We start from the raw sequence: 56,658 nt of genomic DNA on the forward strand, positions 1-56,658 counted from the left end.
TTCTCGTTCGGATCGACGAACATGCTGTGATGCTGGCCCTTGATCTCGGCCAGCGAATAACCCATCGCGTTCAGGAAGTTTGGGTTGGCGGTGCGGATCGTGCCGTCCATGTTGAACGCGATCACGGCCTGCGACTTCTGGATCGCGGCGAGCTGGCCGTCATTGTCGGCCGCCTTCATCTTCTGCGCGGTGACGTCGGTCGCGAACTTCACCACCTTGAAGGGCCTGCCCATCTCGTCGAGGATCGGGTTGTAGGACGCGAGAATCCAGATCTCCTTGCCGCCCTTGCCGATCCGCTTGTATTCGGCGGCCTCGAACTGGCCGCGGTTCAGCCGCGCCCAGAAATCGGCATAGGCGGAGCTGGCGCGGTCCTCCGGCGTCACGAACATGCTGTGATGCTTGCCCTGGATCTCGTCCAGCGCGTAGCCCATCGCATTGAGGAAGTTCTCGTTGGCGGTGACGATGGTGCCGTCCATGTTGAATTCGATCACGGCCTGGGCGCGGCTGATCGCGGCGATCTTGCCCGCGTCCTCCAGGGTCCGCATCTTGTAAGCCGTGATGTCGGTGGCGAACTTGATGAAGCTGACCACCTTGCCGTTCTCGTCGAGCAGCGGCGCGTAGGAGGCGTGGACCCAGACTTCCTTGCCGTTCTTGCCGAAGCGGCGGTATTGCGTGGTTTGGAACTCGCCGCGGTTCAGGCTGGCCCAGAAGTCGCGATAGCGGGCGCTCTCGCGCTCGGCCGGGCTGACGAAGATGCTGTGATGCTTGCCCTTGATCTCGGCGAGCGAATAGCCGCTCATCCTGAGAAGGTTCTCGTTGGCGTCGATGATGGTGCCGTCGAGATCGAATTCGATGACGGCTTGGGACCGATCGAGCGCCTCGACCTCTGCGACCGCGTGCCTGACTTTCTTGCTCTGGAAATTGAACACGTGATGCTCCGTAAGACTCGAAGGCGGTTCCAAAAAGGATCGGCGTACCGTTTCGCTTAGCGGAAAAGTTGCATAGGCTCGTTGAGCAACTGTAAACCCTTGCAAGAACCTGCGCGCCTTCCGTGGTTTTCCGCCGGGGACGTATCTCGTTCAGGTTGAAAGCATTCTCGACTCATATGCACGGCGGAATTCATAGGTCGGCGCCGCCGTGGCCGTAATTTTACGGGCGCAATTTGAAAGATATTTCCGCGTCAGCGCATGTGGAGCGGCGACAGATTCGCGGCGGCACCGCGCAAGGCGGCCCGCTCGTCGGATGGTCGAGCGCAACGGCCTCCAAAATAATGTTCGTGCCAATGTCGGTTCCGAGACAGGTCGCCCGTCTTACAGGGGCACCGTCGCCATTCCGGTCCTCCGCCTCGCGCGCCCCGGAATGACGAAGCAAGAGGAACTCTCCATGCGTTTCATGATGCTGATGATCCCGCTCGGCTACGAGACCGCGCCGCCGGACGTCCAGCTCGATCCCGATCGCGTCGCCGCGATGATGCGCTACAACGAAGCGCTGAGGGATGCCGGCGTCCTGATCACACTCGACGGCCTGCACCCGCCTTCGATGGGCGCGCGCGTCTCGTTTGCGACCGGCGAGCCGGTCGTGACCGATGGCCCCTTCACCGAGGCCAAGGAAGTCCTGGGCGGCTACTGGATGATCGAGGTGACCTCGCGCGCAGAGGCAATCGCCTGGGCCAAGGAATGCCCGGCCGCCGCCAACGAGCTGATCGAGATCCGCCAGGTGCAGGAGATGGCCGACTTTTCGCCGGAGGTGCAGGCCGCCGCTGTCGGTTTCGCCGACCTGAAGAAGTAGCCAAAGCGGCCGCATAGGCATGCGCGGCTGTCGTCAATCATCAATCAAGGGAGAAAACCGATGAGCACCGAACACAAATTCCTCGCCGTTTATCTCGGCAGCATGACCGGCCTGAAAATGGCCGCCTGGCAGGCACTGCCCGAGGCCGAACGCAAGGCTAGGGAGCAGGAGGGCCTGGCTGCCTGGCACGGCTGGGTCGAAAAGCACAAGGCCGCCATCGTCGAGCTGGGCGGCCCGCTCGGCAAGACCCGGAAGATCGACGCCGGCGGCGTGACCGAAATCAGCAATGCGCTGACCGGGTTTACGGTGGTGCGCGCGGCCTCGCAGGAAGCCGCCGCGGAGCTGTTCAAGAACCATCCGCACTTTGCGATCTTCCCGGGCGAGTCGATCGAAGTCATGCCGGTGTTGCCGATCCCGGGCCGGTAGCCTTCTACGGTCATTCCGGGGCGGTCCGCAGGACCGAACCCGGAATCTCGATATTCCGGGTTCGACCTGCGCGTCGCCCCGGAATGACGAGTGAGGGCTAGTGACCTTCACCCCCGGCTCATGTAAAGGTCGTTCACATGAGCTGGCGCAAGGACCAGGGCCGCGCCGAGCGCGGCTATCACCACGGCAATCTGAAGGAAGCCCTGTTGCAGGCCGCCCTCGGGCTGATCGCCGAGAAGGGCGCGGCCGGGTTCACGTTCGCCGATGCTGCGCGCATGGCCGGCGTCAGCGCGGCGGCGCCCTACCGGCATTTCCGCGACCGTGAGGAGTTGCTGTCCTCGATCGCGCAGCGCGGTTTCGAGCAGTTCGAAGCGCGGCTGACCGCGGCCTGGGACGACGGCCGGCCCGACACCGTCACCGCGTTCGAGCGCGTCGGCCGAGCCTATCTGGCCTTCGCCCGCGAGGAGCCGGCCTTCTACAATGCGATGTTCGAGTCGGGCCTGCCGGTCGATGCCAATCCGGCGCTGCAGGCCGCAAGCGAGCGCGCTTTCAACATCATCCGCGCCGCCGCCGAGCGCCTCGCGGCGCTGGCGCCGCCCGGCATGCCGCGGCCGCCGGCCATGATGATGGCGCTGCACATCTGGTCGATGGCGCATGGCGTGGCCTCCCTGTTCTCGCGCGGGGACGCCGCGCGGCGGAAGCTGCCGATGTCCCCGGATGAGCTGTTGGAGGCGGAGGTGCTGATCTATCTGCGCGGCCTCGGCTTCCCGACCGACCGCCGTCCGGCTGCGAAAAGCGCCGAGCCGCCGCCGGTGCCACCGGAGGCATCCTCCGGTTCTGGCGTGCCGCCCGGCGGTCCCTGGGGCAAGCCGAAATAAAATTGCGCAAATAATTCGACCGCACCGTCAGGCGGCCAGCTTGACAAAATGACGGGATGGTCTAGCTATGTAAATGTTATTTACATTCACAACGGCGCTGGTGCCGTGATGGAGATGGAGATGGCCTACACCGCTGATGTCAATCGATGGCGCGGTACTTCGGAACAACACTACGAGCGGCCCCGCATGCTCGAGACGCCTTGGCATCCCGGCTGGATCGCCGTGACCATCCTCGGCTTCATCCTCTGGTGGCCGATCGGACTTGCCCTTCTCTTTTTCACACTCGGGAGCAGAAGAATGTCGTGCTGGAGCAATCAGGACCGCTGGCAGAACAAGATGGAGCGGATGCAGTACAAGATGGACCGCATGCGCGGCCGCATGGAGCGCCGTGGTTTCGGCTTCGGCTTCGGGCCGCCCTCGAGCGGCAACCGCGCCTTCGACGAATACCGCACTGAAACGCTGCAGCGGCTCGAGGAGGAGCAGGTCGAGTTCAAGAACTTCCTCGACCGTCTGCGTCACGCCAAGGACAAGGAAGAGTTCGACCAGTTCATGGCCCAGCACAAGACGCGTCCGACTCCGCCGCCGACCGACCAGCCGCAAGGCTGATCCGGACGCCGACCCTCTCAAAGCCTTCAGGCGCATGCCCCCAAAGTCCTGATGGCCCCGAGCCGCCCGCCTGCGCAACCCGCAGGTGGGCGGTTTGGTTTTGGAGGACATGAGAACCATCTGCCGACGATCCGACACCAAGACTTGCGGCGTTCGCCGCGCCCCTGATGTTGGACGACGTGGATCATGGATCTCTGGACCCGCCTGCTGCTAGTCGTGACCGCGGTCGCGGTGCTGGGCTATATCAGCCTGGTCTATGGCAGCTGTGCGTTCGATCCCGACTGCCATTTTCGCCTTTGTGCCGGCGGACATTCGCTGTGCGGCGTCGATCATACGCATGTGCCGAGCCGATAGAAGCCGATCCGCGCAGGTGAGAACCGTTCTGCCAGCGCCTGCCGCGCTCGCCTCCGTCAGCTCGCCGTGGCGAGCTGCGCGCGGACCGATGCCAGGAAATATTCGTAGGCGTGGTCGACGATCTCGTTGAGCGATCGCGTTCGCGCGAACATCGCCCTGGCCTCGGCGAGAAACTCCTCGCGGGTCGGAATCTTCGGAAGATGCAGATGTGTCAGCGCATCGACGCCTTCATGGGCGCGATTGAGGATGTCGTGCAGCGTCGGCAACTGCATCTGGGCGAGGTCGGCCCGGCGCCGTGCCGACGAAATCGCGTGCGCGAGAGTCTGCGCATCGAACCGCGCGGCAAGATCGCGCGCCGCCCGGTTGATGACGCGCGCGCCGAGCGGCTGCTCGTTGCGCAGCACCGCCTCGGGCGGCGCCTTCATGTTCCAGACGATGCCGCACCAGGACAGGACCGTCAGGATGTAATAGGTCACGTCGATTTCCCACCAGCGGAAGCCTTGCCGCACGCTGCTCTGGTAGGCGTGGTGATTGTTGTGCCAGCCCTCACCCAGGGTGAACAACGCCAGCAGCCAGTTGTTGCGGGAATCGTCGCCCGTCACGTACCGCTTGCGTCCATGCACATGAGCGAGCGAATTGATGCAGAAGGTCGCGTGATAGACCAGCACCGTGCTCCACAGGAAGCCGACGACCAGGCCAGACCACCCCGCGATGAGGAAGCAGAGCGCCGCAAGCAAAAAGGCGGGCAGCAGCTCCAGCCGATGCAACCACATCAGCTCCGGATAGACAGCGAGATCGCCGACTTTCACGAGGTCGGTCGCGTCGTGCTCCCGGTAGAAAATCCAGCCGACATGGCTGTACAGGAAGCCGCGCTGACGTGGCGAATGCACGTCCAGTTCGGTATCGGAATGCAGATGATGGTGCCGATGCTTGGCCGCCCACCACAACACGCTCTTCTGCGCGGTGCTCTGCGCGAGGCAGGCCAGGATGAACTGAAACACCCGGCCCGTCGCATAAGCCTTGTGCGAGAAATAGCGGTGGTAACCTGCTCCGATTGCGAACATGCGCACGACATACAGCGAACCGCAGATCGCGACGGCCTGCCAGGTGACGCCTGACCAGATGGCTGCAAAGCAGCCGAGATGGACCAGCACGAACGGTATTGCGGAGGGGTACATGACGTCGTCGTGCTGGTCGTCGGCGGGCGCGTTGGGCAACATGTCTTGGCGTGACCTTGGGTGAGGGGTATCCGGGATTCGTTGCGGCGGCGCCGAAGGCCGCCGGGTACGAAAAACCCGCGGATGGCGGACCACCGCGGGGGACTCGAACGGGATGCTTTGCCTGAACATCCCCGGCCGGAGCAGAGTCGGCCTGAACTTCGCCGGACTATATGGTTGTGGAAGCCTGGCATGCAAGCTCGTAGCCTCACGGGGAGCTGCGGCAAGTTGCTCGGGAGACCATGCGCACAGCCGGTCCGGCGTGGCGCACGGGCGGCACGCCGCCTATAGTCAACACGCGAGAAGAAAGAGGCGGCGATGATGGCGGCTGCGACCTCGGCGAACGACAGTCTCTGGCAGCAGATACGCGGCGAGGCGCAACGTGCGATGGTCGCCGACCCTGTCTTTGGCAAATCGCTTGCCGATACAGTCCTCGTCCATGACGATTTTGCTGCCGCCCTGGCCGATCTGATCGGGCGCAGACTTGGCGGCTCCGCAGCGGATCGAGCGCGCTTCACGGCCTTTGCCCTCGACGCCTTCAGTGACTCGCCGGACCTGATCGAGACAGCCGGCCGCGACTTGCTGGCGATCGCGATCCACGATCCCGCCATCGCCGAGCTGTTGCCGCCACTGCTGCATTTCAAGGGTTATGTCGCGCTGCAGGCCTGGCGCGTCTCGAACTGGCTCTGGCATCGCGGCCATGTCGATGCCGCGCTGTTGTTTCAGAACGAGTCGTCCAACCTGCTGCAGGTCAGCATTCATCCCGCCGCCGGTATCGGCGCGTCGGTCTATCTCGACCACGCCACGGGTATCGTGATCGGCGCGAATGTGGTCATCGGCGAGGGGACCACCATCCTCCAGAATGTCAGCATCGGCCGCAGCAGCGAACTGCCGGCGCGCCCGCCCCGCATCGGCAGCAGCGTCTATATCGGCGCGGGTGCGGCGATTCTCGGCGATATCAGCATCGGCGATTTCGCCAAGGTCGGTGCCGGCACGGTCGTGACCTCAGACGTGCCGGCCGGCTGCACGGCGGTCGGCAATCCCGCGCGGCTGACCAATTGCCCCGAGCCCGCCCCGGCGGCCTGACCCAACCGCCCGCGCTGCCTACCTTTCCGCCAGCCAAATTCGCCTGCGGTAACCCCGCATTAACCATCGCCGGGCTCTGGTATTTGCGGACAATCGCGCCCAAAGCTGCGGTCAAGGCCCATAGTTTTGACATCTTGGCAGGGAATGCAGACGGCCGGCTTTGGACGAGCCCCTGCACTCCAGAAAAACAAGGCTTTGAGCGGGCTTGCCGGCCGCGCCGGTACTTAGCGCGGCTGTTGGGAAACCGGCGGCATTCGCTGCTACGGAACATCGGTAACGATCGCCTTGAGAGGATACTGCTTATGAACCCGGCCGAAATGGCTCAGTCCGCCCTTCCGGTTGCCGCCTCCGCGGACGTGTCGCTGATCGCGCTGTTCTGGCAGGCTCACTGGATCGTGAAAGGGGTCATGCTGGGGCTTCTCGGCTGCTCGGTCTGGGTCTGGGCAATCGCCATCGACAAGATCTTCCTGTTTGCCCGCACCCGCCGCTCGATGGACCGTTTCGAGCAGGCCTTCTGGTCGGGCGAGTCGATCGAGGAGCTCTATCGCACCCTCTCGGCCAAGCCGACGCATTCGATGGCGGCCTGCTTCGTCGCGGCGATGCGCGAGTGGAAGCGCTCGTTTGAGAACCAGGCGCGCTCGGTCGCCGGCCTTCAGATGCGCATCGACAAGGTGATGAACGTTTCGATCGCCCGCGAGGTCGAGCGGCTGGAGCGCCGCCTGCTGGTGCTGGCGACGGTCGGCTCCGCCGGCCCCTTCGTCGGCCTGTTCGGTACGGTCTGGGGCATCATGTCGAGCTTCCAGTCGATCGCGGCGTCGAAAAATACCTCTTTGGCGGTGGTGGCTCCCGGCATCGCGGAGGCGCTGTTTGCAACCGCCGTCGGCCTTATCGCCGCCATTCCTGCCACTATCTTCTACAATAAGTTCACATCCGAGGTGAACCGGCAGGCCCAGCGGCTCGAAGGGTTCGCCGACGAATTTTCAGCCATTCTGTCGCGTCAGATCGACGAGCGGGGTTGACGGACGGCATGTATGGAGCGTTTTCAAGCGAAGTGGATACCGGTTCGCGTGAAGAAAGCGCGTCAAGACAAGAGTCTAGAGCCCCGTTCCGATTTCATCGGAACGGAATTGGCTCTACTGTGAAGGGCAATTTGGGCACGCGATCATGGCGATGAACGTTGCGAGTTCGTCCGGAGGCGGCGGGCGCCGTGGCCGGCGCAAGCCGGTCGTGGCCGAGATCAACGTCACGCCGATGGTCGACGTGATGCTGGTGCTGCTCATCATCTTCATGGTGTCGGCGCCGATGTTGACGGTCGGCGTGCCGCTCGACCTGCCGCAGACCCAGGCCAAGAGCCTCGAAAACAACGACCAGAAGCCGATCCAGATGTCGGTCGACATCAAGGGCAAGGTGTTCATCAACGATTCCGAGATCGCGATCAGCGAGCTGATCCCCAAGCTCAAGGCGATCACGGAGGCGCGCGGCGGGCTCGAGGAGCGCATCTATCTGCGCGCCGACAAGAAGGCGGATTACGGAACGGTAGCCAAGGTCATGGGCCTGTTGTCCGGCGCGGGCTTCAAGAAGCTGGCGCTCGTCACCGAGGCGGATCAGGGGTAAACCGGTGAAGGTGAACGTCGACAAGACACTCGTTGCGTCGATTGCCCTCCACGTCCTCGTGCTTGGATGGGGATTGTTCACCTTTAGCAGCAAGGCCTACGTGCCGGCCGAAGAGTCGCTCCCGGTCGACATCATCTCCTCCGACCAGCTCGCCAAGATGATGTCGGGGCAGAAGACCGGCAAGAAGGAAGAGCCGAAGCCCAAGGTCGAGAAGATCGCCGAGGCCAAGCCCGAAGAGGACGCCGTCGGCAAGGTCACCGAGAAGAAAGAGCTGATCAAGACCAACTCGACGCCCGAGCCGCCGCCGAAACCCGTCGAGAAGCCGGTCGAGAAGAAGCCCGAGCCGCCGAAGCCTGTTGCCGAGGCGAAGCCGAAGGAAGAGCCGAAGCCGCCGGAAAAGAAGCCTGATCCGGCCAAGGAAGATCCGATCGCCGAGCTGCAGAAGAAGCTCGACACCAAGAAGCCGCCGCCCAAGCCCGTGGAGCAGAAGGTCGCGGCGGTGCAGCCGCAGCAGCAGCCCAAGCCTAAGGAGCGCAGCTTCGATCCCGCGCAGATCCAGCGCGACCTCGACAAGCGCGCTGCGACCCGGCACGAGCTCTCCGGCTCGGCGCTGAATGCCTCGGCTGCGCTGGGAACGACGAGCGGGACGGCCGCCAATAACGTCGCGACGTGGCGGGGCGCGTTCACGAGCGCGGTCCGGCGCTGCTTCACACCCACTTACAACGGGCAGGACGCCGATCAGTACGAGGCTGACATCGACATTCCGATGCAGATCGACGGCTCGCTTGCATCCGAGCCGATCATCGTCGCGGTGCGAGGCCCATCGAGGTCGATTGCCCAGGCCGTGGCCGAGAGCGCCAAGCGCGCCATCGTGCAATGTCAGGTCTATTCGTTCATGCCCAGGCAGCAATACGAAGGCTGGAAGAAGATCGAAATGACCTTCGGCCTGAAAGACATGTTGTGACATCCGAACAAAAGAAATTTGCGATGAATGACGTCCGATCGATGAACCGCCGCCGCTTTCTGACCCTGAGTGGATCGACGCTTGCAATGCTCGGAGGCGGGCCCGCCTTGGCCCAGGCCCAGGGGCGGCTTCGCATCGATCCCACGGAGTTTCGGCCGATCCCGATCGCGATCTCCAACTTCGTGCCGGGCTCGCCCGCCGACGGCGACGTCAGCAACGGCGTCACCCAGGTCATCACCAACAATCTGAAGCGGTCGGGCCTGTTCGCGCCGATCGATCAGGCCGCCTTCATCGAGCGCATCAGCAACATCGACGTCGCGCCGCAATTCCAGAACTGGAAGACTCTCAACGCCCAGGCGCTGGTCACCGGCCGCATGACGCGGCAGCAGGACGGCCGGCTCAAGGCCGAATTCCGCCTCTGGGACGTCATCACCGGCCAGCAGCTCACCGGCCAGCAATATTTCACCTCGCCGGAATATTGGCGCCGCATCGCCCACATCATCTCCGATCAGATCTATGAGCAGATGACCGGCGAGAAGGGCTATTTCGACAGCCGCGTCGTGTTCGTCGACGAGACCGGGCCGAAGGAGCGCCGCGTCAAGCGGCTCGCGATGATGGACCAAGACGGCGCCAATGTGCGTTACCTGACCCGCGGCTCCGATCTCGTGCTGACGCCGCGCTTCTCGCCGAACTCGCAAGAGATCACCTACATGGAGTTCGGGCAGGGCGACCCGAAGGTCTATCTCTTCAACATCGAGACCGGCCAGCGCGAGATCGTCGGCAACTTCCCCGGCATGACCTTCGCGCCACGCTTCTCGCCGGACGGCCAGCGCGTCATCATGAGCCTGCAGCAGGGCGGCAATTCCAACCTGTTCGTGATGGATTTGCGCTCGCGATCGACCACGCGCCTCACCGACACGCCGGCGATCGACACGTCTCCTTCTTACTCTCCGGATGGCACCCGCATCTGCTTCGAATCCGATCGCGGTGGCAGGTCGCAGATCTACGTGATGTCGGCGGGCGGTGGAGCTGCGCAGCGCATCTCCTTCTCCAAGGACGACACCAACGCCACCTATTCGACGCCGGTGTGGTCGCCGCGCGGCGACTACATCGCCTTCACCAGACAGGGCGGCGGGCAATTCTCGATCGGCGTCATGAAGCCGGACGGCAGCGGCGAGCGGCTCCTCACCTCCGGCTACCACAATGAAGGTCCGACCTTCTCGCCGAACGGCCGCGTGCTGATGTTCTTCCGCGATCCCGGCGGTGCCGGCGGTCCCTCGCTGTTCTCCGTCGACATCTCCGGCCGCAACGAGCTCAAGGTGCCGACGCCGGGCTTCGCCTCCGACCCGGCCTGGTCGCCGCTGTTGTCCTCCACGCCGGGATAGCGACATCCGGCCTGAACGTCGCGCGCTTGGACGCGCGATGTTTTCGAAAAACATGCAGAATTTTTCGGGTTTGGTGCGGGAGGCAAGCTTTCCTTCACCTTGTGCCCGGCAACGCTTGCCTAGTTGCTTGATATTTCAGCAGAAACAGGTTCGCTATTGCCGAAAAACAACTCGACTTTAACGATGTTCCCTCAGAAAGGCTTCATCTGGTCTGGGTAAAAGTACGCGCCAAACAGGACGCGTAACAGCCGATGCAACTGGCCGACCAGAAGCAGAGCGATCGAGACGAGCTGGAGCCGATACTCTACGCCGCTCTCGTCAACTCTATGGTGCAGAATTTCTGGGCGATCTTCCTTGGCTCGGCCTCGGCGGCCGTGGCCGCGGTCATGACTGCGTTGAAGACCGGCGACGTCCGGCTGTGGCCGATCGCGTTCGCACTCATCGCTGTCGGCACCGGACGCGCGTTCCAGATGCGGCGCTATGAGAACCGCGCGCACGGGTTGTCGTTCGAAGAGGCGAGGCACCTGGAGCCGCGCTACTGGATCGGCGCGCTGATCTATGCCGCCGTGCTTGGCCTGTGGGCCTTTGTCGTCATCTATCTCAACGAGGATGCGGTTGCCGACATGCTCTGTGTCGCGATCGGCATCGGCTACACCGCCGGCGGCGCCGCCCGCAACTATGGCCGGCCGCGGCTGATCCAGTGGCACGTCGCGCTCGCCTGCGGGCCGATGTCGATCGCCCTGATGCTGCACGGCGGCTTCTATCACATCGGCCTTGCCGTCCTGCTGATGTTCTTCTTCATCGGCATGAAGAACATCAACCTCAGCCTGCATGCGATCTTCGTCAAGGCGCTGACGTCGAGCTTCCGGGAATCCGCGCTGGCGAGCCAGTTCGATACCGCGCTGAACAACATGCCGCACGGCCTGTGCATGTTTCGCGCCGACGGACGTCTCGCGGTGATGAACCACCGCTTCGGTGAGCTGATGGCCTTGCCGGAGGACCTGGTCAAGCGAGGTGCCACCGCCGCCGATATCGTGTCTGCCTGCGTCGCCGCGGGCTCCATCTCGGCGGAGAGCGGCAAACAGATCATGGCCGAGATCGAGCATGGGCGGATCCGCGAGATCGTCACCGCCGATCCGGATTCCTCTCGCGGCCGCACGCTGGCCTGGACGTTCCAGCCGATGGCCCGCGGCGGCACCGTGCTGCTGCTTGAAGACATCACCGAACGTACCAACGCCGAAGCCCGGATCAGTCATCTCGCCCGCTACGACGAGTTGACCGCGCTGCCCAACCGCGTTTCCTTCCGCGACGAGATCGGGCGGCTGCTGGCGAACGCCCACCATGCCGAGCGCCTCTCCGCATTGCTGTTCGTCGACCTCGACCAGTTCAAGCAGGTCAACGACACGCTCGGTCATCCCTGCGGCGACCAGCTTCTGTGCGCGGTCGCCAACCGCCTGCGCGAGATGCTCCGGTCCGAGGATTTCGTCGCCCGCTTCGGTGGCGACGAGTTCGTCGTGTTCCAGCAGAACATCAGCGCGGCCGAAGACGCCGCGAGCCTCGCCCGTCGCATCGTCGAGCGGCTCAGCGAGCGCTACCGCATCGACAATCATCTGGTCGAGATCGGCGCCAGCGTCGGCATCGCGCTGACCTCGCCGGATGGCGCCGTCAGCGCCGACACCCTGCTCAAGAACGCCGACATGGCGCTCTACCGCGCCAAGGCCGACGGCCGTGGCACCTTCTGCTTCTTCCGCGACGAGATGGCGGCGACCGTCGAGGCCCGCCGCATCCTCGAGCTCGACCTGCGCAAGGCGCTCGCCAACGAGGAGTTCGAGCTGTTCTACCAGCCGCTCGTCAACCTCAAGACCGGCAAGATCACCACTTGCGAGGCACTGCTGCGCTGGAATCATCCGGTGCGCGGTACGGTCTCGCCGGTCGACATCATTCCGGTCGCCGAGGACATGGGCCTGATCGTCGATCTCGGCCGCTGGATCCTGCGCCGCGCCTGCATGGAATGCATGAACTGGCCGGACGGCGTCAGCGTCGCCGTCAACTTCTCGCCGCAGCAATTCCACCAGCGCGACGTGCTCAGCGAAATCCGCTACGCACTCGAGGTCTCCGGCCTCCCGGCCCATCGCCTCGAGATCGAGATCACCGAATCCTCGCTGCTGCGTAACACCCAGCTCACCCATGACATCCTGTCGCAACTGCATGCGTTGGGCGTGCGCATCTCGCTGGACGATTTCGGCACCGGCTATTCGAGCCTCAGCTATCTCCACAATTTCCCGATGCAGAAGGTCAAGATCGACCGCTCTTTCCTCGAGGGCATCGACACCGACCGGCCGCTGACGCTGCTGCGCGGCGTCGCGCGCCTGTCCGCCGACCTCGGCATGGCGGTCGTGGTCGAGGGCATCGAGACCAACGAGCAGCTCGAGCTGATCAGCGCCGACGGCACCGTCTCGGAGGCGCAGGGCTATTTGTTCAGCCGTCCGGTGCCTGCGGTGCGTATGCGCCAGCTCCTCAACGCCTCGCATGGACGGCGTGGGGACAGCCTGCTCCAGGTCGTCGTCTCGCGCTCCTTTGCCTGACGCGACATCGGAAAACTTCCCGTCATTTCAGACTGTTGCTGGCGCTACGTAGTGCTACGGAGGTTAACCCTAACCGTTCGATTGCTTTGCATACTTGTTAAGAAGGTGTTAATAAATGATCACGCCCGCGCAAGTTGTCCTGTGCGAATTGCCTTGAGACCGGCGCATCGTGAGTGGTGGGTAAGGAGTTGGAATGCAGTCCTCAGCCAGATCTGTCATTTCGGCTGTTGGACGTGGAGCGGAGCTCCTGACCGACGTCGATTACCATCTCGCGGAAACGGCCGCGGAGAAGGAAGAGATCTACAACCTCCGCTACCGCGCCTATCTGCGTGAGGGCGCCGTCAAGGAATCCCCGGAAGCCCGGGTCACCGACCACTACGACGAACTGCCGAACGCCTGGACCTTCGGCGTCTACCTCCGTGGCCAGCTCTGCAGCTCGGTGCGCATCAGCGTGCTGACCTCGGAGTGGCGCGAGTCCACTTCGGCCGATGTCTTCCCGGAGATCCTGATGCCGCGGCTGGATCGCGGGGAGGTCATGATCGATCCGACACGTTTCGTTGCCGATCCGGACCAGGTGAAGCGGGTTCCGGAATTGCCCTATCTGACCACTCGGCTCGCCTACATGGCGTGCGAGCATTTCAATGCCGATCTCGGCCTTGCCATCGTGCGTTCCGAGCACCAGGCGTTTTACCGCCGGGTGTTCCTGCATGAGACCATTGCCGAGCCACGGCTCGTTCCGGGGCTCACCAAGTCGTTTGGCCTGATGGCGGCGGACTTCCCGACCTTCCGCAAGAAGGTATTCGAGCGCTATCCGATCATGCGATCCACTGCCTTCGAGCGGCGGATGCTGTTCGGGCGGGGTGGCCAGCGCCAGGTCCCGCAGCGGCCTGTGCTGGTGGCGGACGCCGCTCACGTTTAAAGTCCGCGCCGGCGTGGTCACGGGCCGGGCCCCATGCCTTTCGGCCGCAACTCCCGTCGCAGCGCATCACACCGTGGGCTAAAATTCCGGCAAAACCGGCGTCGTTGCCGGCGATCGCGGCTTGCCTTCACCCTCGCGCCACATTTACAACCCATTAACCATGGCGGGTGCTTTTCGCTGGTTGGGGGCATTTGACCGGCTGGAGCAAGGTTCCGTCAAGGTTGACGGAACGTTCGCTTAACCAACCCCCTGTAGACCCGATGGCAGTGGACGAACGTGAGCGTGGAGGCTCCGGAATGAAATACCCTATGCGCATCCTCCAGGGATTGAAGCTGGCTGCGGTGGTCGCAATCGCGCTGTCGATGGGCGCCTGCGCCAACAAGAATGCTGCGACGGATGCGATGGCCAACGCGGCGACGCCGGGCAGCCAGCAGGACTTCGTCGTCAACGTGGGTGACCGCGTGTTCTTCGAGAGCGACCAGACCGATCTGACCCCGCAGGCGATCGTGACCCTGGAGAAGCAGGCGCAGTGGCTGCAGAGCTACCCGCGCTACTCCTTCACCATCGAAGGTCATGCCGACGAGCGCGGCACCCGCGAATACAACATCGCGCTCGGCGCCCGCCGCGCCCAGTCGGTGCGTTCGTTCCTCGCCTCGCGCGGCATCGATCCGAACCGCATGCGCACGATCTCCTACGGCAAGGAGCGGCCGGTCGCCGTCTGTAACGACATCTCCTGCTGGTCGCAGAACCGTCGCGCCGTGACCGTGCTGAACGCGAGCTCCTGAGACTTCAGTCAGGCACCGTTCATCTTCAGAAACCGATCATGCCGGCGCCCTCTCGGGCGCCGGTTTCGTTTCAGCAATCTGTGACCGAAACCCCGTGGTGCCAGTCACATTTTTGGCGTAGTGCCTTTCAAAGTGTGGCGCGCCGCATGTTCCGTCGCAGATCATTTCGTTTTCGTCGTCAGGGCAAGATGTCATCCAGATCCAAGGTCTTTTCCGGCACCGTGGCGATCGCCGCGCTTCTCTCGATGGGCTCGCCTTCTTTCGCTCAGTCGGACGATGACCCGGAGATGCGGATCGAGCGGCTGGAGAACCAGCTGCGCCAGCTCACCGGTCAGAACGAAGAGCTGCAATATCGCAACCGTCAGCTCGAAGAGCGGCTGCGGGCGGTCGAGGGCGGCGCGCAAGGCGCGGCGCCCGGACAGGCGCCGGCGCAGCCCAATGTCGCCGCGATGCCGCCTGCTCAGGTCGCGCCGTCCTACCGTCAGCAGCAGCCTGCCCAGCCGAACTACGAGCAGCCCCAGATCGCGGCTCCCGCGCCGATCGTTCAGGAGCAGCCGGCGCCCGGTGCCCCCGGTAGCCGTCGCCGCGGCGATGCCTTTGATCCGGGCCAGAATCCGAGTGCGCCCGGCGCGCCGCGCGCGCTCGGCGGCGGACAGCAGCCGATGCCGGCAGGTCCCCAGGTCGGCGCGCCCGGCGGCCGCAACGCCGGCGAGCCGCTCGATCTCGGCAACACCGGTGGTCGCTATCCGCAGGCCGCAGCGCCTGCCCAGCCGGCCTATCCGCCGGCTCAGCCTGGCTATCCCGCGCCGGCCGGAGGCGCCGGCCCTGGCCTGACCACGCTGCCGCCCTCGGCAACGCCGCGCGACGAGTTCGACCTCGGCATCGGCTACATGCAGCGCAAGGACTATGCGCTCGCCGAGCAGACCATGAAGAATTTCGCGCAGAAATACCCTGGCGACCCGCTGCTCGGGGACGCGCAATACTGGCTCGGCGAGAGCTACTTCCAGCGCCAGCAATATCGCGACTCCGCGGAAGCCTTCCTCGCCGTCACCACCAAATACGACAAATCGGCCAAGGCGCCGGATGCCCTGCTGCGGCTCGGCCAGTCGCTGGCCGCGCTGAAGGAGAAGGAGGCCGCCTGCGCCGCCTTCGGCGAGGTTGGCCGCAAATTTCCGCGCGCCTCCGCCGGCGTCAAGGCTGCGGTCGATCGCGAGCAGAAGCGGGTGAAGTGCTGATCCGCTGACAAGGCGGATCAGTTTGCGCTAAACAGTCGGTCCATCCGCGGACGATTGCAGCGTCATGTCAGACGACGACAATTCGCCGATCTCGGCGCGCGCGGCGAAGCAACTCTTCGCCGAGCTCAAGGGCTCACCGGCACTGGTGCTCGCGGTCTCCGGCGGGCCGGACTCGGTCGCGCTGATGTGGCTCGCCGCGCGCTGGCGGCGCAGCCTTTCGCGCGGCCCGCACCTCACCGTCGTCACCGTCGATCACGGCCTGCGGCCGGAAGCGGCCCGCGAGGCGCGCGAGGTCAAGCGCCTGGCAACGGAGCTCGGCCTGACCCACCAGACGCTGCGCTGGCGCGGTGTGAAGCCGACGACGGGACTGCCGGCGGCCGCGCGCGAGGCGCGCTACCGCCTGCTCGCGCAGGCCGCGCGCAAGGCCGGCGCGAGCCATGTGCTGACCGCCCATACCCGCGACGACCAGGCCGAGACCCTGTTGATGCGCCTCGTTCGTGGCAGCGGACTTGCCGGGCTGTCGGCGATGGCGCGCCGCACCGAGCGCCACGGCATCGTCCTGGCGCGCCCGCTGCTCGATGTGCCGAAGTCGCAGCTCGTCGCGACCTTGAAGCGCGCGAAGATCGGCTTTGCCGACGATCCCACCAATCGCGACACCGCCTTCACCCGGCCGCGGCTGCGCGCGCTGCTGCCGCAGCTCGCAACCGAAGGCGGCGATGCCCGCACGCTGGCGCGGCTCGCGGTGCGGCTGGCGCGCGCCAATGCGGCGGTCGAGGTGCTGGTCGATGGCGCCGAGCGCTTCCTCCAGCTCCGGGCGCGCGGCGATGCGCCGCAGGCGGGCAGTCGGAGCTATGAAGCATCTGCGTTTGCCGCCCTGCCGGAGGAGGTTCGGCTGCGGCTTCTGCTGCGGGCCGTCAATGCCCTGGGACATGAGGGGCCGGCGGAACTCGGCAAGGTCGAGACCCTCATGGCCGCGCTCGATGAGGCCATCGCCGCAAGGTCCCCTGCAGTCGCAACTGGCCGTGCGATCCTGAAGCAGACCCTTGCGGGAGCCTTGATCAGCTTAACCGGGGGGCGTATCCACGTCGCGCCGGCGCCGGCCCGACGGTCCAAGGGGACTTACGAGGGGACCTGAACGGCAGATGAGGGCGGACCATGACACCGGCCGTTTCCGCCATGCGCCGTCAGGACACCTTAACCAGGCAGGAAAAACCCCGGATCAGCCGCCATTATTTCAGCGGGAATCGCTCTAAGATGGGCTAAATAGTCCCATCTCGTTCCCTTGGCAGCGACCGGGGCGGCACCTAGATTGTATGCGTCCAACCGAGAGGATTCCTTTGGGATTTCCTCGCGCTGCCCAAGTAGATGACCAAGTAAACGACGAAGGATCAGGGCCGCGATCCGCGCGACCACGAAGGAAGATCGATGAACGCCAATCTGCGCAATTTCGCCCTCTGGGTCATCATTGTCCTGCTGCTGTTGGCGTTGTTCACGCTCTTCCAGAACCCGGGTCAGCGCGCGTCCTCGCAGGACATCGCCTTCTCCCAGCTCCTGAGCGAAGTTGACCGCGGCAATGTGCGCGACGTCGTGATCCAGGGGCCGGACATCCACGGCACCTTCACCAACGGCTCGAGCTTCCAGACCTATGCGCCGAACGACCCGACGCTGGTCAAGCGCCTCTATGACAGCAAGGTGCAGATCAGCGCGAAGCCGCCCGGCGACAACGTGCCGTGGTTCGTCTCGCTGCTGGTTTCCTGGCTGCCCTTCATCGCGCTGATCGGCGTCTGGATCTTCCTGTCGCGGCAGATGCAGGGCGGCGCCGGCAAGGCGATGGGCTTCGGCAAGTCGCGCGCTAAGATGCTGACGGAAGCGCATGGCCGCGTCACCTTCGAGGACGTCGCCGGCGTCGACGAAGCCAAGCAGGACCTGCAGGAGATCGTCGAATTCCTGCGCGACCCCGGCAAATTCCAGCGCCTCGGCGGCCGCATTCCGCGCGGCGTGCTGCTGGTCGGCCCTCCCGGCACCGGCAAGACCCTGATCGCGCGTGCGGTCGCGGGCGAAGCCAACGTGCCGTTCTTCACCATTTCGGGTTCTGACTTCGTCGAAATGTTCGTCGGTGTCGGCGCGAGCCGCGTCCGCGACATGTTCGAGCAGGCCAAGAAGAACGCGCCCTGCATCATCTTCATCGACGAAATCGACGCGGTCGGTCGTCATCGTGGCGCCGGTCTCGGCGGCGGCAATGACGAGCGCGAGCAGACGCTGAACCAGCTGCTGGTCGAGATGGACGGCTTCGAGGCCAACGAGGGCGTGATCCTGATCGCGGCGACCAACCGTCCCGACGTACTCGATCCCGCGCTGCTGCGTCCCGGCCGCTTCGACCGCCAGGTCGTGGTGCCCAATCCCGACGTCGTCGGCCGCGAGCAGATCCTCAAGGTTCACGTCCGCAAGGTGCCGCTGGCCCCCGATATCAACCTCAAGACCATCGCGCGCGGCACCCCGGGCTTCTCCGGCGCCGACCTGATGAACCTTGTCAACGAAGCCGCCCTGACCGCCGCCCGCCGCAACAAGCGGATGGTGACGCAGGCCGAGTTCGAAGAGGCCAAGGACAAGGTGATGATGGGCGCCGAGCGCAAGTCGCTCGTCATGACCGAGGAAGAGAAGCTGCTGACGGCCTATCACGAGGGCGGTCACGCCATCGTCGGCCTCAACGTCGTCGCGACCGATCCGATCCACAAGGCGACCATCATTCCGCGCGGCCGTGCGCTGGGCATGGTCATGCAACTGCCCGAGCGCGACAAGCTGTCGATGTCTCTGGAGCAGATGACCTCGCGCCTCGCCATCATGATGGGCGGCCGCGTCGCCGAGGAGCTGATCTTCGGCCGCGAGAAGGTGACCTCGGGTGCGTCCTCCGACATCGAGCAGGCCACGCGCCTCGCCCGGATGATGGTGACGCGCTGGGGCCTGTCCGAGGCGCTCGGCACCGTCTCCTACGGCGAAAACCAGGACGAGGTTTTCCTCGGCATGTCGGTGTCGCGCACCCAGAACGCGTCGGAAGCGACGGTCCAGAAGATCGATACCGAGATCCGGCGTTTCGTCGAAGAGGGCTACAACGAAGCGACGCGCATTCTCACCGAGAAGCGCGCCGATCTGGAAGCCCTCGCCAAGGGCCTGCTCGAGTTCGAGACGCTGTCCGGCGACGAGATCGTCGATCTGCTCAAGGGCAAGAAGCCGAACCGCGAGTCCGTGCTCGAGCCGACCACGCCGCGCGCCTCCGCCGTGCCCCCGGCCGGCAAGTCGCGCCCGCGGCCCGATCCGGATCCCGGCCTGGAGCCGCAGCCGCAGGCGTAACGAGAAGCAGTTCATCGAATTGAAAAACGCGGCGGAAACGCCGCGTTTTTTGTTGGCTTGCACCCGGCTCTAGCGTCCCGGACGCAGCGCGTCCGGGACACGAGAGCACGCGCGCGCTTTGCCCCCTACGACGCGCTGGAAATAGCCCCCTTCGCCGCCCACCAGTCCGCGCCCTCTGCAATAAATGATTGAACCGCAGGGCATATGCACGGCTTTGGGCAGATAGACCGCTGATTTGGCTTCATACTGCATCGCAAGCGAATCGATCTCGCCATCAGGCCGGCTGGGGTCACTGAACGTATTCCTATTGTGGAAAATGAGCCGATGCCGGTTCGGAACGCGGTCGTCACCGATGCGATGACAGGCTCAGGAGGGATCCTTCGATCTCGTCAGCCGGCCGTCGTTGGCAGGACAGGCCTGCCCGGGGCTCCGCGATGCGCGCATTGAGTAAGGCGCTGCGAGCGCGGGGCTTTGTCCTTGTCGTCGGCCTGACCAGCCTGCTCGTCATCAGCGCGGCGGCGATCGGCATGGACGTCAAGGCGCGCGCCGATGCGGCCTGGGTCAGCCATACGCTTGACGTGCTCAAGCGCGTGTCGGACGCGCGCCTCATCCTGCGTCGTGCCGAAAGCGCCGCGCGCGGCTACGCGCTGAGCGGTGACGACGATTTTGCCCGGGATTTCCATGACGACAGTGCCGCGCTGCCGAAGGCCCTGTCGGAGCTCAAGGCGGCGGTTGGCGACAACGAAACCCAGCGCAAGCTGCTCGACGGCCTCGAACCCGTGCTGGCCCGGCGGATCGCGCTCCTCGCCGACACCGTTCGGTTTCGCCAGGCTGGCGATTCCGCGGGTATTGCGGCGCTGGTTTCGCGCCGCGAGGGACGGGCGGCGATGGACGAGATCGCATCCACGTTCGATGAGTTCACCGCCGCGGAGCAGCGCCTGCTCGAACAACGCTCGGCGCGGTCCCGGCTGAGCGCCAGGCTGCTGCTCGGCGCTGAGCTGATGTGCCTGCTGATGATACTCGTGCTCGCCGCATTGCTCATCCGGGGGAACTATCTCTCGACCAGGGCGCTGGCCCGATCGCTGTCGGCCATGAGAGCAGCCAAACGCACGCTCGAGGCGGAGGTCGTTGCGCACGACGCGCAGATCGGGGCGGCGCGTGAGCAGGTGCGCCAGTCGACCTCGGTGCTGGAAAACACATTCAACAGTATCGCCGAAGCGGTGCTGGTGATCGACACCAGGGGGGACGTCCTCCTGACCAATCCCGCCGCGCAGGAACTGCTGGGATACCGCCCGGGCATGGCGGTCGGCGACATCTGGAAGGTCAACAGCTTCTGCGAGCCCGGGACCACGACCCCGCTCAAGCTCGAAGACCGGCCCTCGACACGCGCATTGCTTGGCCTGTCGTTCGACCGCAGGGAAATCCTGATTCGTCCCGTGAACGGCGGCAAGCCGATTCTCGTGAGGGTGAGCGGCCGGCCGCTTCGCGACACCAGCGGTGCGATCAGCGGTGCATCGATCGTCTTTCACGACATCACCGATATCCATGAAACGGAGTTGCAGCTCCAGCAGGCGCAGAAGCTGGATGCGGTCGGCAAACTGACCGGCGGCGTCGCGCACGATTTCAACAACATGCTGACCGTGATCACGGGCACCATCGAGATCCTCAAGGACGACGTGAGGGACAAGCCGGACGCGCTGGCTGTCGCCGAGCTCATCGACCAGGCTGCCGACCGTTGCACCGATTTGATCCGCCATCTGCTCGCCTTTGCGCGCAAGCAGCCACTACGCCCGCGCAACGTCGACATCAACGCCGCGATCGCCGACATCGCCAAGCTGCTGCGCCCCACGATCGGCGAGCAGATCCAGATCAACGCCATTCTCGATGACCAGGTCGAAGCCGTTCACATCGACGCCTCGCAACTGGCCAACTCGCTGGTCAACATGGCGATCAACGCGCGGGATGCGATGCCGGGCGGCGGCAAGCTGCTGCTGGAAACGCGCAACATCGTGCTCGACGAAGCCTATGCGCAGATCAACCCCGGCGTCGTCGTGGGCCCCTACGTCCTGGTTGCCATCAGCGACACCGGTGCGGGCATGGCGCCGGAGGTCCTCGAGCAGGCCTTCGACCCGTTCTTCACCACCAAGGGCCCCGGCAAGGGCACCGGGCTCAGCATGGTCTACGGCTTCGTCAAGCAGTCGGGAGGGCATATCAAGATCTACAGCGAGGCGGGTCACGGTACGACGATCAAGCTTTATCTGCCGCCGGCACGCGCCGCGGAGCAAGCTGCCGGCATGCAGTCGCAGCAAGCAAGGGGCGGTACGGAAACGATTCTTGTCGTCGAGGACGACGATCTCGTGCGCGATTTCGTCATCGGACAATTGCGCAGCCTCGGCTACACCACGATCGGCGTCGCCAATGCGAACGAGGCGTTGTCCTGCATCGAGGCCGGGATCTCGTTCGACCTCCTGTTCACGGATGTCATCATGCCCGGTATGAACGGTCAGAAGTTTACCGTCGAGGTCGAACGGCTTCGACCGGGAACCAGGGTGCTCTACACGTCGGGCTACACGGACAACGCGGTCGTGCATAACGGTCGCCTCGACGAAGGCGTCCTGCTGCTCTCGAAGCCCTATCGGAAGTTGGAGCTGGCGCAGATGGTTCGTGTCGCGCTCGGCGATTCCGGCGTCGCCGGGATCTCGGCTGCGGCCGGCTAGCGGATATCTGTCACGCCACGTCCTCGTGTCGACGGCGTTGCCGCCTTGGAACCTGCCATCGACCCGGCGCCTCCAATTCCCGGACGCCGATTAATCCGCCATTAGCGTTTGCGGGGTAGTCCTGCAGGCGTGTGTCCTGATCGCTCCGCGGGCCTGGGCCAGCCGGACGCTCGAAAGCAGGCGGCAGACACGACGCTTAACCGAGGCTGATCCGCAGCCGTCACTTCCTCCGGCACCCCGATGGTGGACGTCAACGTCACCTCTGACATGGTCGGCCGCGGTCGCGCCGCCAGCATCCCGAATGCCTGGGCAGAGACCGGCCTGATTGCCGTGTTCGCGTCGGCAATATCCGTGCTGCGGACGGGATTTGTCTTCGGACTGACCAACAACATCAATTATCTGCCGATCGTCGCCGGTCTCTACAATGAGCCGCAGTATCATGACGACGGGTTTATCCAGTCGTTGCGCTATTTCGCGTCCGGCCTCTGGCTGATGTTGAGCGGCACCGAGAAATATTTCGACAACGTTCCGTTGCTGTTCTTCGTTCTGTTCTGCCTCTCCCGGCTTCTCAGCTTTGTCGGCTTCCTGTGCTGCGCGTCTCTGCTCGGGGTGACGGAACGACGCGACAAGATCATCTTCAGTCTGATCGTCTGCTTCATCGCGTTTCTTGACGGCTACAGCTATGCCGGCTCCGGCGGCCTGTTCATCAACTACTTCAGCCATTCGGAGATAGCGAATGGCGTGGCGCTTCTGGCGATCTACTTTGCCGCGCGAGGCCACTACACGGCAGCAGTCGTCGCTGCGGGCATAATATTCTTCATCAATGCCTTCTTCGCGGTCTGGCTCGTGCTGCCGTTGATGCTGATCGGGATCTGTCACCTGTCGCAGCGGAAAGCGACGATCGGTCAAATCTCTTCGCGCGTGCTGATCGGCCTCATCCTGTGCTCGCCGCTTGTGCTTGTTGTGGTCAACGGATTTCTCGCAAATCCGGAGTTTGGCCGTCCGTCCAGCCTCGACCTTGCGAGTTTCCTTCGCGAGTATTACCCAGGCCACGTGCTGATCGATACGATTTCGTTCGGCGACATCGCGAGGCTCCTGGGCGTTACCCTGATCGGAGCGCTTGCGCTGTTCTGGCCGAGGCAGGCCGCTGCTCCCGAATTGCGGGCAGCCTATTTGGGCGCAATTCTGATCTATCTGATCGGCATCGTCGTTCCGTTCGTGACCCGGTCGTCGCTGATGCTCAACCTTCATCTGCTGCGATCGAGCACGGTCATTCACCTGCTTGCCGCCCTGGCGATCGCGGCGTTGGCGACGAACTGGTTGCGGCGCGACAAGGAGGCGGTTTTCCTTCCGGCCTGTCTTATCGTGCTGTTCTTGACCCTCGACGGCTGGGCCGGTCTGGGTTTGGTCGCGGCCGTCTTGACGTTTACTCTTCTAGCGATGGAGCCGAGACCGGTCCCATCCTATCAGCGTGCCGTGGGCTATCTGGTGCTTGCCTCTGCTGTTTGCATCGCAGGTCCTCTCGCGATCCGGTCCGGCCTCGACTTCCAACGAATCTGCAGTGAGGCGGTCGCAGAGTGGACCGAAATTGGCAAGTGGGCGCGCAACAGCACGCCATTGACCGCAACATTCCTCATTCCAAGAAGGCCGGAAGTCGACGGTCGAGCCGAAGTGAGCGTCGCCGATATGGCGCTCGATCACCAGGGCGTGTTTGAATTCGTATCACATCGCCGCATCTGGGTCGATTTCAAGCGTGGCGGATCCGTGGTGTTGACGCCTTCGTATTATCCGACCTGGCGAAGCCGGTTGACGGATGTCGAGGGCTTGAATTCGCTGGCGGAGCGAATGGCTTATGCATCGCGCAATGGCATCGGCTATGTCATCGATATCTGTCAGAGCCCGGAAGCGCCGAACGGTGAGATCTATCGAACGAAGCGGCTCTGCGTATTTTCGGTGAACGCAAACGGATCTGCGGCAGGGAAGCACGCGCCGCCGTCGACGGAGCGATTTGCCGGTTGAACCATCGAAGGCTCCCGCTCGGAATCCGACGCGAGCGGCTCACGCCAACGGGCGTGGTCAGCCCGCATGGGCAAATGGACAAACGTTAAAGAAGAACTTAACGCTTGCGCCCTAATTTGGCCCGCCATGACTGACCAGGCCGTCCTCAGCGCGGTTCAACCGCTTTCGGCACGTGCAGCACTCCCGTGGCTGGTGGGCCTCGGCGTCTATGCTCTGTTGCTGATCGCTGCGCCGCGGCTGCTCGGTGATCCCGACAGCTATTCTCACATCGAGGTCGGGCGCTGGATCATGGCGCACGGCGCCCTGCCGGCGACCGACCCATTCTCCTTCTCGATGCACGGCGCGCACTGGATCACCTTCGAATGGCTCTCGGAGGTGATCTACGCCGCAGCCTTCGCGCTGTCCGGCTGGCCAGGCGTCGTCGTTGTGGCCGCCGCGGCGATAGCGCTCGCCTTCGGCTTGTTCACGTTCTTTCTGCTGCGCGAGCTTTCGCCAACTCTGACGCTTCTCATGGTGATCGTGGCGGTCATCTTGTTGGCGCCGCATATGCTGGCACGGCCCCACGTGCTCGTACTGCCGGTGATGGTGGCCTGGGCAGGGGCCCTGGTGCGCCGCATGGATCGTGGGGGGCCTCCGCCGTATTGGGCGCTGCCGCTCCTGGTTCTGTGGGCCAATCTGCACGGCAGCGTGGTGCTGGCGCTTGGGCTGATCGGCCCGGCGGTGCTCGAGACACTGCTGCGTGAAAGGCGAGGCGAATGGCCCCGCGTGATCCTGCGGTGGCTGCCATTCACGGCGCTCGCGGTCGCAGCATCCTGCCTGACGCCCTATGGGCCGCAACCGCTGCTGATGCCGCTGACGACACTCGGTCTTGGCCCCGCACTCGCCTGGATCTCGGAGTGGCGGTCGCAGGATTTCAGTCACATCGGTGGCTTCGAGTTGCTGCTGCTGGCTGGCATCTTTGCGCTCACGCGCGGTCTGACGTTGCCGGTCGTGCGGGCCTTGGTGGTGATCGGCTTGCTGCATTTCGCGCTGGCGCAAATACGCAATGCGGATCTGCTGGGCATGCTGGCGCCGCTTTATCTGGCGGCCCCGCTGGGTCGGAAGTTCGGCGGACCGTCCGCGGACGATGCGCCGATCCCGGCGCGCGGCCCGAATCTGGCCGGGATCGGTGTGTTGATCGCGATGAGCGGGATGGCCTTGGCGCGCGACGTGCGGCCGGCTGCGATCATCACCCCGGAGGCTGCCATCGCTCAAGCCGACCTCGCCAGGACGGGGTCCGTGCTCAACGATTATTCGTTCGGCGGCTATTTGATCTTCGCCGGCATTCCCACCTTCATCGATGGTCGCGGCGAACTGTACGGGGGACCGTTCATCGACCGCTACAATCGTGCCGTGGCGCTGGTCGACCTCGGCGATTTTCTCAAGCTGCTCGATGAATACAAAATCGGCGCGACGCTATTCGCGCCGCAGACGCCGGCGATCGCGATGCTCGACCGGCTGCCGCAGTGGCAGCGCGTCTACAGCGACGATGTGGCGGTCGTGCACAAGCGGCGAGATGGCTCGCCAAGATAGGTCAAGCGGTCCCAAAAGCGGCGTATTGGCCGCCGAGCGGCACGCCGCCCAGAGCGTCTTCGAGGCGCCGGGCCGGCTTGGTGTCCCAGGGCAGCAGCAGGAAATGGCGCGCGCCGATCTCGCGCAAGCCGCCGGCAGACATCAACTTCCGGGTCGTGCCGGCACCGAGCAGGACGGCGTCCCGGTCGAACTCGCAGCGCGATACGGCAAGGCGTGTCAGCGGGTTGTACGGATTGTGCTCGATCACGCAGACCAGTCCCCCGGGGCGCGTGACGCGCCGCATCTCGGCGACGAACTGCGCCCATTCGCCCGGCACGACGTGGTGTATCACGCAGATGGCCGTGACCAGGTCGAAGCTGGAATTGGCGAAAGGAAAAGTGCGTCCGTCAAACTCGCGGTAGTCGACCGCAGCGTTGTCGGCACGCGCCTGTGCGAGGCTCGCCGACGACACGTCGATACCGCTCAAGCTTCCGACCATGCCGTGCAGCAGGGGATGAAGGCTGCCCACGCCGCAGCCGACGTCCAGCATGTCGGGCTTGTCCGTGTCCAACCGCTGCGCGATCAGGTCGCGCAGCAGGTCGGCTTTCGCGCGCATGAAAAAATCATGCGGCAAGCCGGAAAAGTCGATCGATGATTGGACCACGTCACGGTAGTTGTCGTGATATCCGTCGAAGAGTTCTGTCATGCGCCGGGTCACTCGTTGACGGCGTGGATCGCCGGTGCCGCCGCTGCTACGTCGCGATCGAAGCCAGCGCGTGCCTGCACGACATAAAGCGGACGGCGTTTCACCTCGGCGTGGATGCGGCCGACATAGAGCCCCACGATGCCCGTCATCAGCATGTTCATTCCACACAGCAGGGACACGACGACGATTGTCGAGGACCAGCCGGTCACGAGATGACTGTCCTGGCCAATCCACAACAGGATCACCCAGCCACCATAGAGGAGTGCGAGTCCCGAGACCGTCAATCCGCACCAGATGGCGAGCCGCAGGGGCAGATCGGAGAAGCCAAGCGCGGCGTTCATCGCCAGCCGGACCATCTTCAACAGCGGGTATTTGGTTTCGCCCGCTGCGCGCTCGAGACGGTGGAAGGCGACTTCGGTCTGCCGGAAGCCGAGCCAGGCGATCATGCCGCGCACGAAACGATCCTGCTCGGGCATCTGCCGAAGCGCGTCGAGCACCTTGCGATCGATCAGGCGGAAGTCGCCGACGTCGGCGGGGATGCCGACGGAGGACATCTTGCCGAGAAGCCGGTAGAACACATGGGCGGTCGCACGTTTGAAACGGCTTTCGCCATCGCGCGACAGGCGGCGGGCGTGGACGATGTCGTTGCCTTCCTGCCATTTTGCGATCAATTGCTCGATCACTTCGGGCGGATCCTGCAAATCGGCATCCATCACGATGATCGCGTCACCTTGCGCGGCGTCCATGCCGGCGGTGATGGCGACCTGATGACCGAAATTTCGCGACAAGCCGATATAGCGAAAGCGCGGGTCGCGCGTGGCGAGTGCCTTCAGCACGATCGAGCCGGAATCGCTGCTGCCGTCGTCCACGAAGATCGCTTCCGCTGGCCCGTCGAGCCGGGACAAGACCAGGTCCAGCCGGCGCAACAGGACCGGCAACACGGCTTCCTCGTTGAACACGGGGATGACGAGACTGTAACGGATCGATCCGGGATTGGCCGCCATGCGAGAGATTCCAACTCGGTGCAAGGGCGGAAGCCTAGCCCTTAGTGGTTAAGGTGGCCTTGCCGCAACTGTTAAGGGTCTAGGCTAGAGAGCAGGTCCTCACTTCGAAGGCGTCGCGGTCGCGCTGTCCGCATGGTCCCGCACATGGACGACGGCGATGTCGTCCGCGTAGATCCGCTTCCAGCCCTTGAGCTGATCGAGGATCTGCGGGCCCGGCGCATCGGCCACCAATAGCGTGGCGTCGATCTTGTAGTCGTCGAGCAGGCGCGGCAGCAGTTCGGGCTTCTTGCCTTCGGTTGCCTTGAAGAAGTCCATGACGAATTTCTCGCCGTAGAGCTCGGCGCGGCCGTCGACGTAGACGGGGATGTTGCGCGAGATCAGATAGCCGCCGAACTGGTAGGCGTTGAAGATGCGCTGCACCTTGCGCTGTTCGAGCAGGTCGACCGCCGCGACCGGCGTCTGCGTCATCGTGAAGGTGAAGGGGTGGTGTGCCATGAAGAGCGCCGTCGAGGTCCAGCCTGCGGCCACGATCATCAGCGCGGCGAATGCGGTGACGGTGCGCGCCGGCCAGCGGTCGGCGCCGGCGGCTTCCGCCGGCGGGCGCGGGAGCATCTCGCCGAGCGGCTTTGCCAGCACCAGCGGCACCAGGAAGGCAAAGGCATCGATGCTTCTGACATGGGTCAGCGCGCTCCAGGTCAGGAACAGGATCAGGAAGATCCGGGGCGCCGAGAGCACGAGGCCACGATAATAGCCGAGCGCGATCAGGCCGAACAGCGCGCCTTCGAACGCGTTGAAGGTCGCGAAGTTCGCCGGCATCCATTCGAAGATCAGCGACAGCAGCTCGCCGAGGCTGAGGATGTTGGTCGCTCCCATCAGCGTTCGCCAGCCGTAAGGCGTGCAGCAGCTCGCGATCAGCGCGCCGACACCGAACAGCACCCAGCGCATGAACAGCCGAAGCCGTTGTCCCTTCTCCGCATGCTCGACCGCCTCGAGCGAGATCGGACCGATCAGCGCGAGGCCGAGCACGAAGCCGCCATGCAAATTCGCCCACAGCGCCATCAGCGGCAGCCAGGTCCAGGACGGCGCGCTTCTGCGGTCGGCGGCCGCCATCAGCAGGCCGACCCACGCGACCATCACGGGAAATGCGAGAATATGCGGACGCGCCAGCACGTGATGCAGCGACAGCACCAGCGCCAGCATCGCAAACAGCACCGCGCGCGGCGCCCTGATCTGCGTTTCGAGTAGATGGACCAGGATTGCGGCGGTGAGCGCGACCGCGATCGCGGTGACGATCACGGGACCTGCCCAGCCCCATTGCGCATAGGAGAAGGCGAACAGCACCTGCGACAGCCACGACGTCGAGATCCAGGCTTCGCCTTGCCGCGTGAAGGAATAGAAGTCCGTATACGGCATTGCGCCGTGATCGAGGATCCACTGCCCGATCTTGATCTGCCAGAACGAGTCGGAGTCCTGAAGCAGCGTGTCACCGGTAAAGAAGAAGAACAGATAGGTGCCGGCACCGACGCACAGCGGTACCAGTGCGCGCGCGCGGCTCTGCACCGCGATGCTGTTGGCAAAGGAAAGGGACATGCCGCCTCGTTGTCCTGCTTGTTCTCGTCGACCCGAGCATGGTCCGGAAAAGTGTGTCGCGGCTTTCCGGAAAGATCATGCTCGAACAATAACCTGAAGCGCGATGAACGATTTACTCTCATCGCGCTTCTGGTCGAGCGGAGGCATTGGACCACGCGCGGTCATAACTTCGGGTAAATCGCCGGCGGCGTCGCTGCCTGTATCGACGATTTAACGGATTGTTTTTAATTCCGGTTTACCATCGTCGAATACGTGCAATCCGCTTCGTGTTTACGCAGTCGAATTAACTGCGGCGCAATTCTTTGCCTCTACGTTCGGTTCCATGGTCGGGCGGCGCTGGGAAGCCGGAAAGACCAGACCAGTTGTAGCCTCGTGTACTCTTTGGGAGCAGTTATGAAGAACCTCGTTTCGCGTTTCGTGAAGGACGAATCCGGCGCCACCGCCATCGAATACGGCCTGATCGCCGCCGGCATCGCGCTGGCGATCATCACCGTCGTCAACAACCTCGGCACTTCGCTGAACACCAAGTTCGGCTCGATCTCGTCCAGCCTCAAGTAAGACCGGACGACCTGAGAGTTTCGAGAGCCCCGTCCTGGACGGGGCTCTTTTCTTTTGGTGTTCTTTTCCGGTCGCGGCATGACGCTGTGGGAGCTCTCCTGCCTCCAATGCCCGCGTTTTGGAGCCGTCGTCGTTGGCCGTGGTCGTTGGCTTTGGCGCTCCCGTCCGTTCGCCGTGACGCTCCACGCATTTGCATCTTGTCATCTACTCTGAATAGTTGTTCAGTCCTTGCGGGGCGATTTGCATCTTTTGCAGTGACGAAGCGTTCGGCCGCGGGCGTGCGGCAGGCGTGTGGGACAGGAAGCGCGCCATGGTTTATCGGCGAACGCATCAAGTGGTGAAGCGCCTTGCGGCGCGGCGCAGTGCGATACTGGCGGCGGCGCGCGAGGCTGCGTCGGAAGGCGGGATGGCGGCGGTGCAGATCGCGCCGGTCGCGGTCCGGGCCAATGTCGCGGCCGGCACCGTTTACCGCTACTTCCCCTCCAAGGCCGAGCTGATTTCCGAACTGATTGCCGAGGTCTCGCGCGACGAGCTCGCGGCGATCCGCCGGGCGGCTGAAGCCGCGCCCGGGCCGTCCTCGGCGCTGGCGGCCGCCGTGACCACGGTGGCGGTCCATACCCTGTCGCAGCGCCGGCTGGCCTGGGGCATCCTCGCCGAGCCTGTCGATGTCGACGTCAGCGCCTCCCGCCTTGCCAGCCGCCGCGAGATCGCGGGCGAGATCGTCGCCCGGATCGACGCCGCCGTGCGCGCCGGTCATCTGCCGGCGCAGGACACCGCGCTTGCCGCGACCGCGCTGCTCGGCGCGCTGCATGAGGCGCTGGTCGGGCCGCTCGCGCCCGACAATCTCGAGGATCCCGCCAGGATGCGCGACGCCGTCCAGACCGTGACGTTGCTGGCGCTCCGCGCCGTCGGCGTCATGGACGCCCGGGCTCGCGGCCTGGTGGTGCAGCAGACGCTGCTGCCGACCGCAAAAGCGCTGGTCGGCGCCTGAAAGCCGGACGGGAAGCGGGGCTGAGACCTGATCGCGCTCAGGTCATTGCCTGAGCGCGCCTTTTCGCAAAGCCTGAGCAAACCAGCCGGATGCGCCGGCTACTGTGCATGGGGTTGTTTTCGAGGTTTTTGTTTGGGCCGCACCGGCGGCCCTAGATATTCGCGTCGCCCTCGGGGCCGACCGACGCGATGCGCACCATGTTGGTGGTGCCGGGGATGCCGAGCGGCACGCCGGCGACGATGATCACGCGCTGGCCGGCGCGGACGAAGCCGTCCCGGAAGGCGATCTGGCCGGCGCGGCTCACCATGTCGTCCTGGTCGCGCGCATCGTCCGCCACCACGCAATGCACGCCCCAGACGACGGCGAGCCGGCGACCGGCGGTGATGTTGGGCGTGATCGCCACGATCGGCGGCTTCGGCCGCTCGCGCGCGACGCGCACCGCGGTCGAGCCCGAGCTGGTCCAGCAGATCAGCGCGGGCAGGTCGAGCGTCTCGGCGATCTGCCGCGCGGCGTCGGCGATGGCATCGCCGGCGGTCGTTTCCGGCGGGGGGCGCTGAGCGGTGAGCACAGAGCGATAGATCGGGTCGCGCTCGACCTCCTCGCCGATGCGGTTCATGGTCGCGACCGCCTCGACCGGAAATTTGCCGGCCGCCGATTCCGCCGACAGCATGATGGCGTCGGCGCCTTCATAGACGGCGGTGGCGACGTCGGAGACTTCGGCGCGGGTCGGCACCGGCGACTGGATCATCGATTCCAGCATCTGGGTTGCGATCACCACCGGCTTGCCGGCGCGGCGCGCCATGCGCGTCATCTGCTTCTGCAGGCTCGGCACCCGCTCGAGCGGGAGTTCGACGCCGAGGTCGCCGCGCGCCACCATCAGCGCGTCCGAGGCCTCGAGGATGTCGGCGAGACGGTCGATCGCCTGCGGCTTCTCGATCTTGGCCATGACGGCGGCGCGGCCGCGGATCATCTTCTTGGCCTCGAGCACGTCGTCGGCGCGCTGCACGAAGGACAGCGCGATCCAGTCCACCCCGGTGACCAGCGCCGCTTCGAGGTCGGCGCGGTCCTTGGGCGTCATCGCCGAGACCGGCAGGTCGGTGTCGGGCAGGCTGACGCCCTTGCGGTCGGACATCCGGCCGCCGACCACGACGCGCGTCACCGCGTGCTCCTTCGAGGTCTCCTCCGCGATCAGGCGCACCTTGCCGTCGTCGAGCAGCAGCGAATGGCCCGGCCGCAGCGCGGCCAGGATCTCCGGATGCGGGAGATTGACGCGCGTGGCATCGCCCGGCGCCTTGTCGGAATCGAGGGTAAAGGTCTGGCCGTTCTGGAGCTGCACCGCGCCCTCGGCGAAGGCGCCGAGCCGGAGCTTGGGGCCCTGCAGGTCGACCAGGATGCCGATCGGCCGGCCATAGCTGCTTTCGACATTGCGGATCGTCGCCACCAGCTCCCGCATCTTGTCATGCGGGGTGTGGCTCATGTTGATGCGGAACAGGTCGGCGCCGGCCTCGAACAGGCGGCGGATCATCGCAAGGTCCGAAGAGGCAGGTCCGAGCGTCGCGAGAATCTTGATACGGCGAAGACGCCTCATGGCTTATTTCCAGGCGGGGGTGACAGGCCGGGCGAGCCCGGGGGCGTAGCACCGGGCGGACCGTTGGGCAAACCAGGAACGCCGCCACCCGGGCCCACCGGGCCGGGCAGGCCGGGCACGCGCTGCTGCCGCGACGGCTGCTCGTTTGCGTCGGTGAGCTGCACCGTCCAGGCCCGCTGCTCGCCGGTGTCGACCTCGAAATAGCCGGTCCGGTCGTAGCCGCGCGCGAGGCAATCCTCGGTGCCGCGGATGGTGAATTCCTTGTCGCGCGAGCACATGAAGGCCTGGCCCGACCATTCGCCGCCGCGGTCATAGTCGATCGCGTAGATGTAATAGTAGCGGGCGACCAGCGTTCCCCGCAGCAGGGTCTCGCAGGAGCGGGACGAGATGTTCCACCAGCCCTCGGTGGTCCAGCCCTCGGCGTCCTTGTAGCCGAGCGCAATGCCGACGCGGCTCGAGGTGTTGTTGCAGAGCCGGAAATCGGCGGAGGCCGGGCTGGCCCAGAGGCACAGCAGGCCAACCACCAGCACCGGGACCAACCGGGCGAGCAGGCGAAGGGGGGAGCGGGGAGATTCGGCGATCATTGTCGCGGAAGCTATATCAGATCATTGACGATTTGGCGTAGGGCCGGGGAATTGCCCGATTGTCGGCCCAGCGGCCGTTTGCGCCGTGATATGGCAAAATCTGTGACAAAACCCCACCTGATCCCGTAAGGGTGACCACCATTAAGGGTACAGCCGAGAGGTCCAGCCATGGCAATCGACGACAAAACCAGAACGGAGCTCGAGGCGGCCGCCTTCCGGCGCCTGGTCGATCATTTGAAGACGCGGACCGACGTTCAGAACATCGATCTGATGAATCTGGCGGGCTTCTGCCGCAACTGCCTATCCAACTGGCTCAAGGACGCCGCCGACGCCCAGGGCGTCGCCTTGAGCAAGGACGAGAGCCGCGAGGCCGTCTACGGCATGTCCTACGAGACCTGGAAGTCGAAATACCAGGGCACGGCGACGCCCGAGCAGATCGAGGCGATGAAGAAGGTCCATCCCCACGGGCACTGAGTCATTTCGTTCCGTCATTTCGGGGCGGTCCGCAGGCCGAACCCGGAATCTCGAGCTTCCGGGTTCGATGCTTCGCATCGCCCCGGAATGACGACGTGATCTCCTGTGGGCGCGCTGTGGACGAGCGCGATGCTTGCTTGAACGCGGGGAGCGCCAACCCTAAGGGTCTATCCAGCACGCGCGGTGAGGATGCCGGCGTCACCTCGTTTTGCCAGTTCCATTGGGAGTACCAAGATGGCCACCTCCGCCGCCGTCCGCGACGACGAGCCCGCGACGAAATTTGCCAAGGACCAGCTCAAATCCATCATCGAGCGCATCGAGCGGCTGGAGGAAGAGAAGAAGGCGATCTCCGACGACATTCGCGACGTCTATGCCGAGAGCAAGGGCAACGGCTACGACGTCAAGGCGCTGCGCACCATCGTGCGGATGCGCAAGCAGGACCCCAACGAGCGCGCCGAGGCCGAGACGATTCTCGAGACCTACATGCAGGCGCTGGGAATGCTCTGAGGCGTATCGCCTCAAGCACCGCTGCCGTAGATGGGGTAACGGGCCCCGGAGGCCTTCCAGTCAAGCCGCGCGACGCGCGCAATCAAAATAGCGCCGTAGCTAGCGCGGCTTGACTGGAAGGCCTCCGGGGCCCGTTACCCCATCTACGAGACTGAGTTCGTGGAGATAGCTGTCCGCCTCAGCGCAGCGCCGCTGTCCGCACGACGAACGACGTCGTCTGGAGCTTCGCGGTGGCGGTGCCCGTGAAGCTGTCGCAGGACAGGCCTTGCATCGGATCGTCGGCAAAGCCCATCGCGACCACGGCCTGCGGCTTGACGAAATAGTTACGCAGCGCGGCGGTATCGAGCTCGCCCATCAGCGTCACCGACATCGCGCGGCGGGCGCTCGGCGACAGCATCACGATCTTGAGCCAGATGCTCTCGCCCTTGGCCGCCGAGAGGCGGGTTGCGGTGGCGACTGCGCCATCGACACTCTTGCCGACAACGGTGTTGATCTCGGTTGCAGGCGCGAGGCTGCGCGTCGCGGCGGCGGGACGGGCTGCGCGCGGGATCGGCGCGGAGGCGGCGACGACGTTGGCGCGGTCGACCGGAGAGGCCGACGCCGGCGCATAGGCCAATGCCTGATAGGCCGCGCTGGAGACGCTGGCGGTCGCTTGCGGATCGGTGGCCTGAGCAAGGGCCTGGCGCGCCCTGAGCGCAGCCACTTGGGCGGGCGTCGCCTGCTGCGGCGTGGCCGGGGTATCCCAGAAGCCGCGCGCATTGATGATGTCGGTGGGAGTCTCGGGCTTGCCGGCGGTAGACTTGTCAGCCACGGGCGCCGGCTTCGGCTTGGGTGGCGCAACGATCTGCGCATCGGCCGAGGCGAGTTGGATCGTGGCGGCAATCGACGGTTTGGCGCGCGGCGTCGGCACCGGTTCGGCGGGCTTTGCTTCAGCAGGTTTGGCTGCGGCGGCGACCAATGTCGGCGCGGCGGGCTTGGCGGCCGGCGCGGGTGCGCCCTCGTCATCCTCGTCGCTGCTGCTGGAGGCCGGAGCCGGCTTGCCCTTGAACAGGGCGGCGAAGAAGTTCGACTTGCCGCTGCCGGCATCGTCGCCGTTGCCGCGGCGCTCGATCTCGGCCTTGGCGAGCTCATAGCCCTTCAGCGGCGTGCCGTCGGTCGGGACATGCACCGTCTTTCCATCCGGGAAGACGCGGGCGAGCTGGTCATGGGTCATGCGCGGCCAGTGCCGGATGCTGCCAGTGTCCAGATGCACGAAGGGCGAGCCAGAGGTCGGGTAGAAGCCGACGCCGCCGCGCTGCAGGCGTAGGCCGGCGAAGCGGATCTGCTCCAGCGGCACGCCCGGAATGTGGAAGTCCATCGCATGCCCCAGCATGTGCTGGCTGAAGCGCGCCACGCCGGAGGAGCGGCGGCGAAGCATGGCGTTGGTGGCGGGGGAGCGATAGGAGGAGATGATCTGGATCGGCTGCTTGCCGTCGACGTCGCGATAGACTTCCCAGAGGATGTCGAACAGGTGACGGTCCATGACCGTCTCGTCCTGGGTGCGCCAGTCGCGCAGGAAATGATCGAGCTGCTTCAGCGCCGCTTCGTCATAGCGCCCGTCGCGCTTGAAAGTGACGGTGAGGTCTTCGCCGGAATGGGTGTGGTGGAAGGAGAGCGTCTTGGTCTCGTTCAGCGCGGCGGCGTTGTGAACCGAGCCTCCGGCAGCAAACAGCAATACGGAAGCGAGGCCGATCCGGGATCCGGCCTTCACTCCCGCATGGGACAACGACAGCACCGCGAATTGGCGTGCGAGACCAGTCAGCACGTTAGAGCCCACCCAGTCGACCGAGCGTTCAAAATGGACTCTCCCGCCAACCCCGTTAGCGCGCGAAAGAGGGTGAACGCTTTCTTAAAGCGAGAAGGTTAATTTGAGGTTGACCTTCCCGCCCCCAAACCAAGTCAGAATACAAACCTAACCGGTTGAGTGTGGCAAAAAAACGCCCGCCGCCTGAGGTCAGGTGGAGAATGGTTAACGTTAAGCGACCCCATCCAGGGGACGGGGTCGCTGATTTTATTGCAGAATTTCAGGAAATGAGGCGCCTGGTCCGAGCCGGGCTCAGCGGGTGAATACCCTCTGCTGCTGGGGACGGCGGCCGACCGGAGCCGGCGGCGGGGTCGGGGCCCCGAACAGCCGCTCGAAGAAGTTCGGGCCGGACGAGCCGCCATTGTTGGCCACCGCCACGCCGTTCGGCAGCGTCGTCGCCGGGCGCGAATAGCTCGGCTGCGAGTGAGCCACGATGTTCTCGAGGTCCTTGCCGCGGCTGTTCTTCAGGATGTTGATCATGGTCGCGTCGCGGCCATAGACGTCCTTGCGGAATTGAAGCTTGCCGCCGTCATCCACGAACGCGGTCTGATAGGTGATGTTGACCGGGATCGGGGTCGGGAATTTCAGGTCGATCTCGCTCTTGCCGTACATGCTGCGCACGCGCTCCGGCGTGTACTTCTCGTTCGGCAAGGCAATGTTGAGTAGAACCGAGGCGTACTGATCCGGGTTCTGCACCCGCATGCAGCCGTGGCTGAAGGCGCGATCGTCCCGCGCGAACAGGTTCTTGTCCGGCGTGTCGTGCTGATAGACCAGGAACTTGTTCGGGAAGTTGAAGCGGATGCGGCCGAGCGCGTTGGCTTCACCGGGCGGCTGGGAGATGTGCACCGAGCCGTCGCGGTTCTGCTCGAGCTTGAGTCCCATGCGCTGGAGCACGGTCGGGTCCTGCTGAAGCGCCGGCAGATATTCATTGTAGACGATCGACGGCGGCACGTTCCAGGTCGGGTTGACCGTGATGTATTTCATCGTCTCGGTCAGCAGCGGCGTCGCATGCGTGCCCGGCTTGCCGGTGACGACGCGGGTGGTCCAGACCTGCTGGCCGCGCTGCATCACCTTCAGCGTGTAGTCGGGAATGTTCAGAATGACATAGGCATCGCCCAGCGAGGGCACGCCGAGGTCGCGCGGCAGCCAGCGCCAGCGCTCCATGTTAACCAGCACGACGTCGATCTGCTTGTCGCGCTTCGGCGTATTGATCGCCTTGACGGTCTTGTCGTCGAGGATGCCGGTCGCCTTCAGCTCGGCGCTGTTCTGGAATTTGCGCACGGCTTCGGCGACCGCCGCGTCATAGCGGGTGTCGCTGACGTTCTCGGCGAGACCGAGCTTGGCGCGGAGCTGCGGCACGCGCGGATCTTCCACGACGATTTCAGCCTGCTTCTTGCCGGCCGGGGTGTATTTCAGCGCCGGACCGTCGGCGATCTCGATCACCGGGCCGTTGCCCTGGCCGCGGAGCTCTGCGAGCTTGGCCTTCAGTTCCTTGTAGAGCTTCTGCGGCGGGTTGTAGCTGTCGAGCGCAGCGGAGGCGTCGGTCGCGGTCGTGATCTTGGCGAGCACCTCGCCCGGATCGACCGGATGCTCGGGATAGAGGATGTCGCCGCTGACCTGGGACCAGTGCATGCGGCCGCTCTGGGCCTGGCGCGCATAGTCGAACATGCTGGCGGTGAGCTTCAGCTCGGCATCGGCGAGCGCATCGGGGTTAGTGGCGGCGGCGAAATCCGGCACCGGATAGTCGGCCGGATTGAGGCCGTCCGAGGCGGCATCCTTCAGCCGCGCGATCACGCCCTTGGCCGCAGCGGTCAGGCTGCCGCCTTGCGTCCAGACCGGCGCGAAGTCACGTGCGCCGTAGAACTTCTCGACCGCCGCGCGCTCGTTCTTGCGGTCGAAATGGCGCGAGGTCTTGGCGCCGATGATGTCCTTGAGCTTGTCGGCGACCGGCTGGTCCGCGGCGGGAACGTTGCTCGCAGCCTTCACCGGCTCCGCGGCGGGAGCTGCTGCGGCGGGGGCCGCAGGCGCAGCCGGCGTTGCCGTCGCAGTTTCGGCCTTTACAGGTTCAGACTTGGCTGGTTCAGATTTGGCTGGTTCAGATTTGGCCGTCTCGCTCTTCGGCGCCTCGGGCGCGGGCGTGGTGGCCACGTCGGAAGGCTTGGTGTCGACCTTGGCAGGTGCCGGTGCGGCTTCGGCCTTCACGGGTTCCTTGGTCTGCTCCTTCGCGGAGTCCTGCACCGTGGCGGTGCTGTCGAGCTTGATGTCCGCTGCGGTCGGGGGGGCGACGTTTGCCGGCTCGGGGCGTGGGATCGCGGCTTCGATCGCGAGCTCGGCGGCGCTGCTGCGCGCCTGATCCTGTGCCAGGGCCGAGCTGGCCGATACCGTGAGGAAGGTTGCCGCGACCGTCATCAAAACGCGGTCAAAGCCTGCACGGTGGTTCAAACAGTCACGCATTGTGTCACACCCCTCGGGTGAACTGTCCCTCGTGGAACAGCTTCGTTATCGCCTATTGAGCTTCGGCTAAACTGCGCCGGCCTCTCGAAAGTTGCACGCCTGCACGCAACGATTCCTACGCAGACGATATACAGGCCCCGTTTATGCAGCCAGCGCTACCCGGGACAACTCACGACAAACTGACTTCAAGGAAGCGCGTTGGCAACGGATTGTGCGCCTCTGCCGCGCGCTTTTCCCTGTGTCTGTCACTTCCAAGTCACGGTTCAAGCCGCCGTCGAATTCCGCCGTCATGCGAACGGCTTACGCCGGTCTCGCAGGGTCACGCGAACCTCCGTTCGCATGAGGTTCAGTGCGTCTCCTCGCCGCTTTTCCCGCCATGGCCGGGAACCCCGGCTTCGTCGAGTTTGCGATAGAGGGTGGACCGGCCGATTTTGAGGCGGCGGGCGACCTCGGACATCTGCCCGCGATAGTGCGAGATCGCAAAGCGGATGATCTCGTTCTCCATGTCCTCCAGCGGGCGGATGTCGCCGGTCGGGGTCAGGATGGAAAGCGATCCGGTCTGGGGGAACGGAGCAATCGGTATTTCATTACCTGATACCATCGAGGGCGCCGCGATTGGCTCCAGCATCAACGGTGCGGTCGGAATGTCCGTTTCGGGATGCGGCTGCGAGGAGAGCAGGGGGAAGTCGCCAAGGCCAAGCTGCTCGCCCTCGCTCATGACCACCGCGCGGTAGACCGCGTTTTCGAGCTGGCGGATGTTGCCGGGCCAGTCGAGCTGGGCGAGGTGCGCGACCGCCTCGCCGCTGATGCCGGCGATGGGACGGTTCTCCTCGGCCGCAAAGCGCGCCAGGAAATGCCGCAGCAGATGCGGGATGTCCTCGCGACGGGCGCGCAGCGAGGGGATCGTCAGCGGCAGCACATGGAGGCGATAGAACAGATCCTCCCGGAAGTGTCCCTGCTTCACCCGCTCCAGCAGCCTGCGGTTGGTTGCCGAGATGATGCGGACGTCGACCTTGACCGGCTTGCGTCCGCCGACCGCCTCGACCGCGCCTTCCTGGAGCGCGCGGAGCAGCTTGACCTGCGCGGTCAGCGGCAGCTCGCTGACCTCGTCCAGGAACAGCGTGCCGCCATGGGCTTCGACGAACTTGCCGGTGTGGCGTTCGGTGGCACCGGTGAAGGCGCCCTTCTCGTGGCCGAACAGGATGGACTCCACGAGATTGTCGGGGATCGCGCCGCAATTGACCGCGACGAAAGGCTTTGCCTTGCGCTCGCCGCTGCCGTGGATGGCACGCGCGAACATCTCCTTGCCGACGCCGGAGTCGCCCTCGATCAGCACGGGGATCGAGGAGCCCGCCGCCTTCTGCGCGGTGCGCATGACCGGCGCCATCGCTTCGGCGCGCGTGATGATGTCGGAGAAGGTCAGCCGGCCCTCGCGGCTGTGACGGATGCGCTGCAATTCGCCCTTGAGCGCGGAGGCGTTGAGGGCGTTGCGAAGCGAGACCTGGAGCCGCTCCATGCCGACCGGCTTGACGACGAAATCGGCTGCGCCCGCGCGCATGGCGGAGATCACATTGTCGATGCCGCCATGGGCGGTCTGCACGATGACGGGGAGGCTGAGGCCGGCTTCGCGGATTTTCGCCAGCACGCCCATGCCGTCGAGGCCGGGCATCACGAGATCGAGGATGACACCGTCGATGGCCGGTGCATCGGGGGCGGTGAGGGCGGCGATCGCGGCGTCGCCGGAGTCCACGACGATCGTCTCATAGCCGCATTTCTGCACCATGTTCTCGACCAGCCGGCGGGCCACAGCGTCGTCGTCGGCGATCAAAATACTGGCAGCCATGGTGTTCCCCGCACGCTACTACTATCTGTCTCGAATCGGGGCACTCTGGCCGAAGCCGATTAACGCACTCTTAAACCTTGATGCCCCCGTCCGCCGTCGCGATTGTTGAACACAGGTTTCCCACACAATGAATTCGCGCTCCAAGTCTGCCCTCAACAAGTCTGCCCTCAAGAAGTCTGCCCTCAAGAAGCCCGCTCTTCGCAAGCCAGCCGCCAAGACGTCTGCCGTCAAGAAATCTGCCGCCAAGGCAAAGTCCTCCAAGTCCGCAAAGCCTGTGAGCAAGACCGGCAAGCTTCCGGAGTGGAATCTCGCCGATCTCTATTCCGGGATCGACGCGCCGGAAGTGGTGCGCGATCTCGAAAAGATGGATGCCGATTGCGTCGCCTTCGAGACCGACTACAAGGGCAAGCTCGCGACAGGGACAGCAAACGAAGATGGCGGAAAATGGCTCGCGGGAGCCGTGCGGCGCTATGAGGCGATCGACGATCTCGCCGGCCGTCTCGGTTCCTATGCCGGCCTCGTTCATGCCGGCGACAGCGTTGACCCCAAGATTTCAAAATTTTACGGCGATGTGTCGGAGCGGCTGACGGCGGCGTCGACTCATCTTCTGTTCTTCGCGCTCGAGCTCAACCGCGTCGATGACGATATCTTGAACCGCGCGATGCAAGCCCCCGAGCTGGCTTATTACCGTCCGTGGATCGAGGATCTGCGCAAGGAGAAGCCGTACCAGCTCGACGACAAGCTCGAGCAGCTCTTCCTCGAGAAGTCGCAAACCGGCTATTCCGCCTTCAACCGGCTGTTCGACCAGACCATCTCCGGCCTGCGCTTCAAGGTCGGGTCCAAGGAATTGGCGATCGAGCCGACGCTGAATTTCCTGGCGGACCGCGACGGCGCCAAGCGCAAGGCTGCGGCCGAGGCGCTGGCAAAGACCTTCAAGGCCAATGAGCGCACCTTCGCGCTGATCACCAACACGCTGGCCAAGGACAAGGACATCTCCGACCGCTGGCGCGGGTTCAAGGACGTCGCGGACTCCCGCCATCTGAACAACCGCGTCGAGCGCGAGGTGGTGGATGCGCTGGTCGCCTCCGTACGCGCGGCCTATCCGAAGCTGTCGCATCGCTACTACGCGCTGAAGGCGAAGTGGTTCGGCAAGAAGCGGCTGGCCTATTGGGACCGTAACGCGCCGCTGCCCTTTGCGGCGACCGACACCATCGGCTGGCCGGACGCGCGGAACATGGTGCTGACCGCCTATCGCGGCTTCTCGCCCCAAATGGCCGATATCGCCGAGCGCTTCTTCACCGACCGCTGGATCGACGCGCCGGTGCGTCCCGGCAAGGCGCCGGGCGCGTTCTCGCATCCGACCACGCCGTCGGCGCACCCTTACGTGCTGATGAACTACCAGGGCAAGCCGCGCGACGTGATGACGCTCGCGCACGAGCTCGGCCATGGCGTGCATCAGGTGCTGGCGGCGAAGAACGGCGCGCTGATGGCGCCGACGCCGCTGACGCTGGCCGAGACCGCGAGCGTGTTCGGCGAAATGCTGACCTTCCGGCGGCTGCTGGCGCAGACCAAGAGCGCCAGGCAGCGCCAGGCGCTGCTCGCCGGCAAGGTCGAGGACATGATCAACACCGTGGTGCGGCAGATCGCGTTCTATTCCTTCGAGCGCGCGGTCCACACCGAGCGCAAGAACGGCGAACTGACCGCGACGCGGCTCGGCGAGATCTGGCTCTCGGTGCAGGGCGAGAGCCTCGGGCCGGCGATCGAGATCAAGGCGGGTTACGAGAACTACTGGATGTACATCCCGCACTTCATCCATTCGCCCTTCTACGTCTACGCCTATGCCTTCGGCGATTGTCTCGTGAACTCGCTGTACGCCGTTTACGAGAACGCCGCCGAAGGCTTTGCCGAGCGCTACCTCGACATGCTCGCGGCCGGCGGCACCAAGCACTATTCCGAACTGCTGCGGCCGTTCGGTCTCGATGCCAAGGATCCCAAATTCTGGGACGGCGGCCTGAGCGTCATCGCCGGGATGATCGACGAGCTGGAAGCGATGGGCTGAGGCGGGCGCGAGTTCCTTGCTGGTCATAGTTGCGATTTGATGTCGCGAGCCTGCGGCGCCGCGAGTTTTTTGCGGTGCCGATGCGAGTTCCATCCGTGCGCGCTTAGGGCCCCCGGTGGGTAGCCCGTGATTTTGCGACGTGAGATTGAACGTTCGCGGCGCGCCCAAGACTAACCCAAGAGATATTGCGAAAGTCATTTTCAACTTTTGATTGTCGATTGATCGATTTCCGCCTGGGGAGGCACCCATGCTCGATCAGGGATCTGCCGCGCCGGTTCCGGCGTCAAAGAACGCTGCCGCGGTCGACGAGGAAACGCCCTGGTGCGAAAAGCACCATCAGATCGTTCGCGATGAAATCGCTGCGATCAACACGCGGCGGGAGCCTGACCGACGCCTCGATATCGACAGCCTTGAAGCCTGCCAGTTGCTCGACGTCACCGGGCTCGCATTGTCCGGGGGCGGCATTCGCTCGTCGGCCGTCTGCCTCGGCGTGCTGCAGGCGTTGAACCACCACGATCTGATCGGGCGGATCGATTATCTCTCCACGGTGTCGGGCGGCGGCTATATCGGCACCTCTCTCTGCGCCACCATGACAAAGGCGCAGCGATTCGTATTCGGCGAAAGGCCGGTCGGCGGGACCGCTACGGCCGCCGAGATCAGCGACACGCCTTCGGTCGGACATCTCCGCAACTATTCCAATTATCTGATTCCGGCCGGCGCCCGCGATCTCCTGACCGGAGTTGCGATCGTCGTGCGTGGACTGGTCGCCAATATCGGGCTGACGTTGCCGATCGTGCTGCTGCTTGCCGCCGTCACGATCTGGTCCACGCCGTTGCGAAGTTGCCTGACGGTTGCGAACATCTTCGGTGTCAGCCTCGACAATCACACATTATGCGAGCTGCATGATTTCAGCGTCATCGACCGTTACGGCTTCAGCACATTCGGCCTGGCGATCGCCTTCGTGATGCTGCTTTGCAGCGGGCTCGCCTATTTCACCTCGCGCTCCATTCGCGGCAACGGCCCCAGCGTCGTCTTCGCCTACATTGCCGGGATCACGCTGTTGCTGGGCGTTGCGTGCGACTTCGCGCGCTTTCTCAAGGTTCAGCACTTTGCGCTGACACTTTCGATCGCAATCATCGGAGTCGTCCTGTTTTTCGGATGGGCTCTCAAGCAGTCGTTCGCAAGTCCCGGAAAGCGACAGGAGTTCCGTTCGCACTGGCCGAGCATGGGCGCGACCTTCCTCGTGCTGCTGGCCGTCATCGCCTTCTTCGAGTTTCAGCCCTTCATGCTGGGGCAAATGTTCGACGTCGCCGAGAGCAGCGCGATCGGCGGACCGGCCGCCGCAGTCGCGATCACCTGGATCAAGTCGCTCGCGGCGGTGGCCGCGCCGATCGGTGTCTTCGTCACCGCATTCAGGCAGCAATTCGTGGAATTGTTGAAGGGCAACAGCGCATCCTCGCAATGGGGTTCACTGTTGCTTGCGGTCGTCGCCAGGGTCGCCCTGTGGATCGCGGGCCTCGCGCTTCCGCTCGTCATCTGGGTCGCATACCTCTATCTGTCGTATTGGGGCATCTCCAACGACCTGTTCGAGCGGTGCCCGTCTGCGCTGGGCGCCGTTTCGCAAAGAGAGTGCCTGGCCAACGCCAAATCGAACACGCCGTCCGGCAGCCTGGCCGGCAAGATCCAGTTCGATGCCAGCAAGGGAATCCTGTCGGCCGAGATCACGCCGAAGGCTGCGCCGCCGGTCGTGGCGGATAGCGAGCGGTTGACGCCCACCTGGCATGCTCCCGCCTGGCTGCTGTTCCTGGCGCAGAAAGCAGGGCATGTGGTTCAGGTGCAGCTTCCCGGCCTGTTCCGGGGGACAGCTTCAGAACTCTCCTATTCGTTCAGTCTTCCGATGGTGATCCTGTACACGTTTGCCGGGGTCGTTCTGTTCGCCGTCTCGTTTTGCCTGACGCCGAATGCGAACTCGCTGCATCGGCTCTATCGCGATCGGCTGAGCAAGGCTTTCCTGTTCGATCCGACGCGCTCGGCGGACGGCGGTATCGCGCGCGCCGAAGCCAGCCTCGATCAAGGGCGCGATTTCAGAACGCTCGATCGCATGAAGCTGACCGATCTCTACGCGGCTCCGGTCGAGGGGGACCGCATTCCGGGGCAATCAGCTGCGCCCAGGCTGCACGCGCCCTATCAGCTCATCAATACGGCACTGAATATTCAAGGCTCGGACTTTGCCAACCGGCGCGGCCGCAATGCGGATTTCTTCGTATTCTCCGCCCTGAATGTCGGCAGCGAGGCGACGGGCTATGCGCCCACCGGATTGGTGCAGGACGATGAGCAAAGCCTGGACCTCGCAACCGCGATGGCGATTTCCGGAGCGGCGGCCTCGGCGAACATGGGCTCGAGCTCGATCAAGGCGCTGACGCCGACGCTCGCGCTTCTCAACGTTCGGCTCGGCTATTGGCTGAAGAATCCACGTTACGTCGACGATCGCGTGCGGCCGCAGCGCCGCTCCACGCCGCTTTACTTCTGGTCCGAGATATCGGGGCGCCTGTACGAGAACAGCGACAGCGTCTACCTGACGGATGGCGGTCATATCGAGAATCTCGGCGTCTACGAGCTGCTCCGCCGCCGCTGCAAGGTGATCATCGCGGTCGATGCGGAAGCCGACGCGCCGATGAACTTCGGCTCCCTGATGCGGCTGCAGCGATACGCCCGGATCGATCTCGGCGTCCGGATCGATCTGCCGTGGACGCCAATTCGCGAGTCCACGCGCGCGCTGATGGCGCGCAATGCCGACAAGGCGGGTGATCCCGGCGCGGCCGACGAGCATGACGAGGCCGCCCGAGCTCGCGTTCACGTCGCCATCGGCACCATCGACTATGGGGGGATGACCAAGGCTATCTCGTATACGTCAAATCGTCGCTCAACGGCGACGAGAACGACTACATCCGGGACTATGCGCGGCGAAACGACCGCTTCCCGCACGAAACCACGGGGGACCAGTTCTTTTCGGAAGAGCAGTTCGAGGTCTACCGCGCGCTGGGCTTCCACATGGCGCACGGCTTCCTGTCTGGCGATAATCCGGTGGCGGTCGGCTGCGGCATCAGTCCGCGGACCGCCCGCTTCACCGAGGCGGGCGAGCCCGCGATCGACGCGGTCCGCCGCGCGCTGGGATGGCCGGTCGTCGAGCGGCCGACAATCATGGCGGGCACGTGCGCTGTGCTGGATCTGGGGTAGGGCGGCCGTAAAACATTTGTTGAACGGGCTTAAGGGCCCCCGCAGGCGAGGTCAGCGAGCAGAGCCTGACGCGCTGGATCCGCGACAATCTGGATTCCAAATGAGCTGATTTGCGGGAAAACCGCGCCTGCCTGCCGTTGCCCTGCCTGAAGCTTTGCGGTATTGCCACCTTGGAATTCGACTTTCGACTGGGGACAATCAATGGCTGACCATAGCGAAGTGGCCTACACCACCGCCGACGGCAACGACTACGTTGCCCACGAGCAGACTTACGAGGGCTTCATCAGGCTGGTGAAGTACGGCACCGCCTCGGTCGCGCTCATCGTGATCCTGATGGCGATCTTCCTGACCTGATCCATCGCCTGCTGCACCGCCAGCGTCGTCGGTGCTCATAAAATTTGCATACAAGCCGGTTCCAAAACCGGTATCCAACGTTGCGGGAGTAACGCTAAGTTCGCGTGCGCGTTTTTGCCCGCGTCGCCGGAGGGCCTATGAAGATCGCCGTTGCCAAGGAAATCGATCCGTCGGAGCCGCGCGTCGCCGCTTCGCCTGATACGGTGAAGAAATTCAAGGCGCTGGGCGCCGAGATCGCCGTCGAGCCGGGCGCCGGTCTCAAATCGGGCCTGCCGGATTCCGAGTTCACCGCAGCGGGCGCCACCGTCAGCGCCGATGCGTTGAAGGACGCAGACATCGTCATCAAGGTGAAGCGCCCCGAGGCCTCCGAACTCGCGCAGTACAAGCGCGGCGCGCTCGTCATCGCCATCATGGATCCCTACGGTAACGAGGCCGCGCTGAAGACGATCGCCGATGCCGGCGTCTCCGCCTTCGCGATGGAATTGATGCCGCGCATCACGCGTGCGCAGGTGATGGACGTGTTGTCCTCGCAGGCGAACCTTGCCGGCTACCGCGCCGTGATCGAGGGCGCCGAGGCCTTTGGCCGCGCTTTCCCGATGATGATGACGGCGGCAGGCACCGTGCCCGCCGCCAAGGTGTTCGTGATGGGCGTCGGCGTCGCCGGCCTCCAGGCGATCGCGACCGCGCGCCGTCTCGGCGCCGTCGTCACCGCGACCGACGTCCGGCCCGCGACCAAGGAGCAGGTGGAATCGCTCGGTGCAAAGTTCCTTGCCGTCGAGGACGAGGAATTCAAGAACGCGCAGACCGCCGGCGGTTACGCCAAGGAAATGTCTAGGGAATACCAGGCCAAGCAGGCCGCGCTCACCGCCGAGCACATCAAGAAGCAGGACATCGTCATCACCACTGCGCTCATTCCCGGCCGGCCGGCGCCGAGGCTCGTCTCGGCCGAGATGGTCAAGTCGATGAAGCCCGGCTCGGTACTGGTCGATCTCGCCGTCGAGCGCGGCGGCAATGTCGAGGGTGCAAGGCCGGGCGAGGTCGCCGAGATCGATGGTATCAAGATCGTCGGCTACACCAATGTCGCCGGCCGGGTGGCAGCCTCCGCATCCAGCCTGTACGCGCGCAACCTGTTCAATTTCATCGAGACCATGGTCGACAAGGGCAGCAAGGCTCTCGCCGTGAACTGGGACGACGAGCTCGTGAAGGCGACTGCGCTGACCAGGGACGGCGCCGTGATCCATCCGAACTTCCAGCCGAAAGCTTAAGGAGAGCCGCCATGGAGCATGCTGCACAGCTCGTCGACCCCTTCGTTTTCAGGCTGTCGATCTTCGTCCTCGCCGTCTTCGTCGGCTATTTCGTGGTGTGGTCGGTGACCCCTGCGTTGCATACGCCGCTGATGAGCGTGACCAATGCGATCTCCTCGGTGATCGTGGTCGGTGCGCTGCTCGCGGTTGGCGTCGGCATGATTTCGAGCGGCTCGGGCTGGGCACGCGGCTTCGGCTTCATCGCGCTCATCTTCGCCTGCGTGAACATCTTCGGCGGCTTCCTTGTCACCCAGCGCATGCTGGCGATGTACAAGAAGAAGTCGAAGTGAGCGGCCACCTCGGGCTGAAGGGATCAATGGGGACCTGAGATGAACGCCAATCTCTCTGCATTCTTGTATCTCGTGGCGGGGGTGCTGTTCATCCTGTCGCTGCGCGGGCTGTCGAGCCCGGCGTCGTCGCGCCAGGGCAATTTGTTCGGCATGGTCGGCATGGGGATCGCGGTCGCCACCACGCTCGCCAGCCATCCGCCGGCGGACGGCCTGGCCTGGATCCTCGTCATCCTCGGTATCGCCATCGGCGGTGGCGTCGGCGCGGTGATCGCCCGCCGCGTGCCGATGACCTCGATGCCCGAACTGGTCGCCGCCTTCCACTCGCTGGTCGGCATGGCCGCGGTGCTGGTCGCCGCCGGCGCGTTCTACGCGCCCGAAGCCTTCGACATCGGCACCCCCGGCAACATCCATCCGCAGAGCCTGGTCGAGATGTCTCTCGGCGTCGCCATCGGCGCGCTGACCTTCACCGGCTCGGTGATCGCGTTCCTGAAATTGTCCGCGCGCATGAGCGGCTCGCCGATCATCCTGCCGTTCCGCCACATCATCAATATCGTGCTCGCCGTTCTGCTCGTCGTCTTCATCGTCGGGCTGGTGATGTCGGGCAGCGCGCTCGACTTCTGGCTGATCGTCATCATCGCGCTGGCGCTCGGCGTGCTCATGATCATCCCGATCGGCGGCGCCGACATGCCGGTCGTGATCTCGATGCTGAACTCCTACTCCGGCTGGGCCGCGGCCGGCATCGGCTTCACGCTCGGCAACTCCGCGCTGATCATCACCGGCGCGCTGGTCGGCTCGTCGGGCGCGATCCTGTCCTACATCATGTGCCACGCGATGAACCGGTCCTTCATCTCGGTCATCCTCGGCGGCTTCGGCGGCGAGACCGCCGCGGCCGGCGGTGGCAGTGGTGAGCAGAAGCCGGCCAAGCTCGGCTCGGCCGACGACGCGGCCTTCATCATGAAGAACGCGCAGAAGGTCATCATCGTGCCCGGTTACGGCATGGCGGTGGCGCAGGCCCAGCACGCGCTGCGTGAAATGGGCGACATCCTGAAGAAGGAAGGCGTCGAGGTGAAGTACGCCATTCACCCGGTCGCCGGCCGCATGCCCGGCCACATGAACGTGCTGCTCGCCGAAGCCAACGTGCCCTACGACGAGGTGTTCGAGCTCGAGGACATCAACTCGGAGTTCGCGCAGGCCGACATCGCCTTCGTGATCGGCGCCAACGACGTCACCAACCCGGCGGCCGAAGAGGACAAGACCTCACCGATCTACGGCATGCCGGTGCTCCAGGTCTGGAAGGCCGGCACGGTGATGTTCATCAAGCGCTCGCTGGCCTCCGGCTATGCCGGCATCGACAATCCGCTGTTCTACCGCGACAACACCATGATGTTGCTCGGCGACGCCAAGAAGGTCACCGAGAACATCGTCAAGGCGATGTAACGCGGGGGCGCGGACGGCGGGACGGCGCGGGAACCCGTCAACGGCAGCAAAGGGCTGACGGGTGCGATCTTCTCGCGCATAGTCGTTTGCGCATTTCGAAGGAATCGCCCGCATGAGCGCACACGGACCGATGCCGCGGTCGTCATGGATCTTCCCCGCTTTGGCGGTGCTGCTGTTCCTGATCGTGACCGCGACCGGTTACGGCTTTACCCTGACGGCCGGCGGAGCCCTGTTCGCGATCGTCCTGCTGGTCATCCTGTTCGGCACCGTGTTCGCGGCCGTTCACCATTCCGAGGTGATCGCCGAGCGCATCGGCGAGCCCTACGGCACGCTGCTGCTCACGCTGGCGGTGACGATCATCGAGGTCGCGCTGATCACCACGATCATGCTGGGCGACAAGCCGGCGCCGGAGCTTGCGCGCGACACCGTGTTCGCGGTCGTGATGATCGTCTGCAACGGTCTCGTCGGCCTCTGTGTCTTCATCGGCGGCCTGCGGTACGGCGAGCAGGGTTTTCAGGTCTCGGGGGCCAACGTCTATCTCAGCGTGCTGATCGCGCTCGCGACCATCACGCTGATCATGCCCAACTATACGCTGACCACGCCGGGCCCGATCTATTCGACGCTCCAGCTCGGCTTCGTCGACCTCGCGACGATCGTGCTCTACGGCGTGTTTCTCTACACGCAGATCGTCCTGCACAAGGACTACTTCGTTCACGAGAGAGCGGACGGCGAGGGCGGGGAGGCCCATCTGTCGGGCAGGATGCTGGCGCTCAGCATCGTGCTGCTGCTGATCTCGCTGCTGGCGGTCGTCCTCCTCGCCAAGAAGTTCTCGCTGGTGGTGGACGCCGTCGCCGTCCGAATCGGCGCTCCGCCGGCGTTCGCGGGCCTCCTCGTCGCCCTCCTGATCCTGATGCCGGAAGGCGTCTCGGCGATTGCGGCGGCGCGCAAGAATGACCTCCAGAAGAGCATCAACCTCGCGCTGGGGTCCTCGCTCGCAACCATCGGCCTGACCATTCCGGCGGTCGGCCTCGCCACCTATGTGCTCGATCAGCCGCTCGTGCTGGGCCTCAATCCCCAGAATACGGCTCTATTGTTCCTGACATTCTTGCTGAGCATGCTGACCTTCGGCACGGGCAGGACCAATGTCCTGTTCGGGCTGGTCCATATGGTGGTATTTGCCGTCTACGTGTTCATGGTTTTCGTGCCCTGAAGCGATTACCCGGGAGAATTTCCAATGCTTGCCGCCAAGTCCGAGGTCCAGGTCGATAACGAAGAGGTCCGGGTGACCGAATGGCGGCTCGCCCCCGGCAGCGCGACCGGGCATCACACCCACGGGATGGACTATGTGATCGTACCCGTCGTCGCCGGTGAAATGACCATCGTGGCGCCGGGTGGCGAGCGGTCCAAGGCGCAGCTTTCGGCCGGAAAATCCTATTTCCGCAAAGCCGGCGTCCAACATGACGTACTTAACGAAACCTCAACCGAGATCGTGTTCCTTGAGATCGAGCTGAAGCCGTAAGGCAAGCGTTACCTTTGCCATCGATCCGTCGCAGTTGATCCCTTACAATGCCCCAAAGTTCCCGCATCTGATCGCGCGGGGAGTGGCCGAGAAATGCTGAAATACCTCGCTAAAATCTCGATGGATATTTTACCCTCGGTGCTCGCAACGATCATCGGGGCGTACATCGTCAATCACTACATCAACGCCAAGCCGGCGGCGGATGTCCCTGCGGCCGTGGTGGCGCCTGCTCAGAGCGGCACCGACGGCAAGCCCACGGACACCGCCAACCTTCCCGCACACGGCGTCAAGGCCAAGGGTGTCTCCGAGAAGACCGTGACGGACAAGGCTGCGGCCGAGAAGCCCGCGGACAAGTCCGAGACCAAGGCTTCGGACTCCAAGGCTGCGGACGTTGCTCCCGCCGACACCGCCTCGCATGGCCGCCCGGCGGCGCGTGAGAAGGCAGCCGCCAAGTCGACCCCGGCAACAGCTCCGGTGGTCGAAGCCAATTCGGCGCCGGCCGCCGCATCCCCGGCTGCGACCCCTGACGCCAACGATCTCGCCCGCGCCGCCATCGAGCGTCTGCGCAAATCGCCTGAAGCCAAGGCCGCAGAAGCCAAGGCCGCTGAGGCCAAATCCACCGAGACCAAGTCTTTCGAGAACAAGTCTTTCGAGACCAAGCCGGCCGAGAGGGCCCAGGAGCCTGCCGTCCGGGAAGCCGCGCGCACGCCCGAGGCCCCGAGGATCGTCACGGTGGAGCCGTCCGCGGTGCGCCCGCTGCCGCCGCCGATCACGGTGTCGACGCCCGCACCTGAATCATATGGCAATGGTGGTCCGTCCTATACCGCCTCGGTCGGCAACGACGATCCGAACCGGATGACGCCGCCGGCCGATATCCCGGTCCCGGTGATCGCGCCGCCGCTCGATCTGCGTGCCGATGCCGGCGCCACCATGCCGCGGCCGAAGAAGACCAATGTCGCGGACGACATGCTGTCGGGCATGAAGTCGATGTTCCACTCGGTGCTGCCGAAGAGCTCCACCCCCGATTAAAAGCGGTACCCGCCGCGCTGTCAGCCGCCGACGCGGGCTAGGCCGCTGCGGGCGGCATCGTCACGTGGACGCAGGGCGACCGCCTTGTTGTAGGACGCCGACGCCTTGGCCTTGTCGCCCAGCCGTTCATAGGCCTGTCCCCGTGTGGTCCAGACCTGGGCATTGTGCGGATCGGCCTCGGAGGCCTCATCGAGATCGGCCGCCGCTTCCTTGACCTTGCCGATCGCGAGATAGCTGGTGGCGCGGCCGAGCAGCGGCTCGACCTTTTGCGGATTGAGGCCGTTTGCGGCGCTGAAATCGGCGATGGCGAAGTTGTGCTCGTTGTTGCCCTGATAGATCAGGGCGCGGCCATAGAGCGCCTGCGCGTTATAGGGATCGAGCGCGACGGCACGGTTGAACTCGTCGAGCGCGCTGGCCGTCTCCCCCGCCTTCGCCAGGGTCTGGCCCTTTGCGGTGTGAGCCTGGGCCTCGGTGACATTGCCGGCACTGACGGCACTCTCCGGGGCGGCAGCCGCCTTGGGCGCTTCCTGCGGCTTTTCCTTCTCCGGCATCAGTGATCCCAGGTCGAAGGAGCAGCCGCACAGCGCGATCCCCATCAGGGTCAGCGTCAGCGGCTGGCGCCAGATCCGGCGGTGCCGCGCCAGGCCGCGCTTGGGGAAAGGGGAGACCATCTACGGTTCGCTCGCGCGTTGGTGCCGCATCTGTAGTGCCCCGTCCCAGAAAGGCACCGCTACAAAATAATAACGCGGGCCCGGGGCCCGCGTCATTGGAAACTAGAATCCTGGAAAACTCAGCCTTGCAATTCCGGCAGGATCAGCGCGGTCCGCGCGGACCAGCACCAGCGCCTGCACCGGGGCCACCGCGACCGCCACGATCACCGCCGGGGCCAGCGCCGAACACCGGCTTCGGCTTCATCGGCAGCAGGCCTTCACGCTGCAGCTTCTTGCGGGCCAGCTTGCGCGCGCGGCGCACGGCTTCGGCCTTTTCGCGGGCCTTCTTCTCGGAGGGCTTCTCGTAGTGACCGCGGAGCTTCATCTCGCGGAAAATACCCTCGCGCTGCATCTTCTTCTTCAGCGCCTTGAGGGCTTGGTCGACATTGTTATCGCGAACGAGAACCTGCACGCGGCATCCTCTTCAGTGGATCGGTTTTGAATTCTGGTAAGACAAAGGGGATGGCAAAAAGCGCAAGCCCTTAACCTTGAGGGCGCGGATGTATCAGACAAAACCCCTGATGTCCACCGGCCAAGCGCGATTTCGGGCCAAGTTCAGCCACTAAATGGGGTGAAAATACGCCTGTGCAGCCCCGATCTGGGTGGTTTGGCGCCAAGGACGGGCTGTTCCCGGACGCCGTGCGCCGGCAACCAGAAAATCAGGGGAGACGCCACATGGATATGAAGAAATATGCTGCCGAGGCCATCGGCACATTCTGGCTCACATTCGCAGGCTGCGGCAGCGCGGTGATCGCGGCCGGCTTTCCGCAGGTCGGGATCGGCCTCGCCGGTGTGTCCCTGGCGTTCGGCTTGAGCGTCGTCACCATGGCCTATGCGATCGGACACATTTCGGGCTGCCATCTCAACCCGGCTGTCACCGTTGGGCTCGCCGCCGGCGGGCGCTTTCCGACAGGGCAGATCCTGCCTTACGTGATCGCGCAGGTCTGTGGCGCCATCGTCGCCGCCGAGCTGCTCTATGTGATCGCAAGCGGTGCGCCCGGCTTCGACGTCACCAAGGGTTTTGCGTCGAATGGCTACGATATGCATTCGCCCGGCCAGTACAGCATGGTCGTCTGCTTCGTCACCGAGGTGGTGATGACCATGATGTTCCTGTTCATCATCATGGGCTCAACCCACGGCCGCGCGCCCGTGGGCTTTGCCCCACTGGCGATCGGGCTCGCGCTGGTGATGATCCATCTCGTCAGCATTCCCGTCACCAACACATCGGTGAACCCGGCGCGCAGCACGGGTCCCGCTCTGTTCGTCGGCGGCTGGGCGCTGTCGCAGCTCTGGCTGTTCTGGATCGCGCCGCTGATCGGCGGCGCGCTGGGCGGGGTGATCTATCGCTGGCTCAGCGAAGAGCCCGCGGGCGTCGTCGCAGGCGTGAAGACGGCTTAGTCGCAGGCGGGGTAGCGGCATGCGCCGCGGTCCCTTCACCTGCCCTTCGTCGGCCTGACTTCGGTGACGTGGCCCATCTTGCGGCCGGGGCGCGGCGCGCCCTTGCCGTAGATGTGCACGGTCGCGCCAGGGACCGTCAGCCACTTCTCGTAGTCGTTGATCTCGTCGCCGATCAGGTTGGTCATGGTGACGATCTCACCGTGACGTACCGCCTTGCCGAGCGGCCAGCCGGCGATGGCGCGGATATGCTGCTCGAATTGCGAGACCGAGGCGCCGTCGAGCGTCCAGTGTCCGGAATTGTGCACGCGCGGGGCGATCTCGTTGACCAGCACCTTCGGCCCGGTGCCATTCGCCAGCACGAACATCTCGACGGCGAGCACGCCGACATAGTCGAGCGCGTTCGCGATCTTGCCGGCGATGCTGCGCGCTTCGTCCGCGAGGGTGTCCGGAATCTGCGCGGGCGCGCGCGAGATTTTCAGAATGTGGTCGCGGTGCTCGTTCTCGGTGACGTCGAAGCACTCGACCTGGCCCGACGCCGAGCGTGCGGCGATCACGGAAATCTCGCGCTCGTACGGGACGAAGGCTTCGAGGATCGCCGATTTGGTGGCGAGGCTGGTCCAGACCTTGGCGATGTCGTCGCCCTCGCGAATGATGGCCTGGCCCTTGCCGTCATAGCCGAAGCGGCGGGTCTTCAGCACGGCGGGGAGGCCGATCTTGACGATCGCCTCGCGCAACGAGGAGACTGACGTAACGTCGGCATAGGCGGCGGTGCCGATGCCGAGCCGCGTCACGAAATCCTTCTCGGCGAGTCGGTCCTGGGTGGTCTCGAGGATCTTGCGGTTGGGCAGCACCGGGCGGCGCGCATCCAGCACCATCGCGGCGGCGGACGGCACGTTCTCGAATTCGTAGGTGATGACGTCGACGTCGTTGGCGAACAATTCCAGTGCCTCGACGTCGGCATATTCGGCGCAGGTCGCGTTCAGGACGACGTCGAAGGCAGGGGAGTCCGGATCGGGCGAGAACACCTGGCAGCGCAGGCCCAGTCGCGCCGCGGCCATCGCCAGCATCCGCCCCAATTGTCCGCCGCCAAGGATTCCGATGGTGTCGCCGGGCTTCAGCTTCACCTGCTTGCTGTCGGTCACGCCTTGTCCTCCGGGCGCTCGGCAACCGCCTCGGTCTGCGCCTTTCGCCAGGCGGCAAGACGGTCGGACAGCGCCGGGTCGGACAGCGCCAGCACGGCCGCGGCAAGCAGCGCCGCGTTGATCGCACCTGCCTTGCCGATGGCGAGGGTGCCGACCGGGATGCCTGCGGGCATCTGCACGATCGAATAGAGCGAATCGATACCCTTGAGCGTCCTGGATTCGACGGGAACGCCAAGCACCGGCAGTTCCGTCAGTGCCGCTGCCATGCCGGGCAAATGGGCAGCGCCGCCGGCGCCCGCGATGATGACCTTGAAACCTGCCGCCTTGGCGCCCTTGGCGAAGGCGAACAGCCGGTCGGGGGTGCGGTGTGCCGAAACGATGCGAGTCTCGGCGGCAATGCCCAGTGCTGCAAGCGTGTCGGCGGCGTGCCGCATCGTCTCCCAGTCCGACTGGCTTCCCATAATGATGGCGATCGGCGCGGTCATGACGTCAATTGTGCTCGGAAAACAGAAAGATAGGCCAGATTAAAGGTTCCGGCCGGTGGCTCGCAAGGCGGTGGCAAGGAGAAGGGAATGCACTATCCTGTCTTGGTGAATCCCCGCAAGCCTTCATTGAGCAGGATGCCCATGAAGAAACCTACAAGGGCGAGCGCTGCGAAGGCCAAAAAGGGCCGGAAGACCAGCGCCAGCCGATCCAAAGCCGTTCCCGAACGGTTGGCCAAACCTCCGGCGAAGCGTCCGGCCAAGCCGTCCCGGCGCGGGGCGTCGGCGGCCGCCGACACCAAGGCGACCATCCGCGGCTTGCGGAGCAAGCTCAAGGAGGCGCAGCGGCGAGTCACGGAACTGGAAGCCGCGGCCGACACCGATTTCCTGCTGGAGATTCCGAACCGGCGCGGTTTCGAGCGCGAGCTGAGGCGCGCCATCGCCTACATGAAGCGCTATCGCGCCAGCGGCGCCCTGATCGTGCTCGACGTCGATCGGCTGAAGCCGATCAACGATTCCTTTGGCCATGCTGCCGGGGATGAGGTGCTCAAGGCGATCGCGGCCGCGCTGACGCGGCAGATCCGCGCTTCCGACGTGGTCGGCCGGCTCGGCGGCGACGAGTTCGCGCTGCTGCTGTGGAACCTCAGCGAGACCGATGCCAAGGCGAAGGCCGCGATCTTCGAACAGGCGATCGACGATCTGTCGTTCACCTTTCGCGGCCAGCACGTGACCGCGGGCGCGTCCGCCGGTGTCGCGCTATTGGGCGCGCACTCCGATGCGGGCCGCGCGCTGGAAGAAGCGGATGCGGCCATGTATGTGCGCAAGGCGCACCGGAGGCACGAGCCGCGGATCAGGCTCGTCAGCAGCTGACTTTACAGTGTCGCGAGGTCTTCCGGCACGTTGCCGAATTTGCGCAGCAGCGTGGCGTCGCCGAATTCGCCGGTCATGGGATCGCCGCTGCGGCTGAATGCGACCGCGCCGATATGGCCCGCACCGCGCGACAAAATTTCGGCACGCCGCAACGCGGCCGTCGAGCTCTGGCATTCCTCGGCAGCGCCCGCGACAGGCGATCCGTCGGCATCGATCAGGAAAGGCATTGCAACGTAGTAGGTCACATCCGACATGGCGTTGCTCCCGGTATCAAAACTTAAGCGGCGCTGCTCCGCATCTTGCTGCGCGAGGTCTCCGGAATGCAGCCGGCTGAAATCGCCGCCCGCAATTCCTCGAGCTCGGCCTCCAGATATTCGTTGGCCATGATCAGCGCCTTGATGGTGCTGCGCAGATTGCCGTCGCACATCGCGATCGCCTGATCGCAGGCCTGCTCATAATGGCTGTTGTCGAGAAGGGCGGTTGCCGGCATCTGCGTTGTCCTTGTGAGTTTTCTTGGCGCTTCCTAGGGGCGTTGATCTGTTCAAATGTTCCTATTTTGTTCTTTTGGAGTCAAGCGGATTCCTGGTACGGCGAGCTGCCGCGCAAATCGCCTGTGGATCAGGCGATGATGTCCGGCGTGATCTGGTCTTCGATGAACTGGATACGGTCGCGCAACAACAGCTTGCGCTTCTTCAACCGCTGTAACCGCAATAGGTCGGGGGCAGGCGATTGATGCAGTGCATCGATCGCCGCATCGAGATCTCGGTGTTCCTGCTGCAACCGGGTGAGCTCGGCTTCGAGCTCACGCTCGTCTTCATTGGTCATGTCTGCGGTGGCCGAAAAACCGATGGCGTGAGATGAAGGCTGTGGATGCCCTGTGGAAATTATCGTCCTTGCGCGCCGTGATCGCAAGCGATCTCGGACCGTCGCTCACCAATCTCTCGCAAGATAGTTCAACGATTCGCCGCGGCGCTACACAACCGTATTGATATCATGAATTTTTTCCCGCACGGTTCCTTACTCACGCTTCGTTACATATGAATTTTCAAAAATGACACTGCGACAACGGATACCCATCGACAGAACGAATCGGTGATGTACACTTCCTCGTCCGGATCGAATCCAAGGTTCACCCCTACCGAGGAGGTTTCGAATGACAATTCAGGCACATCTGGTTGAATTGGAACGGAAGCACCAAACTCTCGAAC

52 protein-coding genes (2 of these 52 cut by a window edge) are annotated in these 56,658 nt (G+C 64.5%); 35 read left to right on the forward strand and 17 right to left on the reverse strand.

The features are described 5' to 3' along the window. Nucleotides 1-929, reverse strand: partial view of a methyl-accepting chemotaxis protein gene (locus tag F8237_RS20675; RefSeq protein ID WP_151647433.1) — the 5' portion only. It extends 736 nt beyond the left edge of the window; the window shows 929 of its 1,665 coding nt (coding positions 1-929); it begins with the start codon at nucleotides 927-929; the stop codon falls past the left edge of the window. Nucleotides 930-1,383: 454 nt separating this feature from the next. Here F8237_RS20675 and F8237_RS20680 point away from each other — a divergent pair, with 454 nt between their 5' ends. From F8237_RS20680 to F8237_RS36405, 5 genes are all read left to right on the forward strand, one after another. Beyond that, nucleotides 1,384-1,788, forward strand: a complete 405-nt coding sequence (locus F8237_RS20680; protein ID WP_151647435.1) for a YciI family protein — start codon at nucleotides 1,384-1,386, stop codon at nucleotides 1,786-1,788. 60 nt (nucleotides 1,789-1,848) lie between these two features. Further along, a complete protein-coding gene (locus F8237_RS20685; protein WP_151647437.1) occupies nucleotides 1,849-2,214 on the forward strand; it encodes a YciI family protein in 366 nt (121 codons plus the stop codon). A 137-nt stretch (nucleotides 2,215-2,351) separates the two neighbouring features. Further along, nucleotides 2,352-3,092 (forward strand): TetR/AcrR family transcriptional regulator, encoded by a 741-nt coding sequence (locus F8237_RS20690; protein WP_151647439.1) that lies wholly within the window; start codon nucleotides 2,352-2,354, stop codon nucleotides 3,090-3,092. Between the two features lie 120 nt (nucleotides 3,093-3,212). Continuing rightward, a complete protein-coding gene (locus tag F8237_RS20695) occupies nucleotides 3,213-3,698 on the forward strand; it encodes a DUF2852 domain-containing protein (protein ID WP_151647440.1) in 486 nt (161 codons plus the stop codon). 186 nt (nucleotides 3,699-3,884) lie between these two features. After that, on the forward strand, nucleotides 3,885-4,052 hold the full coding sequence (locus F8237_RS36405; protein WP_151647442.1) for a hypothetical protein: 168 nt from the start codon (nucleotides 3,885-3,887) through the stop codon (nucleotides 4,050-4,052). A gap of 56 nt (nucleotides 4,053-4,108) precedes the next feature. Here F8237_RS36405 and F8237_RS20705 read toward each other — a convergent pair whose 3' ends face one another. Next, the gene (locus F8237_RS20705) at nucleotides 4,109-5,272 is read right to left on the reverse strand and encodes an acyl-CoA desaturase (protein WP_151647444.1); all 1,164 of its coding nucleotides are present in this window, start codon (nucleotides 5,270-5,272) and stop codon (nucleotides 4,109-4,111) included. A 315-nt stretch (nucleotides 5,273-5,587) separates the two neighbouring features. Between F8237_RS20705 and F8237_RS20710 the strand changes: the two genes are divergently transcribed. From F8237_RS20710 to F8237_RS20780, 14 genes are all read left to right on the forward strand, one after another. Further along, nucleotides 5,588-6,355 carry a serine acetyltransferase domain-containing protein gene (locus tag F8237_RS20710; RefSeq protein ID WP_151647446.1) on the forward strand — a complete coding sequence of 256 codons (768 nt, stop codon included), beginning with the start codon at nucleotides 5,588-5,590 and terminating at the stop codon, nucleotides 6,353-6,355. A gap of 302 nt (nucleotides 6,356-6,657) precedes the next feature. Continuing rightward, nucleotides 6,658-7,374 carry a protein TolQ gene (tolQ, locus tag F8237_RS20715; RefSeq protein ID WP_014439795.1) on the forward strand — a complete coding sequence of 239 codons (717 nt, stop codon included), beginning with the start codon at nucleotides 6,658-6,660 and terminating at the stop codon, nucleotides 7,372-7,374. A gap of 145 nt (nucleotides 7,375-7,519) precedes the next feature. Beyond that, a complete protein-coding gene (gene tolR, locus F8237_RS20725) occupies nucleotides 7,520-7,969 on the forward strand; it encodes a protein TolR (RefSeq protein ID WP_151647448.1) in 450 nt (149 codons plus the stop codon). A gap of 4 nt (nucleotides 7,970-7,973) precedes the next feature. Continuing rightward, nucleotides 7,974-8,933 carry a protein TolA gene (locus F8237_RS20730; protein WP_151647450.1) on the forward strand — a complete coding sequence of 320 codons (960 nt, stop codon included), beginning with the start codon at nucleotides 7,974-7,976 and terminating at the stop codon, nucleotides 8,931-8,933. A gap of 41 nt (nucleotides 8,934-8,974) precedes the next feature. Further along, entirely contained in the window at nucleotides 8,975-10,318 is a 1,344-nt protein-coding gene (tolB, locus tag F8237_RS20735; protein ID WP_162006389.1) for a Tol-Pal system beta propeller repeat protein TolB, read from the forward strand. Between the two features lie 251 nt (nucleotides 10,319-10,569). Then, a complete protein-coding gene (locus F8237_RS20740) occupies nucleotides 10,570-12,903 on the forward strand; it encodes a putative bifunctional diguanylate cyclase/phosphodiesterase (protein WP_151647454.1) in 2,334 nt (777 codons plus the stop codon). A gap of 193 nt (nucleotides 12,904-13,096) precedes the next feature. Further along, complete coding sequence (locus F8237_RS20745; RefSeq protein WP_151647456.1) at nucleotides 13,097-13,822, forward strand: N-acyl amino acid synthase FeeM domain-containing protein; 726 nt, start codon at nucleotides 13,097-13,099, stop codon at nucleotides 13,820-13,822. Between the two features lie 296 nt (nucleotides 13,823-14,118). Further along, nucleotides 14,119-14,607, forward strand: a complete 489-nt coding sequence (pal, locus tag F8237_RS20750) for a peptidoglycan-associated lipoprotein Pal (RefSeq protein WP_151647458.1) — start codon at nucleotides 14,119-14,121, stop codon at nucleotides 14,605-14,607. A 188-nt stretch (nucleotides 14,608-14,795) separates the two neighbouring features. Next, on the forward strand, nucleotides 14,796-15,842 hold the full coding sequence (ybgF, locus tag F8237_RS20755; protein ID WP_162006147.1) for a tol-pal system protein YbgF: 1,047 nt from the start codon (nucleotides 14,796-14,798) through the stop codon (nucleotides 15,840-15,842). A gap of 64 nt (nucleotides 15,843-15,906) precedes the next feature. After that, nucleotides 15,907-16,977: a tRNA lysidine(34) synthetase TilS gene (tilS, locus tag F8237_RS20760; RefSeq protein WP_151647462.1), complete on the forward strand. Its 1,071-nt coding sequence runs from the start codon at nucleotides 15,907-15,909 to the stop codon at nucleotides 16,975-16,977. Nucleotides 16,978-17,267: 290 nt separating this feature from the next. Next, complete coding sequence (gene ftsH, locus F8237_RS20765) at nucleotides 17,268-19,190, forward strand: ATP-dependent zinc metalloprotease FtsH (protein WP_151647464.1); 1,923 nt, start codon at nucleotides 17,268-17,270, stop codon at nucleotides 19,188-19,190. Between the two features lie 434 nt (nucleotides 19,191-19,624). Then, nucleotides 19,625-21,907: a CHASE3 domain-containing protein gene (locus F8237_RS20770; protein WP_151647466.1), complete on the forward strand. Its 2,283-nt coding sequence runs from the start codon at nucleotides 19,625-19,627 to the stop codon at nucleotides 21,905-21,907. Between the two features lie 240 nt (nucleotides 21,908-22,147). Then, nucleotides 22,148-23,926, forward strand: a complete 1,779-nt coding sequence (locus F8237_RS20775; protein ID WP_151647468.1) for a DUF6798 domain-containing protein — start codon at nucleotides 22,148-22,150, stop codon at nucleotides 23,924-23,926. Nucleotides 23,927-23,992: 66 nt separating this feature from the next. After that, on the forward strand, nucleotides 23,993-25,498 hold the full coding sequence (locus F8237_RS20780; RefSeq protein WP_244625935.1) for a hypothetical protein: 1,506 nt from the start codon (nucleotides 23,993-23,995) through the stop codon (nucleotides 25,496-25,498). A gap of 1 nt (nucleotide 25,499) precedes the next feature. On the opposite strand, the gene F8237_RS20785 is transcribed toward F8237_RS20780, so the two are convergent. The 3 genes from F8237_RS20785 to F8237_RS20795 all read right to left on the reverse strand — a co-directional run bounded on the left by F8237_RS20785 (nucleotide 25,500) and on the right by F8237_RS20795 (nucleotide 28,777). Continuing rightward, nucleotides 25,500-26,183, reverse strand: a complete 684-nt coding sequence (locus F8237_RS20785) for a class I SAM-dependent methyltransferase (RefSeq protein ID WP_162006148.1) — start codon at nucleotides 26,181-26,183, stop codon at nucleotides 25,500-25,502. 8 nt (nucleotides 26,184-26,191) lie between these two features. After that, the gene (locus F8237_RS20790) at nucleotides 26,192-27,187 is read right to left on the reverse strand and encodes a glycosyltransferase family 2 protein (protein WP_151647472.1); all 996 of its coding nucleotides are present in this window, start codon (nucleotides 27,185-27,187) and stop codon (nucleotides 26,192-26,194) included. A 99-nt stretch (nucleotides 27,188-27,286) separates the two neighbouring features. After that, a complete protein-coding gene (locus F8237_RS20795; RefSeq protein ID WP_151647474.1) occupies nucleotides 27,287-28,777 on the reverse strand; it encodes a hypothetical protein in 1,491 nt (496 codons plus the stop codon). 393 nt (nucleotides 28,778-29,170) lie between these two features. Between F8237_RS20795 and F8237_RS20800 the strand changes: the two genes are divergently transcribed. Both F8237_RS20800 and F8237_RS20805 read left to right on the forward strand, forming a co-directional pair. Then, nucleotides 29,171-29,335 (forward strand): Flp family type IVb pilin, encoded by a 165-nt coding sequence (locus F8237_RS20800; protein WP_014439808.1) that lies wholly within the window; start codon nucleotides 29,171-29,173, stop codon nucleotides 29,333-29,335. Between the two features lie 310 nt (nucleotides 29,336-29,645). Continuing rightward, on the forward strand, nucleotides 29,646-30,326 hold the full coding sequence (locus F8237_RS20805) for a TetR/AcrR family transcriptional regulator (protein ID WP_151647476.1): 681 nt from the start codon (nucleotides 29,646-29,648) through the stop codon (nucleotides 30,324-30,326). A 151-nt stretch (nucleotides 30,327-30,477) separates the two neighbouring features. On the opposite strand, the gene pyk is transcribed toward F8237_RS20805, so the two are convergent. Together pyk and F8237_RS20815 are read right to left on the reverse strand one after the other, a co-directional pair. Further along, nucleotides 30,478-31,914 (reverse strand): pyruvate kinase, encoded by a 1,437-nt coding sequence (pyk, locus tag F8237_RS20810; RefSeq protein ID WP_151647478.1) that lies wholly within the window; start codon nucleotides 31,912-31,914, stop codon nucleotides 30,478-30,480. Continuing rightward, nucleotides 31,911-32,498, reverse strand: a complete 588-nt coding sequence (locus F8237_RS20815; protein ID WP_151647480.1) for a DUF1036 domain-containing protein — start codon at nucleotides 32,496-32,498, stop codon at nucleotides 31,911-31,913. The genes pyk and F8237_RS20815 overlap by 4 nt, the downstream gene beginning before the upstream one ends. Before the next feature lie 168 nt (nucleotides 32,499-32,666). Here F8237_RS20815 and F8237_RS20820 point away from each other — a divergent pair, with 168 nt between their 5' ends. Beyond that, on the forward strand, nucleotides 32,667-32,972 hold the full coding sequence (locus tag F8237_RS20820) for a DUF1244 domain-containing protein (RefSeq protein ID WP_151647482.1): 306 nt from the start codon (nucleotides 32,667-32,669) through the stop codon (nucleotides 32,970-32,972). Nucleotides 32,973-33,206: 234 nt separating this feature from the next. Continuing rightward, nucleotides 33,207-33,479, forward strand: coding sequence for a DUF2312 domain-containing protein (locus tag F8237_RS20825; RefSeq protein WP_014492426.1), 273 nt, complete (start codon nucleotides 33,207-33,209; stop codon nucleotides 33,477-33,479). Between the two features lie 178 nt (nucleotides 33,480-33,657). Here the strand turns inward: F8237_RS20825 and F8237_RS20830 are convergent, their stop codons facing one another. From F8237_RS20830 to F8237_RS20840, 3 genes are all read right to left on the reverse strand, one after another. After that, a complete protein-coding gene (locus F8237_RS20830; RefSeq protein ID WP_244625936.1) occupies nucleotides 33,658-35,283 on the reverse strand; it encodes a peptidoglycan L,D-endopeptidase MepK in 1,626 nt (541 codons plus the stop codon). Between the two features lie 291 nt (nucleotides 35,284-35,574). Next, nucleotides 35,575-37,776, reverse strand: coding sequence for a L,D-transpeptidase family protein (locus F8237_RS20835; RefSeq protein WP_151647486.1), 2,202 nt, complete (start codon nucleotides 37,774-37,776; stop codon nucleotides 35,575-35,577). 346 nt (nucleotides 37,777-38,122) lie between these two features. Next, on the reverse strand, nucleotides 38,123-39,619 hold the full coding sequence (locus tag F8237_RS20840) for a sigma-54-dependent transcriptional regulator (RefSeq protein WP_151647488.1): 1,497 nt from the start codon (nucleotides 39,617-39,619) through the stop codon (nucleotides 38,123-38,125). 127 nt (nucleotides 39,620-39,746) lie between these two features. Here F8237_RS20840 and F8237_RS20845 point away from each other — a divergent pair, with 127 nt between their 5' ends. The 9 genes from F8237_RS20845 (at nucleotide 39,747) to F8237_RS20885 (ending at nucleotide 50,848) form a co-directional block, all read left to right on the forward strand. Continuing rightward, entirely contained in the window at nucleotides 39,747-41,678 is a 1,932-nt protein-coding gene (locus F8237_RS20845) for a M3 family oligoendopeptidase (protein ID WP_151647490.1), read from the forward strand. Between the two features lie 247 nt (nucleotides 41,679-41,925). Further along, complete coding sequence (locus tag F8237_RS20850; RefSeq protein WP_420837969.1) at nucleotides 41,926-45,024, forward strand: patatin-like phospholipase family protein; 3,099 nt, start codon at nucleotides 41,926-41,928, stop codon at nucleotides 45,022-45,024. A 92-nt stretch (nucleotides 45,025-45,116) separates the two neighbouring features. Then, nucleotides 45,117-45,269 carry an aa3-type cytochrome c oxidase subunit IV gene (locus F8237_RS20855; RefSeq protein WP_151647492.1) on the forward strand — a complete coding sequence of 51 codons (153 nt, stop codon included), beginning with the start codon at nucleotides 45,117-45,119 and terminating at the stop codon, nucleotides 45,267-45,269. Nucleotides 45,270-45,406: 137 nt separating this feature from the next. Beyond that, a complete protein-coding gene (locus F8237_RS20860) occupies nucleotides 45,407-46,534 on the forward strand; it encodes a Re/Si-specific NAD(P)(+) transhydrogenase subunit alpha (protein WP_151647494.1) in 1,128 nt (375 codons plus the stop codon). An 11-nt stretch (nucleotides 46,535-46,545) separates the two neighbouring features. Continuing rightward, a complete protein-coding gene (locus F8237_RS20865) occupies nucleotides 46,546-46,863 on the forward strand; it encodes a proton-translocating transhydrogenase family protein (protein WP_151647496.1) in 318 nt (105 codons plus the stop codon). Nucleotides 46,864-46,902: 39 nt separating this feature from the next. Continuing rightward, nucleotides 46,903-48,300, forward strand: coding sequence for an NAD(P)(+) transhydrogenase (Re/Si-specific) subunit beta (locus F8237_RS20870; RefSeq protein WP_151647498.1), 1,398 nt, complete (start codon nucleotides 46,903-46,905; stop codon nucleotides 48,298-48,300). A gap of 112 nt (nucleotides 48,301-48,412) precedes the next feature. After that, nucleotides 48,413-49,510: a calcium:cation antiporter gene (locus F8237_RS20875; RefSeq protein ID WP_151647499.1), complete on the forward strand. Its 1,098-nt coding sequence runs from the start codon at nucleotides 48,413-48,415 to the stop codon at nucleotides 49,508-49,510. A gap of 24 nt (nucleotides 49,511-49,534) precedes the next feature. Next, nucleotides 49,535-49,819 carry a cupin domain-containing protein gene (locus F8237_RS20880; RefSeq protein ID WP_143841740.1) on the forward strand — a complete coding sequence of 95 codons (285 nt, stop codon included), beginning with the start codon at nucleotides 49,535-49,537 and terminating at the stop codon, nucleotides 49,817-49,819. Nucleotides 49,820-49,912: 93 nt separating this feature from the next. Beyond that, the gene (locus F8237_RS20885; protein WP_151647501.1) at nucleotides 49,913-50,848 is read left to right on the forward strand and encodes a hypothetical protein; all 936 of its coding nucleotides are present in this window, start codon (nucleotides 49,913-49,915) and stop codon (nucleotides 50,846-50,848) included. Between the two features lie 20 nt (nucleotides 50,849-50,868). Here F8237_RS20885 and F8237_RS20890 read toward each other — a convergent pair whose 3' ends face one another. Together F8237_RS20890 and rpsU are read right to left on the reverse strand one after the other, a co-directional pair. Further along, entirely contained in the window at nucleotides 50,869-51,519 is a 651-nt protein-coding gene (locus tag F8237_RS20890) for a tetratricopeptide repeat protein (RefSeq protein WP_151647503.1), read from the reverse strand. A gap of 142 nt (nucleotides 51,520-51,661) precedes the next feature. Then, nucleotides 51,662-51,970 (reverse strand): 30S ribosomal protein S21, encoded by a 309-nt coding sequence (gene rpsU / locus F8237_RS20895; RefSeq protein WP_014439827.1) that lies wholly within the window; start codon nucleotides 51,968-51,970, stop codon nucleotides 51,662-51,664. 263 nt (nucleotides 51,971-52,233) lie between these two features. Between rpsU and aqpZ the strand changes: the two genes are divergently transcribed. After that, a complete protein-coding gene (aqpZ, locus tag F8237_RS20900) occupies nucleotides 52,234-52,956 on the forward strand; it encodes an aquaporin Z (protein WP_151647505.1) in 723 nt (240 codons plus the stop codon). Between the two features lie 35 nt (nucleotides 52,957-52,991). On the opposite strand, the gene F8237_RS20905 is transcribed toward aqpZ, so the two are convergent. Then, the gene (locus tag F8237_RS20905) at nucleotides 52,992-54,098 is read right to left on the reverse strand and encodes a 5-(carboxyamino)imidazole ribonucleotide synthase (protein ID WP_151647507.1); all 1,107 of its coding nucleotides are present in this window, start codon (nucleotides 54,096-54,098) and stop codon (nucleotides 52,992-52,994) included. Next, complete coding sequence (gene purE, locus F8237_RS20910) at nucleotides 54,095-54,583, reverse strand: 5-(carboxyamino)imidazole ribonucleotide mutase (RefSeq protein ID WP_151647509.1); 489 nt, start codon at nucleotides 54,581-54,583, stop codon at nucleotides 54,095-54,097. Before purE ends, F8237_RS20905 begins: the two co-directional genes overlap by 4 nt. 141 nt (nucleotides 54,584-54,724) lie before the next feature. Between purE and F8237_RS20915 the strand changes: the two genes are divergently transcribed. Then, a complete protein-coding gene (locus F8237_RS20915) occupies nucleotides 54,725-55,450 on the forward strand; it encodes a GGDEF domain-containing protein (protein WP_162006149.1) in 726 nt (241 codons plus the stop codon). Nucleotides 55,451-55,452: 2 nt separating this feature from the next. Here F8237_RS20915 and F8237_RS20920 read toward each other — a convergent pair whose 3' ends face one another. The 3 genes from F8237_RS20920 to F8237_RS20930 form a co-directional block, all read right to left on the reverse strand. Beyond that, nucleotides 55,453-55,704, reverse strand: coding sequence for a hypothetical protein (locus tag F8237_RS20920; protein ID WP_151647513.1), 252 nt, complete (start codon nucleotides 55,702-55,704; stop codon nucleotides 55,453-55,455). A 23-nt stretch (nucleotides 55,705-55,727) separates the two neighbouring features. Continuing rightward, nucleotides 55,728-55,940: a hypothetical protein gene (locus F8237_RS20925; RefSeq protein WP_151647515.1), complete on the reverse strand. Its 213-nt coding sequence runs from the start codon at nucleotides 55,938-55,940 to the stop codon at nucleotides 55,728-55,730. A gap of 128 nt (nucleotides 55,941-56,068) precedes the next feature. Then, the gene (locus tag F8237_RS20930) at nucleotides 56,069-56,275 is read right to left on the reverse strand and encodes a YdcH family protein (protein WP_014439834.1); all 207 of its coding nucleotides are present in this window, start codon (nucleotides 56,273-56,275) and stop codon (nucleotides 56,069-56,071) included. 328 nt (nucleotides 56,276-56,603) lie between these two features. On the opposite strand from F8237_RS20930, the gene F8237_RS20940 reads away from it, so the two are divergent. Continuing rightward, nucleotides 56,604-56,658, forward strand: the 5' end (the start) of a protein-coding gene (locus F8237_RS20940; RefSeq protein ID WP_151647517.1) for a YdcH family protein. 128 nt of this gene lie beyond the right edge of the window; the window shows 55 of its 183 coding nt (coding positions 1-55); it begins with the start codon at nucleotides 56,604-56,606; its stop codon lies beyond the right edge, outside the window.

The sequence above is a fragment of the Bradyrhizobium betae genome (assembly GCF_008932115.1).
Taxonomy (GTDB): domain Bacteria; phylum Pseudomonadota; class Alphaproteobacteria; order Rhizobiales; family Xanthobacteraceae; genus Bradyrhizobium; species Bradyrhizobium betae.

Bases quoted from the DNA above. Each gene is read 5' to 3' on its own strand.
- F8237_RS20680 (WP_151647435.1), top strand. From the start codon at position 1,384: ATGCGTTTCATGATGCTGATGATCCCGCTCGGCTACGAGACCGCGCCG.
- F8237_RS20685 (WP_151647437.1), top strand. From the start codon at position 1,849: ATGAGCACCGAACACAAATTCCTCGCCGTTTATCTCGGCAGCATGACC.
- F8237_RS20690 (WP_151647439.1), top strand. From the start codon at position 2,352: ATGAGCTGGCGCAAGGACCAGGGCCGCGCCGAGCGCGGCTATCACCAC.
- F8237_RS20695 (WP_151647440.1), top strand. From the start codon at position 3,213: ATGGCCTACACCGCTGATGTCAATCGATGGCGCGGTACTTCGGAACAA.
- F8237_RS36405 (WP_151647442.1), top strand. From the start codon at position 3,885: ATGGATCTCTGGACCCGCCTGCTGCTAGTCGTGACCGCGGTCGCGGTG.
- F8237_RS20705 (WP_151647444.1), bottom strand. From the start codon at position 5,272: ATGTTGCCCAACGCGCCCGCCGACGACCAGCACGACGACGTCATGTAC.
- F8237_RS20710 (WP_151647446.1), top strand. From the start codon at position 5,588: ATGATGGCGGCTGCGACCTCGGCGAACGACAGTCTCTGGCAGCAGATA.
- tolQ (WP_014439795.1), top strand. From the start codon at position 6,658: ATGAACCCGGCCGAAATGGCTCAGTCCGCCCTTCCGGTTGCCGCCTCC.
- tolR (WP_151647448.1), top strand. From the start codon at position 7,520: ATGGCGATGAACGTTGCGAGTTCGTCCGGAGGCGGCGGGCGCCGTGGC.
- tolB (WP_162006389.1), top strand. From the start codon at position 8,975: ATGAACCGCCGCCGCTTTCTGACCCTGAGTGGATCGACGCTTGCAATG.
- F8237_RS20740 (WP_151647454.1), top strand. From the start codon at position 10,570: ATGCAACTGGCCGACCAGAAGCAGAGCGATCGAGACGAGCTGGAGCCG.
- F8237_RS20745 (WP_151647456.1), top strand. From the start codon at position 13,097: ATGCAGTCCTCAGCCAGATCTGTCATTTCGGCTGTTGGACGTGGAGCG.
- pal (WP_151647458.1), top strand. From the start codon at position 14,119: ATGAAATACCCTATGCGCATCCTCCAGGGATTGAAGCTGGCTGCGGTG.
- ybgF (WP_162006147.1), top strand. From the start codon at position 14,796: ATGTCATCCAGATCCAAGGTCTTTTCCGGCACCGTGGCGATCGCCGCG.
- tilS (WP_151647462.1), top strand. From the start codon at position 15,907: ATGTCAGACGACGACAATTCGCCGATCTCGGCGCGCGCGGCGAAGCAA.
- ftsH (WP_151647464.1), top strand. From the start codon at position 17,268: ATGAACGCCAATCTGCGCAATTTCGCCCTCTGGGTCATCATTGTCCTG.
- F8237_RS20770 (WP_151647466.1), top strand. From the start codon at position 19,625: ATGCGCGCATTGAGTAAGGCGCTGCGAGCGCGGGGCTTTGTCCTTGTC.
- F8237_RS20775 (WP_151647468.1), top strand. From the start codon at position 22,148: ATGGTGGACGTCAACGTCACCTCTGACATGGTCGGCCGCGGTCGCGCC.
- F8237_RS20780 (WP_244625935.1), top strand. From the start codon at position 23,993: ATGGGCAAATGGACAAACGTTAAAGAAGAACTTAACGCTTGCGCCCTA.
- F8237_RS20785 (WP_162006148.1), bottom strand. From the start codon at position 26,183: ATGACAGAACTCTTCGACGGATATCACGACAACTACCGTGACGTGGTC.
- F8237_RS20790 (WP_151647472.1), bottom strand. From the start codon at position 27,187: ATGGCGGCCAATCCCGGATCGATCCGTTACAGTCTCGTCATCCCCGTG.
- F8237_RS20795 (WP_151647474.1), bottom strand. From the start codon at position 28,777: ATGTCCCTTTCCTTTGCCAACAGCATCGCGGTGCAGAGCCGCGCGCGC.
- F8237_RS20800 (WP_014439808.1), top strand. From the start codon at position 29,171: ATGAAGAACCTCGTTTCGCGTTTCGTGAAGGACGAATCCGGCGCCACC.
- F8237_RS20805 (WP_151647476.1), top strand. From the start codon at position 29,646: ATGGTTTATCGGCGAACGCATCAAGTGGTGAAGCGCCTTGCGGCGCGG.
- pyk (WP_151647478.1), bottom strand. From the start codon at position 31,914: ATGAGGCGTCTTCGCCGTATCAAGATTCTCGCGACGCTCGGACCTGCC.
- F8237_RS20815 (WP_151647480.1), bottom strand. From the start codon at position 32,498: ATGATCGCCGAATCTCCCCGCTCCCCCCTTCGCCTGCTCGCCCGGTTG.
- F8237_RS20820 (WP_151647482.1), top strand. From the start codon at position 32,667: ATGGCAATCGACGACAAAACCAGAACGGAGCTCGAGGCGGCCGCCTTC.
- F8237_RS20825 (WP_014492426.1), top strand. From the start codon at position 33,207: ATGGCCACCTCCGCCGCCGTCCGCGACGACGAGCCCGCGACGAAATTT.
- F8237_RS20835 (WP_151647486.1), bottom strand. From the start codon at position 37,776: ATGCGTGACTGTTTGAACCACCGTGCAGGCTTTGACCGCGTTTTGATG.
- F8237_RS20840 (WP_151647488.1), bottom strand. From the start codon at position 39,619: ATGGCTGCCAGTATTTTGATCGCCGACGACGACGCTGTGGCCCGCCGG.
- F8237_RS20845 (WP_151647490.1), top strand. From the start codon at position 39,747: ATGAATTCGCGCTCCAAGTCTGCCCTCAACAAGTCTGCCCTCAAGAAG.
- F8237_RS20850 (WP_420837969.1), top strand. From the start codon at position 41,926: ATGCTCGATCAGGGATCTGCCGCGCCGGTTCCGGCGTCAAAGAACGCT.
- F8237_RS20855 (WP_151647492.1), top strand. From the start codon at position 45,117: ATGGCTGACCATAGCGAAGTGGCCTACACCACCGCCGACGGCAACGAC.
- F8237_RS20860 (WP_151647494.1), top strand. From the start codon at position 45,407: ATGAAGATCGCCGTTGCCAAGGAAATCGATCCGTCGGAGCCGCGCGTC.
- F8237_RS20865 (WP_151647496.1), top strand. From the start codon at position 46,546: ATGGAGCATGCTGCACAGCTCGTCGACCCCTTCGTTTTCAGGCTGTCG.
- F8237_RS20870 (WP_151647498.1), top strand. From the start codon at position 46,903: ATGAACGCCAATCTCTCTGCATTCTTGTATCTCGTGGCGGGGGTGCTG.
- F8237_RS20875 (WP_151647499.1), top strand. From the start codon at position 48,413: ATGAGCGCACACGGACCGATGCCGCGGTCGTCATGGATCTTCCCCGCT.
- F8237_RS20880 (WP_143841740.1), top strand. From the start codon at position 49,535: ATGCTTGCCGCCAAGTCCGAGGTCCAGGTCGATAACGAAGAGGTCCGG.
- F8237_RS20885 (WP_151647501.1), top strand. From the start codon at position 49,913: ATGCTGAAATACCTCGCTAAAATCTCGATGGATATTTTACCCTCGGTG.
- F8237_RS20890 (WP_151647503.1), bottom strand. From the start codon at position 51,519: ATGGTCTCCCCTTTCCCCAAGCGCGGCCTGGCGCGGCACCGCCGGATC.
- aqpZ (WP_151647505.1), top strand. From the start codon at position 52,234: ATGGATATGAAGAAATATGCTGCCGAGGCCATCGGCACATTCTGGCTC.
- purE (WP_151647509.1), bottom strand. From the start codon at position 54,583: ATGACCGCGCCGATCGCCATCATTATGGGAAGCCAGTCGGACTGGGAG.
- F8237_RS20915 (WP_162006149.1), top strand. From the start codon at position 54,725: ATGAAGAAACCTACAAGGGCGAGCGCTGCGAAGGCCAAAAAGGGCCGG.
- F8237_RS20920 (WP_151647513.1), bottom strand. From the start codon at position 55,704: ATGTCGGATGTGACCTACTACGTTGCAATGCCTTTCCTGATCGATGCC.
- F8237_RS20925 (WP_151647515.1), bottom strand. From the start codon at position 55,940: ATGCCGGCAACCGCCCTTCTCGACAACAGCCATTATGAGCAGGCCTGC.
- F8237_RS20930 (WP_014439834.1), bottom strand. From the start codon at position 56,275: ATGACCAATGAAGACGAGCGTGAGCTCGAAGCCGAGCTCACCCGGTTG.